General features: G+C 68.3%; 61 protein-coding genes, 1 tRNA gene and 1 pseudogene (1 of these 63 cut by a window edge). 20 read left to right on the top strand and 43 right to left on the bottom strand.

From position 1 onward, the window contains the following. Positions 1-86: 86 nt before the first annotated feature. Positions 87-365: a DUF2171 domain-containing protein gene (locus ACX40P_RS02320; RefSeq protein WP_459124672.1), complete on the bottom strand. Its 279-nt coding sequence runs from the start codon at positions 363-365 to the stop codon at positions 87-89. Between the two features lie 56 nt (positions 366-421). Here ACX40P_RS02320 and ACX40P_RS02315 point away from each other — a divergent pair, with 56 nt between their 5' ends. The 4 genes from ACX40P_RS02315 (at position 422) to ACX40P_RS02300 (ending at position 5,093) form a co-directional block, all read left to right on the top strand. Further along, positions 422-733 (top strand): hypothetical protein, encoded by a 312-nt coding sequence (locus ACX40P_RS02315; protein WP_459124671.1) that lies wholly within the window; start codon positions 422-424, stop codon positions 731-733. A 136-nt stretch (positions 734-869) separates the two neighbouring features. Further along, a complete protein-coding gene (locus ACX40P_RS02310) occupies positions 870-1,079 on the top strand; it encodes a hypothetical protein (protein ID WP_459124670.1) in 210 nt (69 codons plus the stop codon). A 48-nt stretch (positions 1,080-1,127) separates the two neighbouring features. After that, positions 1,128-2,186: a ribonucleotide-diphosphate reductase subunit beta gene (locus ACX40P_RS02305; RefSeq protein WP_459124669.1), complete on the top strand. Its 1,059-nt coding sequence runs from the start codon at positions 1,128-1,130 to the stop codon at positions 2,184-2,186. A 1,587-nt stretch (positions 2,187-3,773) separates the two neighbouring features. Further along, complete coding sequence (locus ACX40P_RS02300) at positions 3,774-5,093, top strand: dicarboxylate/amino acid:cation symporter (protein WP_459124668.1); 1,320 nt, start codon at positions 3,774-3,776, stop codon at positions 5,091-5,093. Here ACX40P_RS02300 and ACX40P_RS02295 read toward each other — a convergent pair. The 15 genes and pseudogenes from ACX40P_RS02295 to ACX40P_RS02225 all read right to left on the bottom strand — a co-directional run bounded on the left by ACX40P_RS02295 (position 5,010) and on the right by ACX40P_RS02225 (position 15,907). Further along, positions 5,010-6,425 (bottom strand): hypothetical protein, encoded by a 1,416-nt coding sequence (locus ACX40P_RS02295; RefSeq protein WP_459124667.1) that lies wholly within the window; start codon positions 6,423-6,425, stop codon positions 5,010-5,012. The two genes, ACX40P_RS02300 and ACX40P_RS02295, sit on opposite strands and share 84 nt — an antisense overlap. A 13-nt stretch (positions 6,426-6,438) precedes the next feature. Continuing rightward, the gene (locus tag ACX40P_RS02290) at positions 6,439-6,942 is read right to left on the bottom strand and encodes a DUF2306 domain-containing protein (RefSeq protein WP_459124666.1); all 504 of its coding nucleotides are present in this window, start codon (positions 6,940-6,942) and stop codon (positions 6,439-6,441) included. Positions 6,943-7,092: 150 nt separating this feature from the next. Continuing rightward, positions 7,093-7,491 carry a hypothetical protein gene (locus ACX40P_RS02285; RefSeq protein WP_459124665.1) on the bottom strand — a complete coding sequence of 133 codons (399 nt, stop codon included), beginning with the start codon at positions 7,489-7,491 and terminating at the stop codon, positions 7,093-7,095. Between the two features lie 10 nt (positions 7,492-7,501). Continuing rightward, entirely contained in the window at positions 7,502-7,993 is a 492-nt protein-coding gene (locus ACX40P_RS02280) for a demethoxyubiquinone hydroxylase family protein (protein ID WP_459125217.1), read from the bottom strand. Positions 7,994-8,040: 47 nt separating this feature from the next. After that, positions 8,041-8,529 (bottom strand): disulfide bond formation protein B, encoded by a 489-nt coding sequence (locus ACX40P_RS02275; protein WP_459124664.1) that lies wholly within the window; start codon positions 8,527-8,529, stop codon positions 8,041-8,043. A gap of 416 nt (positions 8,530-8,945) precedes the next feature. Further along, the gene (locus ACX40P_RS02270) at positions 8,946-10,289 is read right to left on the bottom strand and encodes a S41 family peptidase (protein ID WP_459124663.1); all 1,344 of its coding nucleotides are present in this window, start codon (positions 10,287-10,289) and stop codon (positions 8,946-8,948) included. Positions 10,290-10,385: 96 nt separating this feature from the next. Continuing rightward, positions 10,386-11,549 carry a murein hydrolase activator EnvC family protein gene (locus ACX40P_RS02265; protein WP_459124662.1) on the bottom strand — a complete coding sequence of 388 codons (1,164 nt, stop codon included), beginning with the start codon at positions 11,547-11,549 and terminating at the stop codon, positions 10,386-10,388. Continuing rightward, the gene (locus ACX40P_RS02260) at positions 11,539-11,958 is read right to left on the bottom strand and encodes a 23S rRNA (pseudouridine(1915)-N(3))-methyltransferase RlmH (RefSeq protein ID WP_459124661.1); all 420 of its coding nucleotides are present in this window, start codon (positions 11,956-11,958) and stop codon (positions 11,539-11,541) included. Before ACX40P_RS02260 ends, ACX40P_RS02265 begins: the two co-directional genes overlap by 11 nt. Positions 11,959-11,980: 22 nt before the next feature. After that, positions 11,981-12,367 carry a ribosome silencing factor gene (gene rsfS / locus ACX40P_RS02255; protein WP_459124660.1) on the bottom strand — a complete coding sequence of 129 codons (387 nt, stop codon included), beginning with the start codon at positions 12,365-12,367 and terminating at the stop codon, positions 11,981-11,983. 2 nt (positions 12,368-12,369) lie between these two features. Further along, positions 12,370-13,002 carry a nicotinate-nucleotide adenylyltransferase gene (locus ACX40P_RS02250; RefSeq protein ID WP_459124659.1) on the bottom strand — a complete coding sequence of 211 codons (633 nt, stop codon included), beginning with the start codon at positions 13,000-13,002 and terminating at the stop codon, positions 12,370-12,372. Beyond that, the gene (locus ACX40P_RS02245; protein WP_459124658.1) at positions 12,999-13,283 is read right to left on the bottom strand and encodes a type II toxin-antitoxin system RelE/ParE family toxin; all 285 of its coding nucleotides are present in this window, start codon (positions 13,281-13,283) and stop codon (positions 12,999-13,001) included. Before ACX40P_RS02245 ends, ACX40P_RS02250 begins: the two co-directional genes overlap by 4 nt. A 3-nt stretch (positions 13,284-13,286) precedes the next feature. After that, a complete protein-coding gene (locus ACX40P_RS02240; RefSeq protein WP_459124657.1) occupies positions 13,287-13,532 on the bottom strand; it encodes a hypothetical protein in 246 nt (81 codons plus the stop codon). A gap of 31 nt (positions 13,533-13,563) precedes the next feature. Further along, positions 13,564-14,181: an aldo/keto reductase gene (locus ACX40P_RS02235; protein WP_459124656.1), complete on the bottom strand. Its 618-nt coding sequence runs from the start codon at positions 14,179-14,181 to the stop codon at positions 13,564-13,566. A 109-nt stretch (positions 14,182-14,290) separates the two neighbouring features. After that, positions 14,291-14,524 (bottom strand): annotated as a pseudogene (locus tag ACX40P_RS02230) (aldo/keto reductase); the annotation flags it as partial. A gap of 132 nt (positions 14,525-14,656) precedes the next feature. After that, on the bottom strand, positions 14,657-15,907 hold the full coding sequence (locus ACX40P_RS02225) for a glutamate-5-semialdehyde dehydrogenase (protein WP_459124655.1): 1,251 nt from the start codon (positions 15,905-15,907) through the stop codon (positions 14,657-14,659). Positions 15,908-15,979: 72 nt separating this feature from the next. On the opposite strand from ACX40P_RS02225, the gene ACX40P_RS02220 reads away from it, so the two are divergent. Further along, entirely contained in the window at positions 15,980-17,098 is a 1,119-nt protein-coding gene (locus tag ACX40P_RS02220; RefSeq protein ID WP_459124654.1) for a DUF3667 domain-containing protein, read from the top strand. Between the two features lie 355 nt (positions 17,099-17,453). On the opposite strand, the gene ftsH is transcribed toward ACX40P_RS02220, so the two are convergent. The 8 genes from ftsH to ACX40P_RS02180 form a co-directional block, all read right to left on the bottom strand. After that, a complete protein-coding gene (gene ftsH, locus ACX40P_RS02215; protein ID WP_459124653.1) occupies positions 17,454-19,424 on the bottom strand; it encodes an ATP-dependent zinc metalloprotease FtsH in 1,971 nt (656 codons plus the stop codon). 66 nt (positions 19,425-19,490) lie between these two features. Continuing rightward, a complete protein-coding gene (gene tilS / locus ACX40P_RS02210; RefSeq protein WP_459124652.1) occupies positions 19,491-20,573 on the bottom strand; it encodes a tRNA lysidine(34) synthetase TilS in 1,083 nt (360 codons plus the stop codon). Between the two features lie 4 nt (positions 20,574-20,577). Next, entirely contained in the window at positions 20,578-21,525 is a 948-nt protein-coding gene (locus ACX40P_RS02205) for a hypothetical protein (RefSeq protein ID WP_459124651.1), read from the bottom strand. A 73-nt stretch (positions 21,526-21,598) separates the two neighbouring features. Further along, positions 21,599-22,450, bottom strand: coding sequence for a helix-turn-helix domain-containing protein (locus tag ACX40P_RS02200; protein ID WP_459124650.1), 852 nt, complete (start codon positions 22,448-22,450; stop codon positions 21,599-21,601). Positions 22,451-22,555: 105 nt separating this feature from the next. After that, a complete protein-coding gene (gene ptsP / locus ACX40P_RS02195) occupies positions 22,556-24,832 on the bottom strand; it encodes a phosphoenolpyruvate--protein phosphotransferase (RefSeq protein ID WP_459124649.1) in 2,277 nt (758 codons plus the stop codon). Positions 24,833-25,026: 194 nt separating this feature from the next. Continuing rightward, positions 25,027-26,409, bottom strand: a complete 1,383-nt coding sequence (locus ACX40P_RS02190; RefSeq protein ID WP_459124648.1) for a UdgX family uracil-DNA binding protein — start codon at positions 26,407-26,409, stop codon at positions 25,027-25,029. Between the two features lie 163 nt (positions 26,410-26,572). Beyond that, a complete protein-coding gene (locus ACX40P_RS02185) occupies positions 26,573-27,058 on the bottom strand; it encodes a hemerythrin domain-containing protein (protein ID WP_459124647.1) in 486 nt (161 codons plus the stop codon). Between the two features lie 63 nt (positions 27,059-27,121). Next, complete coding sequence (locus ACX40P_RS02180) at positions 27,122-28,366, bottom strand: putative DNA modification/repair radical SAM protein (RefSeq protein ID WP_459124646.1); 1,245 nt, start codon at positions 28,364-28,366, stop codon at positions 27,122-27,124. 36 nt (positions 28,367-28,402) lie between these two features. Here ACX40P_RS02180 and fghA point away from each other — a divergent pair, with 36 nt between their 5' ends. Continuing rightward, positions 28,403-29,245, top strand: a complete 843-nt coding sequence (fghA, locus tag ACX40P_RS02175; RefSeq protein WP_459124645.1) for an S-formylglutathione hydrolase — start codon at positions 28,403-28,405, stop codon at positions 29,243-29,245. Here fghA and ACX40P_RS02170 read toward each other — a convergent pair. Both ACX40P_RS02170 and ACX40P_RS02165 read right to left on the bottom strand, forming a co-directional pair. Continuing rightward, the gene (locus ACX40P_RS02170) at positions 29,229-30,116 is read right to left on the bottom strand and encodes an ROK family protein (RefSeq protein ID WP_459124644.1); all 888 of its coding nucleotides are present in this window, start codon (positions 30,114-30,116) and stop codon (positions 29,229-29,231) included. The genes fghA and ACX40P_RS02170 overlap by 17 nt on opposite strands. Next, positions 30,113-31,276, bottom strand: a complete 1,164-nt coding sequence (locus ACX40P_RS02165; RefSeq protein WP_459125216.1) for a phospholipase D-like domain-containing protein — start codon at positions 31,274-31,276, stop codon at positions 30,113-30,115. Before ACX40P_RS02165 ends, ACX40P_RS02170 begins: the two co-directional genes overlap by 4 nt. A 119-nt stretch (positions 31,277-31,395) precedes the next feature. Here ACX40P_RS02165 and rpoZ point away from each other — a divergent pair, with 119 nt between their 5' ends. From rpoZ to ACX40P_RS02150, 3 genes are all read left to right on the top strand, one after another. After that, positions 31,396-31,737: a DNA-directed RNA polymerase subunit omega gene (rpoZ, locus tag ACX40P_RS02160; protein WP_459124643.1), complete on the top strand. Its 342-nt coding sequence runs from the start codon at positions 31,396-31,398 to the stop codon at positions 31,735-31,737. Between the two features lie 428 nt (positions 31,738-32,165). Then, complete coding sequence (hisC, locus tag ACX40P_RS02155) at positions 32,166-33,269, top strand: histidinol-phosphate transaminase (protein WP_459124642.1); 1,104 nt, start codon at positions 32,166-32,168, stop codon at positions 33,267-33,269. Next, a complete protein-coding gene (locus ACX40P_RS02150; protein WP_459124641.1) occupies positions 33,269-34,177 on the top strand; it encodes a prephenate/arogenate dehydrogenase family protein in 909 nt (302 codons plus the stop codon). Before hisC ends, ACX40P_RS02150 begins: the two co-directional genes overlap by 1 nt. Here the strand turns inward: ACX40P_RS02150 and ACX40P_RS02145 are convergent. The 4 genes from ACX40P_RS02145 to ftsE are packed head-to-tail and all read right to left on the bottom strand — an operon-like array spanning position 34,171 to position 37,004. Continuing rightward, positions 34,171-34,869: a lysophospholipid acyltransferase family protein gene (locus ACX40P_RS02145; protein ID WP_459124640.1), complete on the bottom strand. Its 699-nt coding sequence runs from the start codon at positions 34,867-34,869 to the stop codon at positions 34,171-34,173. The genes ACX40P_RS02150 and ACX40P_RS02145 overlap by 7 nt on opposite strands. Then, positions 34,866-35,339 carry a YdcF family protein gene (locus tag ACX40P_RS02140; protein ID WP_459125215.1) on the bottom strand — a complete coding sequence of 158 codons (474 nt, stop codon included), beginning with the start codon at positions 35,337-35,339 and terminating at the stop codon, positions 34,866-34,868. The genes ACX40P_RS02145 and ACX40P_RS02140 overlap by 4 nt, the downstream gene beginning before the upstream one ends. 59 nt (positions 35,340-35,398) lie before the next feature. Beyond that, the gene (locus ACX40P_RS02135; RefSeq protein WP_459124639.1) at positions 35,399-36,298 is read right to left on the bottom strand and encodes a cell division protein FtsX; all 900 of its coding nucleotides are present in this window, start codon (positions 36,296-36,298) and stop codon (positions 35,399-35,401) included. 4 nt (positions 36,299-36,302) lie between these two features. Then, positions 36,303-37,004 carry a cell division ATP-binding protein FtsE gene (gene ftsE, locus ACX40P_RS02130; RefSeq protein ID WP_459125214.1) on the bottom strand — a complete coding sequence of 234 codons (702 nt, stop codon included), beginning with the start codon at positions 37,002-37,004 and terminating at the stop codon, positions 36,303-36,305. 163 nt (positions 37,005-37,167) lie between these two features. On the opposite strand from ftsE, the gene ACX40P_RS02125 reads away from it, so the two are divergent. The 4 genes from ACX40P_RS02125 (at position 37,168) to ACX40P_RS02110 (ending at position 39,864) form a co-directional block, all read left to right on the top strand. After that, positions 37,168-37,914, top strand: coding sequence for a zinc-ribbon domain-containing protein (locus ACX40P_RS02125; RefSeq protein WP_459124638.1), 747 nt, complete (start codon positions 37,168-37,170; stop codon positions 37,912-37,914). A gap of 96 nt (positions 37,915-38,010) precedes the next feature. Next, positions 38,011-38,097, top strand: a tRNA-Leu gene (locus tag ACX40P_RS02120). 101 nt (positions 38,098-38,198) lie between these two features. Then, positions 38,199-38,966, top strand: a complete 768-nt coding sequence (locus ACX40P_RS02115) for an SDR family NAD(P)-dependent oxidoreductase (RefSeq protein WP_459124637.1) — start codon at positions 38,199-38,201, stop codon at positions 38,964-38,966. A gap of 1 nt (position 38,967) precedes the next feature. Next, positions 38,968-39,864 (top strand): glycoside hydrolase family protein, encoded by an 897-nt coding sequence (locus ACX40P_RS02110; RefSeq protein WP_459124636.1) that lies wholly within the window; start codon positions 38,968-38,970, stop codon positions 39,862-39,864. Here the strand turns inward: ACX40P_RS02110 and ACX40P_RS02105 are convergent, their stop codons facing one another. The 13 genes from ACX40P_RS02105 to ACX40P_RS02045 all read right to left on the bottom strand — a co-directional run bounded on the left by ACX40P_RS02105 (position 39,865) and on the right by ACX40P_RS02045 (position 50,567). After that, on the bottom strand, positions 39,865-40,773 hold the full coding sequence (locus tag ACX40P_RS02105; RefSeq protein ID WP_459124635.1) for a flagellar motor protein MotB: 909 nt from the start codon (positions 40,771-40,773) through the stop codon (positions 39,865-39,867). It lies immediately after the preceding gene. A 41-nt stretch (positions 40,774-40,814) separates the two neighbouring features. After that, a complete protein-coding gene (gene motA, locus ACX40P_RS02100; protein ID WP_459124634.1) occupies positions 40,815-41,678 on the bottom strand; it encodes a flagellar motor stator protein MotA in 864 nt (287 codons plus the stop codon). Positions 41,679-41,788: 110 nt separating this feature from the next. After that, positions 41,789-42,685, bottom strand: a complete 897-nt coding sequence (flgL, locus tag ACX40P_RS02095; protein WP_459124633.1) for a flagellar hook-associated protein FlgL — start codon at positions 42,683-42,685, stop codon at positions 41,789-41,791. Between the two features lie 13 nt (positions 42,686-42,698). Further along, a complete protein-coding gene (gene flgK / locus ACX40P_RS02090) occupies positions 42,699-44,048 on the bottom strand; it encodes a flagellar hook-associated protein FlgK (RefSeq protein ID WP_459124632.1) in 1,350 nt (449 codons plus the stop codon). Beyond that, positions 44,045-44,386 carry a rod-binding protein gene (locus ACX40P_RS02085; protein ID WP_459124631.1) on the bottom strand — a complete coding sequence of 114 codons (342 nt, stop codon included), beginning with the start codon at positions 44,384-44,386 and terminating at the stop codon, positions 44,045-44,047. The genes flgK and ACX40P_RS02085 overlap by 4 nt, the downstream gene beginning before the upstream one ends. Beyond that, the gene (locus tag ACX40P_RS02080; protein WP_459124630.1) at positions 44,383-45,477 is read right to left on the bottom strand and encodes a flagellar basal body P-ring protein FlgI; all 1,095 of its coding nucleotides are present in this window, start codon (positions 45,475-45,477) and stop codon (positions 44,383-44,385) included. Before ACX40P_RS02080 ends, ACX40P_RS02085 begins: the two co-directional genes overlap by 4 nt. 11 nt (positions 45,478-45,488) lie before the next feature. Continuing rightward, positions 45,489-46,181 (bottom strand): flagellar basal body L-ring protein FlgH, encoded by a 693-nt coding sequence (locus ACX40P_RS02075; protein ID WP_459124629.1) that lies wholly within the window; start codon positions 46,179-46,181, stop codon positions 45,489-45,491. Beyond that, positions 46,181-46,969 carry a flagellar basal-body rod protein FlgG gene (flgG, locus tag ACX40P_RS02070; protein WP_459124628.1) on the bottom strand — a complete coding sequence of 263 codons (789 nt, stop codon included), beginning with the start codon at positions 46,967-46,969 and terminating at the stop codon, positions 46,181-46,183. The genes ACX40P_RS02075 and flgG overlap by 1 nt, the downstream gene beginning before the upstream one ends. A gap of 12 nt (positions 46,970-46,981) precedes the next feature. Then, entirely contained in the window at positions 46,982-47,731 is a 750-nt protein-coding gene (gene flgF, locus ACX40P_RS02065; protein ID WP_459124627.1) for a flagellar basal-body rod protein FlgF, read from the bottom strand. A 26-nt stretch (positions 47,732-47,757) separates the two neighbouring features. Further along, entirely contained in the window at positions 47,758-49,056 is a 1,299-nt protein-coding gene (locus tag ACX40P_RS02060; RefSeq protein WP_459124626.1) for a flagellar hook protein FlgE, read from the bottom strand. Positions 49,057-49,094: 38 nt separating this feature from the next. Continuing rightward, positions 49,095-49,799 (bottom strand): flagellar hook assembly protein FlgD, encoded by a 705-nt coding sequence (locus tag ACX40P_RS02055; protein WP_459124625.1) that lies wholly within the window; start codon positions 49,797-49,799, stop codon positions 49,095-49,097. Between the two features lie 3 nt (positions 49,800-49,802). Further along, a complete protein-coding gene (gene flgC, locus ACX40P_RS02050; protein ID WP_459124624.1) occupies positions 49,803-50,213 on the bottom strand; it encodes a flagellar basal body rod protein FlgC in 411 nt (136 codons plus the stop codon). A 6-nt stretch (positions 50,214-50,219) separates the two neighbouring features. Further along, the gene (locus ACX40P_RS02045) at positions 50,220-50,567 is read right to left on the bottom strand and encodes a flagellar basal body rod protein FlgB (RefSeq protein ID WP_459124623.1); all 348 of its coding nucleotides are present in this window, start codon (positions 50,565-50,567) and stop codon (positions 50,220-50,222) included. Between the two features lie 346 nt (positions 50,568-50,913). On the opposite strand from ACX40P_RS02045, the gene ACX40P_RS02040 reads away from it, so the two are divergent. From ACX40P_RS02040 to flhA, 7 genes are all read left to right on the top strand, one after another. Continuing rightward, on the top strand, positions 50,914-51,570 hold the full coding sequence (locus tag ACX40P_RS02040; RefSeq protein ID WP_459124622.1) for a motility protein A: 657 nt from the start codon (positions 50,914-50,916) through the stop codon (positions 51,568-51,570). Next, positions 51,567-52,058 (top strand): flagellar motor protein MotB, encoded by a 492-nt coding sequence (locus ACX40P_RS02035; RefSeq protein ID WP_459124621.1) that lies wholly within the window; start codon positions 51,567-51,569, stop codon positions 52,056-52,058. Before ACX40P_RS02040 ends, ACX40P_RS02035 begins: the two co-directional genes overlap by 4 nt. Beyond that, positions 52,055-52,591: a flagella basal body P-ring formation protein FlgA gene (locus ACX40P_RS02030; protein ID WP_459124620.1), complete on the top strand. Its 537-nt coding sequence runs from the start codon at positions 52,055-52,057 to the stop codon at positions 52,589-52,591. The genes ACX40P_RS02035 and ACX40P_RS02030 overlap by 4 nt, the downstream gene beginning before the upstream one ends. Positions 52,592-52,724: 133 nt before the next feature. Next, positions 52,725-52,955: a flagellar biosynthesis anti-sigma factor FlgM gene (gene flgM / locus ACX40P_RS02025; RefSeq protein WP_459124619.1), complete on the top strand. Its 231-nt coding sequence runs from the start codon at positions 52,725-52,727 to the stop codon at positions 52,953-52,955. After that, positions 52,942-53,256 (top strand): flagellar protein FlgN, encoded by a 315-nt coding sequence (locus tag ACX40P_RS02020; RefSeq protein WP_459124618.1) that lies wholly within the window; start codon positions 52,942-52,944, stop codon positions 53,254-53,256. Before flgM ends, ACX40P_RS02020 begins: the two co-directional genes overlap by 14 nt. Positions 53,257-53,357: 101 nt before the next feature. Then, positions 53,358-54,212 (top strand): lytic transglycosylase domain-containing protein, encoded by an 855-nt coding sequence (locus tag ACX40P_RS02015; protein ID WP_459124617.1) that lies wholly within the window; start codon positions 53,358-53,360, stop codon positions 54,210-54,212. Between the two features lie 2 nt (positions 54,213-54,214). Beyond that, positions 54,215-54,874, top strand: the beginning of a protein-coding gene (gene flhA, locus ACX40P_RS02010) for a flagellar biosynthesis protein FlhA (protein WP_459124616.1). It continues 1,425 nt past the right edge of the window; the window shows 660 of its 2,085 coding nt (coding positions 1-660); the start codon lies at positions 54,215-54,217; its stop codon lies off the right edge, out of view.

Genomic DNA, 54,874 nt, shown 5'->3' with positions numbered 1-54,874 from the left:
TGCGCAGCGCCGACTACCAGCTCCAGATGTACGAAACGCCGGCCCGCCTGATGCGGACCGGCGTTTCGTCGTACGCTAGCGGGCGATCACGCCGCCTCGCCGCCCTCTTCTTCCTCGAAGGTCACCGCGACATCGGCGTTGGCGGACAGCCGCACCTGATCGCCCTCGACATCGGCGACGAGGCCCGTCGAGATGAAGTGGTGATGCCCGGCATGCGCGCCGCCCTCGGCACCTTCGACCTCGGCGCCCGAATCCTTCTTGGTCAGCTTGATGCGGTCGCCCTCGACGCGGTCGACGGTGCCGACATGGACGCCGTCGGCGCCGATGACTTCCATATGTTCCTTGATTGCACTGACGTCGGCCATGATCGTTCTCCTGTGATGGGTACAGACGGCAAACGCGTATGGCGGGAGTTGGGTGCATGAGCGCGATCGCACGCCTGCGCAGGAGCATCGTGGCGCTGCTGGCGGCACCCCTCACTGCCTGCGCCACGCGGGTATCGAGCGCCGTCGCGCACACGCCGACCACACCGGGGTTCCTGCTCGGCCTGTGGCACGGCTTCATCTTCCCGGTCGCCTGGGTGCTCAGCCTCCTGCTGCCCGAAGTCGCGGTCTATGCCGTCCCCAACACCGGCGGCTGGTACGACTTCGGCTATTTCCTCGGCATCGTCGTGTTCGGCGTCGGCGCGCGCAAGACGCGCACCGTCTACGTCACGCGAAGAGGAGCCCGCTGATGACGCGCCAGGTCATCATCATGTTCGGTGCGGGCGCCCCTGGTTTGCGCGAGCAAAGCAGGAAGTCGCCGCGGCGGGCAGCGGGGCCGGCGCAGCCGGTCACGTCTGACGGCACGGCGTCGGATGGGACTTTTGCATGACCCTCCAGGTCATCATCATGTTCGTCGTCGCCGCGATCTTCAGCCTGCTCGGCGCCGGCCTGCTTCTCGCGCTCGCCCGCCCGCGCACGGCGGGGCAGGTCTATGCCTTCCGCATGGTCGGCATCATGGCGCTGTCGGGCGGGGTCGTCCTCGCCATGAGCGCCACCGCCATGTGGCAGTGGAGCACCGCTATTCCGCCGACCTGACCGTCGGCCATTTCACCCATCAATTCAAATTCACCCAAGGAAAACCCCATGTCCCTCACCGAAGCCCGCAAGCAGTACAAGCCGTTCGAATACCCGTGGGCGTTCGATTTCTGGAAGCGTCAGCAGCAGATCCACTGGATGCCCGAGGAGGTGCCGCTGGGTGAGGATTGCCGCGACTGGGCGCAGAAGCTGACCGATCACGAACGCAACCTGCTGACGCAGATCTTCCGCTTCTTCACCCAGGCCGACGTCGAGGTGCAGGATTGCTACCACGAGAAATACGGCCGCGTGTTCAAGCCGACCGAGATCAAGATGATGCTCGCGGCGTTCTCGAACATGGAGACGGTGCACATCGCCGCCTACAGCCACCTGCTCGACACCATCGGCATGCCCGAGAGCGAGTACGGCATGTTTCTCGAATATAGCGAGATGAAGGACAAGCACGACTATCTGCAGAACTTCACCGTCGACAGCGACGAGGATATCGCGAAGACGCTCGCGATGTTCGGCGGCTTCACCGAAGGACTTCAGCTCTTCGCCAGCTTCGCGATGCTGATGAACTTCCCGCGCTTCAACAAGATGAAGGGCATGGGCCAGATCGTCAGCTGGTCGGTGCGCGACGAAAGCCTGCACTGCGAAGGTATCATCAAGCTCTACCACACCTTCGTGAAGGAGCGGGACTGCCTGACCCCATCGGTCCGCAAGGACATCCGCGACATGTGCCACACCACGGTCGACCTGGAGGACGCCTTCATCGACCTGGCGTTCGAACAGGGTCCGGTGAACGGCATGACCGCGGAGGAGATCAAGCGCTACATCCGCTACATCGCCGACTGGCGCCTCAACCAGCTCGGGCTGAAGCCGATGTTCATGATCAAGGAACACCCCCTCCCCTGGCTCGCCCCGCTGCTCAACGGCGTCGAGCACGCCAACTTCTTCGAACAGCGCGCGACCGAATATTCGAAGGGCGCGACGAAGGGCCAGTGGAACGACGTCTGGTCGAGCTTCGACAAGCGCCAGAAGGCGAAGGCCGGACCGGCGGCGAACGAGGACGGTGACGGCGAGAGCGGGGATATGTTCTCGCGAGCCGGGGTGGCGGCGGAGTGAGTCGGGCCGCGCGAGGGATCAGCGCAAGCTGATCCCGAGCGAACCCGCGGCCCGACCGGCCGGCGGTGCTCCAGCACCGGCCGACGACGCGGGCTTTGCCCGCGTCCGGTTTCATCTCACGTAATGAAAGGAAATGCCTATCGATCACACGTGAATCATTCGTCGCATCAAGTGATGATCAGCTGACCAATTGACCCAGCCCAACGGACACCCGCCAACGGAAACGTAAGGTGAACACACCTGATACTCGCCGCGGGGAAGCCTCAATCTAAGGTCATAGTACGTGCAGCTACAAACGCTTGATGCAAATCCCAAATCGTCTCACAGAGGAGATCGAACATGGGGCAGATGTGCTGGATCCCGCACATGGATAGCAACTGGATGTGGCGTTGGTTTCTGACTGATGACACTGGACGATTGCTTGCCATGTCACGTGACAGCTTCTTCTCGATCGAAGAAGCTAATCAGGATCGAACATCTGCTTGCGTGGCCCTAGTGGGTCTTTAAGCAAGCGGAGGGCATCGAGCGGCTTGGCCGCTCGATGCTTCCGCTGTCCTACACCTCAAAACCTGCTTACCTCCTCCGGCTCCTTCAATCATGACGTGAGCCGCTAGATGCACCCTCACCATCCCGACAGCACTGCACCCGCATCTCGGCGGCTACGTCATCGCCAGCCTGAAACCACGCCGCGACGGCTGAACGGTAGGGCGGAGCGACAACGGCGTTTCTCGTCAGATCGTCGAGTGAACACAGATGTCGTTCGCGACGAGTACGGCGGATTGACGACAGAATCGGCCTGTCGCTCGTGCCATCACCCGCACGACCGCGACTTCGCGCAGGCGTGGCGATGCGCTGTCGGACGGTGCCCACCTCGCCACGCGCCCACCCCGCCCCACGCAGCCTCGACGAGCGTACGCACTTCCCGACCCTGCCCTCACTCTTCCGCGGCAGCGCCGCTCCCTCCCTCTCCCACGGGGAGAGGGAAGAGGCGCGCAGGCGCCGACAGGGTGAGGGCCGGTCGGAACGGTTCGCGGGGGATCGCGGCCGAGGGTTTGAGAGACTTCCACACGTCTCAACTTTCTCAATATTCGCGGAAGGCCGGCGCGGCCCCACCACCCCCGCCGTTCGTGCTGAGCCTGTCGAAGCACTGCCCTTTTCTCCACGCCAAACCCCTGCGGCACGACGAAGGGCAGCCCTTCGACAAGCTCAGGGCGAACGGGCATGGGGCAGCACCCACCGCTGCCGCCCACCCCTCACACGTCTCAACTTTCTCAACATTCGCGGCTGCACCGCCGGGATCGAGGGCGCACGCGCGGCGCGTCCATCACCCCTCCCGTGCTCCCGCGCAGGCGGGAGCCCAGGGTTATGCCCGCAACGCTCACGGCTCCCCGGCGTCGGCGGCGGAAGGACGGCACACCGGCGAGAGGCCTCACACGTCTCAACTTTCTCAACGTACGCGCCACGCCGTCAGACCGACCGGGCTACGCCCGACCGGCTGCCCGCCGTGGCAAGTCGGCGATCTGCTCACGCAGATCGCGCGCCGCCCGCACCTTGCGCATCCCCCGCTCCCCCCGCATCATCGCGGCCATGACCACCCTCGCCCGCCGCTGGTTCGCCATTCCCCTCTGGCAGCGCGTCGTCGGCGGGCTCGTGCTCGGCGTGCTCATCGGCCTCTTCGCGCCGCAGGCCGCGCCTTGGATCAAGGTCTTCGGCGACCTGTTCGTCCGCGCCATCCGCATGCTCGTCGTGCCGATCGTGCTCATCAGCATCGCCGCCGGAATCACCGCGCTGGGCGACGTGCGGCGGCTGGGGGCGGTCGGGGGGCGGACGGTGGCGATCTTCGCAGTCACCACGCTGATCGCGGTCGCGGTCGGCATGGCCGCCGGGCTGATCGTGCGGCCGGGCGCGGGGGAGGCGCTGGCCGGCATCGCGCCGCATGCGCTGGGCGTCGCCGTTACGCCCTACGACCAGCTGATCGGCATCGTGCCGCTCAACATCGTCGACGCGCTGGCGAAGGGCGACATGCTGGCGATCATCTTCACCGCGGTGCTGATCGGTATCGGCACGTTGCTGGCGGGGGAGGCGGGGCGGCCGGTCGCGGCGCTGCTCCAGTCGCTGTCGGCGGTGCTGTTCCGTATCGTCGGGCTGGTGATGGAGCTGACCCCGCTCGGCGTCATGGCGCTGATCGCCAATGCCATCGCGACCGCGGGGCTGGGCGTGTTCGTGACGGTCGGCTGGCTGGCGCTGTGCGTGGTGCTCGCCTCGCTGGTCCAGATGGCGGTGGTGCACAGCCTGCTGCTGCGCCTCGTCGCGCGGCTCCCGGTGCTGCCGTTCTTCCGCGGCATCGTCGATGCGCTGGTCGTCGCCTTCTCGACCGCGTCGTCCTCCGCCACCTTGCCAGTCGCGTTGCGCGTGGCGGAGCGGCGGCTGGGCGTCGACCGCGCAGTCGCCTCCACCGTGCTGCCGCTCGGGGCCAGCATCGGCAAGGACGGGACGGCGATGTATGTCGGCCTGCTCGGCCAGTTCGCGTTGCAGGCGCTGGGCATCGTGCCCGACATTGGCATGCTGGTGGTGATGCTGGCGACCGGCGCGCTGGCGGCGTTCGGGACGGCGCCGGTGCCGTCGGCCTCGCTGTTCATGCTGGCGGCGATGCTGGGCGCGGTCGGCGTTGGGGCGGAGCAGACCGCGCTGCTGGTCGGGCTCGTCCTGCCCTTCGACCGGTTGCTCGACATGACCCGCACCGTGCCCAGCGCCAGCGCCAACCTGGCCGTCGCGACCACCGTGGCGCGGTTGCAGGGCGCGCTGGACGAGGCCGCTTATCGCTCAGGCGCGGCGCGCACTCCGGACGATGGCGATGCCCAGCACGGCGGCGATGCCGATGTAGAGGAACAGCCCCTGCCACGGTGACCAGTCGAACCATTCGCTCGGGATGGTGCGCAGCTGACCGGGTACGAAGCGGCCACGAAAGACATCGTCCCACAGCGGATTATCACTCGTCCCGCCACTGGTGATCTCGGCGGATGCGATGACGAGGTTGATGAGTATCGAGAGCGTCAGGCCGGCGAGCAGCACCGCCCGCCACAAAACATGGCGGAACAGGCTCCACGCCGGCGCCAGCCCGATGGCGAGGAAGGCGATGGCGGGCACGGCATGACGCGGACCGGTCGAATTGCCGCCGTCCCAGTAGAAATAGGAGGCGTTATAGAGGATGTACGCCACGCCCCCCGCCAGCGCGAGCCCGCCCAGGTCACGCTGCCCGCGCACCCAGATCAGCCGGGCGATGCCGGGCAGCGCGACCAGCAATACCGGCGCCACCCAGAGCATCCCGCGCTTCAGCCCCAGCGTGACGCCCCACAGCCGCTCGCCCTTCGGCCAGGTCAGCCCGAACAGCCCCTGCTGCATCCCTTCGAACCCGACGACGCCCTGATAGCCCAGCCGGATCGGGTCGCCGAATGCGAAGAGGTTGTAGCCGATGAGGATAAGCAGTGCCGCCACCGCCGGCACCACCGCCGCACCGATCGCCGGCCAGCGCACCGCCGGCGCATATCGCCACAGCCGGGCCAGCGCCCACACGCCGATGATCGCGCCGCCCAGCACGGCGGTATATTCGACCGCCACCGCCCAGCCGAGTGCCGCGCCGGCGACGACGGCATGCCACCGCGACGGACGTGGCCCCTCCGTCCCGCGCCATACCGCCCAGATGGCGATGGCGAACAGCGCGGCGACGGGCGCATGGCCGAACAGCGAAGTCGACCATCCCCACATCGGCGTACCGAGCGCGAACGCCGCCGCGGCGAAGGCGCCCGCGGCGTTCGACCCGCCCGTCCGCGCGCCCATCAGGAACACGCACACCGCCGCCAGCGCGGTCAGCACCGCCGCGCCGCTCGCGGTGGCGAGGCGCATCCGCAGGCGCAGGAAGCGGTCGGCCGGCGGCGAGTACATCGACAGCGACACGTCGTGCCCCGTCTCCCCGGACAACCGGTCCGCCACCGCGACCGCCGGCAGCGCCATCAGCGTAATGCCCGGCGCCTTGTCCAGATAGAAGTGCTCGCCGAACTGCGCCTTGTCCATCGTCAGCGGGGCGTAGCGGTCGATCTGCGCCGACCCATCCTCGACGATCGTCATCGCCGCGAACAGCCGGGTCAGGCTGTTCGGATTCCACTCCCACGCCCCGAACCAGCTGCACGACAGCCAGACGAGCGCGAAGATCAGGCCCGCCAGCCGCCCCTGCGCCTTCATCCGAACGCCCCCCTCACCCAAACAACCAATGCCCGAGCAAGCGATTGAACGGGAAGGTGAAGAACCCGGCGATCAGCAGCGCGCCCGTCACCAGCCCGCGAACGTTGCGGCGATGGCCGGCGACATTGTGCTGCCGCGCGCGCCACCACAGGATCGGCACCTGGATCAGCACCCAGACCGACAGGATATGGATGACGCTGAACCCGCCATCGGCTTCTCGAATCATAAAAGACAGCGCCGCCGTCAGCAGCATCGCCGCGACCCACACCAGCCCGAGCACCCGGTGCATCCGGTCGCCACGCGGGCGCAACAGCATGACCGGCGTCAGTGCGAGCGCGACGATGATCGTCGCGAAATGCGGCCACACCACCACCGGTACGCGCGGCCAATCGGCATGCCCCTTCGCCAGCGCGACGAACACGCAGGCGAGCAGCGCGAGCGATCCCACCGCGAGTATCTGTTCATACCGGTCGGGCGCTAACGCTACCCGCCCCCGGTTTCCCACCAACGTCGCCATGCCCCACCCCCTTGGTTTGCCCTAACCTACACCGTTCGTCCTGAGCTTGTCGAAGGACCACACTTCGATCCGCGAACGCGCCGCTTGGGGCACGAAGGACGGTGCTTCGAAAAGCTCAGCACGAAAGGGGTTTGTGGAGTGCCCCGACTTTCACCGGTTCGGCAAATACCCTTCGTCGTCGCGCTTCTTCGCCTCACGCTCGCGCTTGGCCGCGCTCCATTGCTGGTTGGCGCAGCCGATGCCGCCGCCCGCGCCGACCGCCGAGCAGCTGCCCACGCCGGTCGCACCCTGAGCCAGCACGTCGCCGGCCTTGGTCGCCCACGACTGGTATTCGGGCTTGATCTCGGGCTGGCGAATTTCCTTCGGAATACGGAATTGCTCGCCAGCCGGGCGGCGCTGGCACACCACGATCTCGTCGCCATCGGCATTGGTCGGGCATTTCTGGGTGCCGTAGACGATCGCGACGCCGCCGACGGGCGCATCCTGCGCGGCGGCGGGCATGGCGACGGTGACGGCCGACAGCGCGGCCAGGGCCAGGGGAAGCTTCATCACCATCTCCTCAAATCCTTTTAGCCACCGCGATCGCCGCGCGACAGCCCAGGCGGATCACCGCCGACATCACCGGATAAGCGGGCGCCAGCTCCGCCCCGTGCGCCAATGCGGTATCGCGGTGCTCCAGCTCCTCGGCCTGGAACTTGACGATCGCCTGCGACAACTCGGGATCCGTATCGCCCAGATCGGTCAGCTGGTCGGCATAATGTTTGTCGATCTCGGTCTCGACCGCGGCGGTGCAAGCCATCGCCGCCTCCGGGCCGATCGCGGCCGTCACCGCACCCAGCGCGAAGCCGGCGACATGCCAGAACGGCTGGAACACGGTCGGGCGCACGCGCCGTTCGACGATCATGCGGTCGAAGAAGGCGCGGTGCTCCTCCTCCTGCGCGGCCATGTGCGCGATCTTGCGCGCCATCGGGTGGCGATCGCCCATTACCGCCAGCTGCCCGGCATAGATGCGGATCGCGCCGAATTCGCCGGCCTGATCGACGCGGACCATCGACGTCGTCGCTTCTCGCCGGTCGCCCGGTCGCCAGCGCCGCGCGCTCACCGCTTCACCGCCAGCCACAGCGCGACGATGGCCGCCGGAAGCGACACCAGCGCGTTCCATCCGGCCAGCGACACCCCGGCCAGCGTCCATTGCGGTACATCGCAGCGTATCATCGGTGCGGCCATGATCTTCTCCAATACGTCCGCCGTACTCCCGCTCATCTGAACGGTCGATGTGCAGCCGGTGATCCCCGGCCACCAGCCATATTCGACCCCGGCATGGAACACCCCGATCACGCCCGACGCGGCGACCAGCAACGCCGCCGCGACGACCAGCCCCCGCCGCACCCCGCCCGCGGTTGCGAACGCGATCAGGGCGACGACGATGGCGCCGTAATGCGGCCACCGCTGCCAGTGGCACATCTCACACGGGTACAGCCCGCCGATATATTGCGATCCCAGCGCCCCCGCCATCAGCGCGGCGGGCACCAGCAGCGCGATGCGGTTTGCGGTGACGATGGACGTGGTCGGGAGCGGTGTCGGCATCGTCATTCAACCAAAGTGTTGAGCATGAACGTTGAGACGAAAACACATATGGCTTTGTCCTGAAACGGATGTGATCTCAATCAATTAGCTGGCATTCAGCCCTGTGATGCTCAACCGATCGGTTGAGTATTGTTGGAGCCTTTTGGGCATAGCGAAAGGGCGGCGTGTAGGACAGGTTCGCGCAGGGTATTGCGATGACGTTTTGGGCACGTGTTCCGATAAACAAAAGCCCGTTATTCCCGCGAAGGCGGGAATCCATTCCGGCTGGCCGTGGTGCTTATGCCGATACGTCAGCCGGAATCTGCCCCCGCCTTCGCGGGGGCGACGACGGCTGCTTGTTCGAGGGGACACACCTCGTCCCTGTATGGGCTGACAATGTGACGACTCGAAAGACGCGATCGAGCGCACAGCCAGAGCTACCGCTTGCGCGCCGGCGCCACCGCCGCGGTCTTCACTGCCGGCCCGAGCCGCGCCAACGTGCGCAGCGCATAGTCGAGCTGGAAATCCTTCACGCCCTTCGCCTCCAGATCCTTGGCGGTCGCGGCGAAGCGCGGATCGTCGATCGTGTCCTCCTCTAGCACCTTGTTGTCGACCTTCGCCTCGTTGATGAGGTGGCGGCGCAGGTCGGCTTCGCGGAACACGGGGCGGCTCTTGCGGTCGGGATCGGACAGCTGCGGCACGGCGATATCGGGCTCGATCCCGCCCTCCTGCACCGACCGGCCCGAGGGGGTGTAGTAGCGCGCGGTCGTTAGCCGGAGCGCGGTGTTCTCGCTCAAGGGCAACAGCGTCTGCACCGATCCCTTGCCGAAGCTGCGCTCGCCCATCACCAGCGCGCGGTGATGGTCCTGCAGCGCGCCGGCCACGATCTCCGACGCCGACGCCGTGCCCGAATCGGTCAGCACGACGATCGGCAGCCCCTTGGTCAGGTCGCCCGGCGTCGCATAATAGCGTTCGATATCGCTTTTCGCGCGCCCGCGCTGCGACACGATCTCTCCGTGGTCGAGGAAGGCGTCGCTGACCTCGATCGCCTGCGTCAGCAGCCCGCCGCCATTGTCGCGCAGGTCGACCACATAGCCGACCGGCGCATGGCCGAGCGACTTTTCGATCGCCATGATCGCGGCGCGCGTGTCGGCGCCGGTGTTGGCGGAAAAGGTGTTGATGTTGATGATGCCGATGCCGTTCTTCACCTCCCACTTCACCGGCTTCTGCACGATCGTCTCGCGCACCAGCGTCACCTCGATCGGCTTGTCGCGGCCCGGACGCACCAGCGTCAGCGACACCTTCGTGCCCGGGGGGCCGCGCATCCCCTCGATCGCCTCGTTCAGCGACTGGCCGTAGATCAGCGTGCCGTTGATGTGGGTGATATAGTCGCCAGCCTTGATCCCCGCGCGATACGCTGGCGTATCCTCGGTCGGGGCGATCACCTTGACCGCGCCGTCCTCCATGCTGACCGTGAGGCCCAGACCGCCGTAATTGCCCTCGGTCGCGATGCGCATGTTGTCGAAATCGAGCGCATCGACATAGCTCGAATGCGGGTCGAGCGCGGCGAGCATGCCCTGGATCGCGCCCTTCACCAGCGTCTTGTCGTCGACCTTCTCGACGTAATCCGCCTTCACCCGGTTGTAGATGTCCATGAACACGTCGAGATCACGGTAGGCGCCGGCATCGACCTGCGCCATCGCCGCCGTCGCGAGCGGCAGGGCGGCGATGGTCGCGACGAGCGCGGTCGCGCCGAGGAAGCTGGAAAGCGGACGGGGCATCGCGGGACAGGCTTTCATAACGGTTCGAAGGACATGGCTAGACGGTTTGCGTTGCGGGAGCAAAGCATGCGCGCGCTGAACGGGGTCTGACGTGGCTCACCCGAGCAGTTGCGCGACATCGACGGGCACGCCGCGCCGCCGCAGCTCGACGCCGACGCGCGGATCGTCGCGCATCGCCGCCCGCCCGATCGCCGCGCCGGCCGCAACCTGCTGACCCACCGTCACCGCCGCCGAATCGAGCCCGGTCAGCGCGCTGGACCAGCCGCCGCCGTGATCGATGATGACGACCACGCCGTAATCGCGAAACACCCGCGCGAACATCACCCGCCCCGCCGCCGGCGCCACCACCGACGCGCCCGGCGCGGTCGCCAGCGTCAGACCTCGGGCACGCACGCCGGCCGGCGACAGCTCGCCCAGCCCCTCGACGATGCGTCCGGCCACCGGCAGGCGATAGGGCGGCATGACGAAGCGCACCGGCGCCTCCCCCGCGCCTAGCCCCGCCGGACGCGGCAACGGCCCCGGCAACGCCGCCAGTCGCGCGCGCATCGTCGCCGCATCCGCATCGGCGGCAATACCGTCGACCAGATCGCGGGCGCGTTCCCCCAGCGCGATCGCCCGCTCGCTTTCGAACATCGCGTTGCGGGCGAGATCGGCGCCGCGCGCGCGATGCTCGCCCTCCAGCCGGACGAGCGCGAGCCGCTCCGCCTGCAACCGCGCATGGCCCGCCGCCAGATCGGCGGCGGCGGTGCTGGCGGCGGCGCGCAGCGTTGCGGCCTGCGACAGGTCGGCGCGAACACCCGCGCTGCGCTGGCGCACGATCGGCATCATCGTGCCCAGCATCGCCAGCACCCGTACGGTATCGTCGATCGATCCGGGCTGCGCGATGGCGATGGCGGCCGGGCGGCGGGCGAGCGACTGCAGCGCGGCGAGCAGGCGCTCGACCGGTGCCTGCCGCGCCGCCAGTCGCTCGCGTTGTGTGGCGAGTGCGCGGTTGGCCAGCACCAGCTGCGCGCCGGCGGCGGCGATGTCGGCCTCCGCCGCGCGGACGCGTGCCGCCACCGCTGCTTCGCGCGCCGATGCCGCCCGTGCCTCGTCACGTTCGGCGGCGGCGGCGCGATCGAACTGTGCCGCGCGGATCACCGCCGCCTCGGACGCCGCCCGCGCCGCGGCGAGGCGCGCGCGCTGATCGACGACCGCCGGTGGCGCCGCGGCACCGAGTAGCAAGGCGCTGCCGACGAGAATGAGCGTTCTAGCCCTCACGATGATAGGGATGCCCGGCGAGGATCGAGGTCGCTCGCCACAATTGCTCGGCCAGCATCGCGCGCGCCAACATGTGCGGCCACGTCAGCCGCCCGAACGACAGCAGCAGGTCCGCCCCCGCCCGCTCGGCATCGCCGAAACCGTCCGCCGCACCGATCAGGAAGCGACACTCGCGCACCCCGTCGTCGCGCCACCGGCCCAACGCTCTCGCGAACGGCGTCGACCCCAGCATCTCGCCGCTCTCGTCCAGCATGACGATGCGCGCACCGTCGGCCGCAGGCAGCTTGCCGCCGACATCGGGCAGCTCGGTCACCCGCGTCGGCCAGGCGACACGCTTCAGATAGCGCTCGACCAGCTCGCTTTCCGGCGACCGCCCGATCCGCCCGCGCGCGACGATGTGGAGCAGCACAGCCCGCGCCCGCCGATATGGCTTAGTTCGCCTCGCTGCCCGGCGCGTCGCCGAACGACCACATGCGCTCCAGATTGTAGAAGCTGCGGACCTCGGGGCGGAACAGGTGGACGATCACGTCGCCCGCATCGACCAGCACCCAGTCGGCGTTCGGCAGCCCCTCGATCCGCGCGATCACCTTGAACTCGGCCTTGATCCGCTCGGCGAGCTTTATTGCCATCGACGCGACCTGCCGCGTCGAGCGGCCGGAGGCGACGACCATATAGTCGGCGATGCTGGATTTGCCGGCCAGCGGGATCGACACGGTTTCGACCGCCTGATCGTCGTCGAGGCTCGAGAGGATCAGACGATGCAGCGCCTCGCTTTCTTGCGGGTCGGATGCGCGTGCGACATGCGGTTGCGTGGCCAAGGTTACTCCGGAATCGGTTCGGGGGAAGGGGGCGAGATCCGCGGGGCCGCACCATGCAGCGCCCAGTCGGGGTGAACCGCGCGCAGCTGCGTCGCGGACGTCGGATCGGGTCGAAAGCGCAACAGCACGAGCGCCGGCGGACTCCAGTCGGTCCAGTGTTTCGCCGTAGCCGCAGGCCGAACCCAGCGCCGCAGCCAGCCCATCGCCGGACCTGCGAGGGCGGTGCCGTCATACCCCGGACGGGCGATGACCGCAATCGGCATCTCCCGCGCGATGGCGCGCCACGCCTTCCACCGGTGGAACGACGCCAGATTGTCCGCCCCCATCAGCCAGACGAAGCGCCGCTTGGGATAGCGCGCCTTCAGTCGGCGGAGCGTGTCGATGGTATAGCGCGTGCCGAGTCGCGCCTCGATTGCGGTCGCGCGGATCGGCGCCCGCCGCGCCATCCGCCGCGCCGACGCCAGCCGCGCGGCGAGCGGCGCCATGTCGCGCGCACCGTCCTTCAGCGGGTTACCCGGCGACACCAACCACCACGCCTCGTCCAGCCCCAGCGCGTCGATCGCCGCCAGCGTGATCGCGCGGTGCCCGCGGTGGGCGGGGTTGAAGGAGCCGCCGAGAAGGCCGGTGCGGGTCATGGAACGGCGACCGCCCGTGCACCGTGCACGATGCGGAGCAGGCGGACGTGGTCGTCGAACACCCGGTAATAGATGACGTAGCGGGTCTTCGGCACACGCCACTTCCGACGATCGCCGCGCAGCGTCTTCGGTCCGGCGAACGGCGGCGTCTCCAGAATGCGGGCCGCTCGAACGATTCGGGCGAGTACCACCAATGTGGCTCCCGGATCGGTCACCGTGAAATAGTCGCGAATGTCATCGAGATCGCGCCGCGCGGATGCGGCGTACCGTATCGGCAGCACCAATCAGGCAGCCGCCGCCAGCCCGGCCAGCCAGCGTTCCACATCTTCCTGCGTATAGAATTCGCCACGATCGATCTGACGATCCGCCTCTTCGAGCGATGCCATCAGCGCGGCATCCTCATCGGCGAGACGCTGAACGGCCTCGACGACATAAGCGGCGCTGGTCGTCCCGCGTTCCGCCGCGAGCCGGCTCACCATCGCCATGGTGTCGGCGTCGATCAAATCGGCGAGGCGGACGGGCGTGTTCATGGCGCAAGCCTATACCTGCCCCCGCCCCCCATCAACCCTTGGGCGGCCCGCCCGCCACGCCGCCGCGGCGATACTCGCCCTGCCGCTCGATCATCCAGCCGGGATATTCGCGCGGCAGCGCGCTGGCCGTGTCCAGCCTCGCCAGTTCGTCGGCCGACAGCGTGATGTCGATCGCACCGAGGTTGTCGGCCAGCTGCTCGACGCGCTTGGCGCCGACGATCACGCTGCTGACGTGGCGCTGGTGCAGCAGCCACGCGATGGCGATGCGCGCGATCGAGACGTCGCGGGCCTTCGCCATGCCATCCATCGCGTCCAGCACCGTGTCGCCGCGCACCATGTCGACCGGCGGGAAATCGAAGTTCGCGCGGCGCCCCTCCGGGTCCATGCCGCCGCGATACTTGCCCGACAGATAGCCACCGGCGAGCGGGCTCCACACCATCAGGCCGAGCCCTTCCGATGTCAGCATCGGCACCACCTCGCGCTCCAGGTCGCGACCGACGATGGTGTAATAGGATTGCACCGACTGGAACCGGCTCGCACCCGTCCGCTCGGCGATGCCCAGCGCCTTGGCGATCTGCCACGCGGCCCAGTTCGACACGCCGACGTAGCGGACATGCCCCTGCCGCACGAGATCGTCGAGCGCGCGCACCGTCTCCTCGACCGGGGTCGCGGCGTCCCAGCCGTGGATCTGGTAGAGGGTCGATATGATCGGTGCCGAGCCGCTTCAGCGACGCCTTCGCCTCGTCCATGATATGGCCGCGCGATGCGCCGCGCGCGTTCACGCTCGCGCCCATCGGCCCCAACACCTTGGTCGCCAGCACGATGTCCTCACGCCGCAGGCCGAGGTTGCGGATCGCCTGCCCGGTGATCTCCTCTGACAAGCCGTTCGAATAGACGTTGGCGGTGTCGACGAAGTTCACGCCGGCATCGACCGCGGTCTTCAGCAACGCGTCGGCCTCCGCCTGCTGCACCTGACCGACCGCCTTGAACATCCCCTCCCCGCCGAAGGTCATGGTGCCAAGGCACAGTTCGGACACGAACAGGCCGGTGCGGCCGAGGGGGTTGTAGCGCATGGTGAGCAGGCCTTTCGGAAACGACGTCGTGGGTAAGATAGGGCGCCGCCGTCAGCCGCGCACCTGCCCGCTCCCACGGACCTGCCATTTATAGGTCGTCAGCCCCTCCAGCGCGACCGGACCGCGCGCGTGGAGCCGCCCGGTCGAGATGCCGATCTCCGCGCCCAGTCCGAATTCGCCGCCATCGGCGAACTGGGTGGAGGCGTTCCACATGACGATCGCCGAATCGACGCGATTAAGGAACACCTCCGCGGTCGCTGCATCCTCCGTCACGATCGCGTCGGTATGTTGTGATCCGTGCGCGTCGATATGCGCGAGCACGTCGTCCAGCCCGTCGACCAGCGCGACCGAGGCGATGGCATCGAGATATTCGGTGTCCCAATCGGCGGGCGTGGCGGCAGCATAGCCGAGCGCCGTCACGCCGCCGTCCCCGCGCAGCTCGCACCCGGCATCGGCCAGCGCGCGCAGCAGCGGCTCGACATGCGGCCAGTCGCGGTGGATCAGCAACGTCTCCATCGCCCCGCAAACGCCGGTGCGGCGCAGCTTCGCGTCGATAACGATCCCCCGCGCCATCTCGAAATCGGCGGCGCGATCGACATAGACGTGGTTGATGCCGTCGAGATGCGCGAGCACGGGCACCCGCGCCTCCGCCTGCACCCGCGCGACCAGCCCCTTGCCGCCGCGGGGGACGACCAGATCGAGCACGCCATCGGCCTGCAGCATCGCGCCGACGACCGCGCGGTCGGTGGTCGGCACCAGCTGGACCGCGTCGGCCGGCATGCCGCCCGCCATCAGCCCGGCGACCAGCGCGGCGTGGACCGCGGCGTTCGATCGCGCGGCCTCCGACCCGCCGCGCAGGATCGCGGCATTGCCCGCCATCGCCGCCAGCGCGCCCGCGTCGGCGGTGACGTTGGGACGGCTTTCATAGACGATGCCGATGACGCCGATCGGCACGCGGATGCGCGACAGCTTCAGGCCGTTGGGCCGCTCGCTCGCGTCGATGGTGCGGCCGACCGGATCGTCCAGGTCGGCGATCGCCGCCACCCCCGCCGCCATCGCCGCCACCCGCGCCGGGTCCAGCCGCAGCCGGTCGAGCATCGCGCCCGACAGGCCGTTCGCCTCCGCCGCGGCCACGTCGGCGGCGTTGGCGGCCAGTATGTCGCCCTCCGCGGCGCGCAGCGCGTCGGCGGCGGCGCGCAACGCCTGGGCCTTCGCCGCTGACGGCATGGCGGCGAGCGTGGCGGCGGCGGTGCGGGCGCGGGCGCCCATGTCGGCGATCAACTGCTGGGCGGTCTGCGTCATGCGCTTCCTTTAGCATGGCCTATCGACGGGAAAAGGCGGCTGCGGCATGAGGGCGGCAGGGGGATTTGGCAGATGGACGATGCGATCGATACGATGGGGACCGTCGCGGCGGGCGGCATCCTGGCGCGCGAGGTGGACCGCGCCGCGTCGCACCGTGTCGACGCCAGTGGACATGACGCGTCGGGCAGCTGCGCCAATTGCGCCGCGGCGTTGACCGGTCCCTATTGCCACGCCTGCGGCCAGCACGGCCATGTCCATCGCACCATCGGCGCGTTCGTCCATGACATCTTGCACGGCGTCTTCCATTTCGAAGGGCGGTTCTGGTCGACGCTGCCCAAGCTTGCCTTCCGCCCTGGAGAGCTCACCCGCCGCTATGTTCACGGCGAGCGGGCGAAGTTCGTGTCGCCGATCGCGCTGTTCCTGTTCTCGGTGTTCCTGATGTTCGCAGTCGTCGCCAACCTGCCCGGTTGGAATTTCGGCGGCGAGGAGTGGCTGAAGCCCGGCCTCAACGGCGGCATGGCGCAGGCGCGCGACAAGGTCGTGGAGCAGCGCAAGAAGGCCGACGCGGCGCTGGTCGATCAGGTCGGTGAGCTGCGGCGGGAGCGTGCCGACGAAGCGCCCGACGCGGACAAGATCCAGCGGCTGGAACGGCGCATCGTCGAGGTCCGCGAAAGCCGTCGCCAGCTGATCCGCGCCGAGCAACTGCTGCCCAAGGCGACGACGTTCGACATCGGCGGGCCGGGCGACCCGGCGGCCGACGACAACTGGCTGGAGCACAAGGTGCGGATGGCCCGCGATAATCCCAAGCTGCTGTTCTACAAGATCAAGACATCGGCCTATAAGTTCAGCTGGGCGCTGATTCCGATATCGCTGCCGTTCATCTGGATCCTGTTCCCGTTTCGGCGCGATGTCGGCATGTACGACCACGCGATCTTCGCGACCTATTCGCTGACATTCATGTCGCTGCTGACGATCGTGCTGGCGGTGCTGGGGGCAGTCGGCGTGCCGGCAGCATTGCTCCTGTTCGCCTGGCTGCTGATTCCGCCGCTGCACATGTATCGTCAGCTGAAGGGCGCCTATGGCCTGAGCCGCGCGGGGACGATCTGGCGGCTGTTCTGGCTGCTGAACTTCATCGGGATCACGACGATGCTGTTCACGCTGTTGCTGCTGTATCTGGGGGTGGCGGACTGAGGGTTCCACAACACCGTTCGTGCTGAGCTTGTCGAAGCACTGATTTTCTTCTTCGTGACGTAACGCTTGCGGCACGAAGAAGAGCAGCCCCCTTCGACTGCCTGCCTTCGGCAGTCGCTCAGGAAAGGCTTCGAAGGCGCAGGCGACGGAGGAGGGGTTGGTGCCCAAGCTGACTCCACCCCACACCCGTTCGCCCTGAGCGAAGTCGAAGGGCTGCTCTCCGTAAAGGTGCTTCGACGTCGCTCAGCACGAACGAATGGAAAGATCGAACACCGCCTGGGGACCGAGCAGAATCGAAAAGGCCCTCCCGCACCGGGATGCGAGAGGGCCTAATCAGTACCGAAGGATCGCTCGCTTAGGCGCCTTGAGGCGCCGGCGATCCGAACGGACCCTTGGGGCGCCGCGTCTTGGGAATCGACGTGCCGCTGGCCGGCACCGCATTGGCGGCGGCGAGCGGGTCCTGGCGGTCGATGGGCTCGCCCGCGACCAGCCGCTTGATCTCGTCGCCGGTCAGCGTCTCGAACTCCAGCAGCGCCTTGGCGACGGCATGCAGATGCTCGATGTTGTCGGAGAGCACCTGCTTGGCCTTTTCATAGCCACCATCGACCAGCGCGCGGATCTCGCTGTCGATCGCGAGCGCCGTCTCGTTCGAGACATTGTGCCGCTGGGTCTGCGAATAGCCCAGGAACGTCTCGCCCTGCTGCTCCTCGTACATCAGCATGCCGAGCTTTTCGGACATGCCCCACTGCGTCACCATCGCGCGGGCGAGCTTGGTCGCCTGCTTGATGTCGCCGCTGGCGCCGCTCGACACCTTCTCATAGCCGAAGATCAGTTCCTCGGCGACGCGACCGCCCATGACGGTCGCCAGATCGGCGTACATCTTGTCGCGGTGATACGAGTAGTTGTCGCGCTCCGGCATCGACACCACCATGCCCAGCGCGCCGCCGCGCGGGATGATCGTCGCCTTGTGGATCGGGTCCGACGCCGGGGTATGGACGCGCACTACGGCATGGCCGGCCTCGTGATAGGCGGTCATCCGCTTCTCGTCGTCGGTCATGACGAGCGATTTCCACTCGGTGCCCATGATGACGCGGTCCTTGGCGAGCTCGAACTGCGCCATCGACACCAGCCGCTTGCCCAGCCGCGCCGCCATCAGCGCCGCCTCGTTGACCAGATTGGCAAGATCCGCGCCCGCCATGCCCGGCGTGCCGCGCGCCAGCGTGCGCGCGTCGACGTCGGGCGCCACCGGTACCTTCTTCATATGGACTTCGAGGATCTTCAGACGGCCCTCGATATCGGGCAGCGGCACCGTCACGCGGCGATCGAAGCGGCCCGGCCGCAGCAGCGCGGGATCGAGCACGTCGGGGCGGTTGGTCGCCGCGACGATGATGATACCCTCGGTCGCGTCGAAGCCGTCCATCTCGACCAGCAGCTGGTTCAGCGTCTGTTCGCGCTCGTCGTTGCCATTGCCCAGACCGGCGCCGCGATGGCGGCCGACGGCGTCGATTTCGTCGATGAAGACGATGCACGGCGCGCTTTTCTTGGCCTGTTCGAACATGTCGCGCACGCGGCTGGCGCCGACGCCCACGAACATCTCGACGAAGTCGGAGCCTGAGATGGTGAAGAACGGGACGCCCGCCTCACCCGCGATCGCGCGGGCGAGCAGCGTCTTGCCGGTGCCGGGCGAACCGACCAGCAGCGCACCCTTCGGGATCTTGCCGCCCAGACGCGCGAACTTCGTCGGATCCTTCAGGAACTCGACGATCTCCTGCAATTCCTCGCGCGCCTCGTCGATGCCGGCGACGTCGTCGAAGGTCACGCGACCTTCCTTCTGCGTCAGCATCTTCGCGCGCGACTTGCCGAAGCCCATCGCCCCGCCGGCGCCCGAATTCTTCTGCATCTGGCGGATGACGAAATAGGCGATGCCGAGGAACAGGATGAACGGCAGCGACTGGTACAGCAGCACCAGCCACACCGAGCTCGTCTCGGCCGGCTGCGCGGCGACGGTCACGCCCTTCTCGCGCAGCGTCGGCAGCAGCGTCGGGTCGTTGAGCGGTACGCTCTTGAACTTCTCGCCCGACGTCAGCGTGCCGGTCAGCAGCTCGCGACTGACGTTCACGTCCTTCACCGACCCCTCGTTCACCTTGTCGAGGAAGGTCGAATAGGGGATCGTGCTGCCCGCGGCCGGCGCGGTGCGCCCGTCGAACATCGTCACGAAGATCGCCAGGCCGAGCAGGATCGCGATCCAGATCAGCAGGCTCTTCATCCACGGATTGTTGCCCGGGCCGCCAGAGCCCTCGGGACGCGGCTTGCCGTTGTCGTTCATGCAGAGATACCTTTCACGGCCCTCAATGTAGGCCGGTAGAGGTTAATGGCAATGGAACAGGATCGATCATGATGATCGACGCGGGGGAGCGGCGGCGAACGTCCATAGATCGCCGTCCGCGCTACCGACCACCCCGGCCAGCGTCGCCTTCCCGCCCGCGTTCAAGGCATTGAGCAGCGATTCGACATTGGCGGCGTCGGACCAGCGGCCTTCTGAGACGCCGTTCACCTCGCGGACGTAGCCGATCGCGTCACGCACGAAGCGGCGGCGCAGTTCGCGTGGGAGATCGGCCACGTCGTGGACGCGCTCGGCGGCATTCGATTCGCGCGTCCGCTCGCGAAGCAGCACCGCCATCATCTCAGTCAGCGCAGCATCGGCCTCCGCACAGGCAGCGGCGGAGGCGGCCAGTGCCAGCGCATCGAACGGCGTGTCGCCCTGGAGATGGTCGCGCATCCGTACGCGGTCGAAGCGGGTGTCGGCGTTGCTGGGGTCTTGGATGACGGTCATGCCGGTCGCCGCGACGACTGCGGCCAGCTCGCGACGGGTCCATCCGAGCAGGGGGCGGGCCACCGTGACGTTGGCGTCATGACGAGGGGCGCCTTCGACTTCGCTCAGGCCGAACGGTGGAGAGGACTGGTCCGATGCACTGCGCCCCTGCTGCCAGCGACGCCGTTCCCATGCCCATGATGCGCGGATTCCGGCCAGACCGGAAACGCCGGAGCCGCGCGCGGCGCGCATCAGGAAGGTTTCGGCCTGATCGTCGGCATGATGCGCGGTCAGCAGCGTCGCCGCCCCGGCCGCGACCGCCCAGTCGCCGAGCAGCGCGTAGCGGATGTCACGGGCGTCGGCCTGCACGCTCCGGGGCTGCCAGTCGCGCGGCGGGTGGAGCGCCGCGTGCGGTACGCCGGCATCGGCGCACCAGCGCGCGACCAGCGTGGCTTCGGCCGCCGATTCGGCCCGCAAGCCATGATCGACGGTCGCTGCGATCACCTGGCTGGGACAGGCGGCCGCCGCGAGCGCGAGCATCGCCATGCTGTCCGGCCCGCCCGACACGGCCACGGCGATGATCCCGTCCGCGGCCCGCGGCACCAGCGCCGTCAGATCGGCGGCAAACCGCGCCACCGCCGCGGATGGCGGGGCCGCCGTCATGACGTCAGGCGCATTTCTGCGCGGCGCGGCCCTTCGCGATATCGGCCTTCATCGCGGTGGTCAGCTTCGTCGCATAGACCTCGGTCAGCTCGGTGTAGACCTTGCACACGTCGCCGGCCGGCTTCTTCAGCTTCACCAGCGCCTGCGCGAGATAGAACAGGCTGTCCGGCGCGCGTTCGCCCTCGGGCCACTTCTTGTAGCTGTCGTAGAAGGCGAGGCTGGCGAGGCTGGGCTTGCCGTCGTCGAGATAGGCACGACCGAGCAGGTTCTGCGCGAAGCTGGCGCGGCGGTGGCGAGGATATTTGTCGGCCACGGCCTTCAGCGCGACGGCAGCCTCGGGATACTGCTTCGCGCTCCACAGGCGATAGCCATAGGTATAGCCGTCCTCGGCGGCATCGCCGGTCGAGGGCCGCTCGACGCCGGCGACCGGCTCGGCCGCAGCGGTCTCGACCACGGGCGCGGGACGCGTCTGGCGCGGGCGGGTCGGCGCGGCGGTGTTGCCGCTGGCGGCGACCTGCCCGGGCAGCACGTCGGGCGCGGCACCGACATCGGTCGCGGCGGCCAGCGGGGCGGCGGCACTCTCCAGCGCCTTCAGCCGCGTGTCGGTCGCCTGGCGATAGGCGGCGAACGCCTCCTCCAGCTGACGCAGGCGGTAGCTCGCCTGCTCGACCTGACCCGTCACACTGCGCACGCTCGTCTCGAGCGCGCTGACACGTTCCGTCAGGTCGGTGATGGCACCGCCCGCGGGGGTGCCGGGGATTTCGACCGGCTGGGTCGGCGCGGTGATCTGCGCCTCCACCGTCTGGCCGGTGCCGCCGGGGAAGACCTTGCGCTGCACCGCGCGCATCTCGCGCTCCAGCCGGTCGACGCGGCCTTCGACGGTCTGCGCCGCCGCCGGCATCGCGCCGCCCATCATGACGACGACCAGCGCCGCGATACCCAGTCTACGCATACATATCCCCGACAGTCCTGTGCGCCGCCCTATCGCAGCTTTCGTCGCCCGCTGCCAAGACGGCAGCGCCACGTCACGGCGTGCCGGCGGCGTTGCCGGTCGCGGTTTCGGGGGCCACCAGCGGCGCGGCGGTCGGCTGTGCGGCGGGTGCGCCCTGTCGCGCGCGCAGGTCCGCGGCGGCGAGCGAGACGTTCTTCAGCGGCACGCGGCCGTCGCCCAGCGCCGCGACCGCCTGCCCGCCGACGGTGATCGCCAGCTTGTCCGGGCGACCGACGTTGATCTTCACACCGGTCGCGGCCGGCGGCACGTCGTAGCGTTCGCCCGGCGCCATCGTCTTCATCAGCAGCGTCGTGTCGGCGGCGTCGTAGATTCGCACCCACACCTCGTCGTTGGCGGTCAGCGTGACCTGCGGCGGACCGGCGGGCGTGGGCGCGGCGACCGGCGCGGCGGGGGCCTGCGCCTGCTGGGCGACCACCGGGTCGGCCGGCGTGCTGCCGTTGCCGCGGAACAGGGTGGTGCCGTAGAAAAGATAGAGGCCCGCCAACAGCAGCAGCGCGACGACCACGCCGCCCATGACGAGCCCGCGCGACGGCGTGCGGCTGACGTCCTCGACTTCGTAGACCGGGGCGGACACGCCGGGGCGATCCCAGCTGTTGGCGATCTCCGCGCGGATGTCGCGGGCGATAGCGACCTCGTCCAGCCCGATCGCGCGCGCATAGGCGCGGCCGAAGCCGATGGCGTAGGTCATTGATGGCAGGTCGGAGTAGCGCCCCGCCTCGATCGATTCCAGATGCCGCTGCGGCACACGGGTGCGCTGCGCGATCTCGCCAAGATCGAAATCGCGGGCCTCCCGCGCGGCACGAAGCGCCTCACCAGGTCGCGACGGTGCGTCCGGCCGGATGTCGCTCGCTTCGCTGTCGCTCATCTTCTGCTCCACGCCCGGCCCAGCACATACGCACGCACACCTGACGCCTGTCTCTCCCGCCGCAGTCTCCGTGTCAACGATGGTGCGGCGCAGAACGGCGCCCGTTTACTCCAGCTCGACGCCATGCGCCCCCGCCCAGTCGGACAGCGCGACGCGCATGTCGGCCGGCGGATGGGCCAGCAATTCGGCGAGCACGGTCGTCGCGGCGCCGGCATCGAGGCTGCGCACCATCGCCTTGATCGGGCCGACCGCGGCCGGGGTGATCGACAGGCGTTCGATGCCGATGCCGATCAGCGCCATCGCCTCCAGCGGCCGCCCGCCCATCTCGCCGCAGACGGTGACAGGCACGCCCGCCGCGCGGCACTCCCGCACCACCCGCGCGATGAAGCGCAGGATCGCCGGGCTGAGCCAGTCGTAACGCAGCGCGAGCTTCGGGTGCGCGCGATCGGCGGCGAACAGGAACTGCGTCAGGTCGTTGGTGCCGATCGACAGGAAGTCGAGCTTCGGCAACAATATGTCGAGCACCTCGGCCAGCGCCGGCACCTCCAGCATCGCGCCATAGCGGATGCCGATCGGCACCTTCTTGCCCCGACCCGCCAGGAAGGCGCGCTGCGCCTCGAAGATCGCCTTTGCCGCATCGAACTCCCACGGTTCGCTGACCATCGGGAACATCACGTTGAGCGTCCGCCCCGCCGCCGCCTCCAGCAGCGCGCGGGCCTGCGCCTTCATCAACCCCTCGCGCTCCAGCGCCAGCCGCAGCGCGCGCCAGCCCATCGCGGGATTTTCCTCCAGCCCATCGGCATCATGCTCGAGATAGGGCAGCGCCTTGTCCCCACCGATGTCGACCGTGCGGAACACCACCGGGCGATCACCCGCGCTGTCGAGCACGTCGCGGTACAGCCGCTGCTGCCGCTCACGCGCCGGCATCGTCGCCGACACCAGGAACTGAAACTCGGTACGGAACAGGCCGATGCCGTCCGCGCCGGTCAGGTCGAGCGCGGCCACGTCGTCGCGCAGGCCGGCGTTGACCATCACCGTGATGCGACGGTCGTCCTTCGTCACCGGCGGCAGCGGCTTCATCGCGGCGAAGGCGGCGCGGCGCTTCTGGCTCAGCGCCAGCTTCGTCTCGAACGCCTCCTCCATCGCCGGGGTCGGGCGGACGAACAGCGTCTCGGACGTGACGTCGAGCAGCAGTGCATCGCCCTCCGCCACCTCGCGCTTAATGCCCTTCGCGCGGCCCATCACCGGCACGCCCATCGCGCGTGCGACGATGATGACGTGCGCGGTCAGCGATCCTTCCTCCAGCACCACGCCCTTCAGGCGGCGGCGGTCATATTCCAGCAGCTCGGCCGGCCCGAGGTTCTTCGCGATCAGGATCGAATCCTCGCGCAACCCCATCTGCGCCGCGGTGCCGAGGCGCCCCGACACGGTGCGAATCAGCCGGTTCGACAGGTCCTCCAGATCGTGCATGCGTTCGCGCAGCAACGGATCGTCGATCTCGCGCATCCGCATCCGCGTGCGCTGCTGCACGCGCTCGATCGCGGCTTCGGCGGTCAGGCCGCTGTCGATCGCCTCGTTGATCCGCCGCGACCAGCCCTCGTCGTAGGCGAACATCTTGTACATCTCGAGCACCTCTTCGTGCTCGCCGCCGCCGCCGAATTCGGCCTGCTGCTGCATGCGCTCGATCTGATCGCGCATCTTGTCGAAGGCGGTGTAGACGCGCCGCCGCTCGGCCTCGGTATCCTCGGCGACGGTGTGTTCGATATGGATGCGCGGCTGGTGATAGACGGCAACGCCGGCGCCCATGCCGTCGACCAGCTTGAACCCCTTCACCCGCGCGGTCGCGGTCGATTGCGTCCGTTCGGTGCTGGCGCTGGCGGCGTCGATCAGGCCGGCGTTGGCGATCAGCTCGCTCAGCACCATCGCGACCGTCTGCAGCGCCTCGATCTCGACATCGTCGTAGCGGCGCGGATCGACATGCTGGACGGCAAGCACGCCCACCGCGCGCTCGCGCCGGATGATCGGCACGCCCGCGAAGCTGTGGAAGCGGTCCTCGCCCGTTTCGGGACGATAGGCGAAGTCGGGATGCGACGCCGCCTCGTCCAGGTTCAGCGTCTCGACGTTCTGCGCGATCGTGCCGACCAGTCCCTCTCCAAGAGCGAGCGTGGTCACGTGCACCGCCCCCTGATCGAGGCCATAGGTTGCGAACAGTTCCAGCACGCCCTCGCGCAACAGGTAGATCGACGCGACCTCGCTCGTCAGCCCCTCCGCGACGATCTCGGTCACGGCGTTCAGCTTCGCCTGCGCGCTGGTGCGCGACGCCATGACATCATGCAGGCGGACGAGGATTTCGCGGGCGGAGGCGGCGGCAGTCAACGGCATGGCGAAGGGCTATCAGAACGGGCGCGCGGCGACCAGCGGGACGGGAGCCGTTTCGGCCGTTCCGCCGGAATGGCCACCCCACCCCGTTCGTGCTGAGCCTGTCGAAGCACTGTCCTTCTTCAGGCCACGGTGCCTGCGGGACGAAGAAGGGCAGGCTTCGACAAGCTCAGGGCGAACGGAGGTCGGGCCGTCCCCTAACCCGCCACCAGCTTCGCCGCATCCTTCAGATCCTCCACGAACCGCGCATATTCCTCCGCCGCCTGCACCTGGTCGGGCAGGCGCAGCAGATAGCTCGGGTGGACAGTGATCCATCCGGTGCCGCCGTCCTTCAGCGCGACCGGCTTGCCGCGCTCGCGCCCGATCGTGACGACGCGGCCGAGCAGCGATCGGGCGGCGGTGGCGCCGAGTGCGACCGTGACGTCCGGACGCAGGATCGCACGCTCCTGCTCGATCCACCAGCGGCAGGCCTCGATCTCGCCGGCATCGGGCTTGGCGTGGATGCGGCGCTTGCCGCGCGCCTCGAACTTGAAATGCTTCACCGCGTTGGTGACGTAGACGGTCGTGCGGTCGATCCCCGCCTCTCCCATCGCGCGGTCGAACACCTGTCCGGCGGGTCCGACGAAGGGGTGGCCGGCTAGATCCTCCTGATCGCCGGGCTGTTCGCCGACGAACATCATGCGCGCATCGACCGGCCCCTCGCCGAACACGGTCTGCGTGGCGTGGCGGTGGAGGTCGCAGCGGGTGCAGCCCATCGCCTCCTCGCGCAGCGCCGCCCAAGCGCCCGCGCTGTTGCTGGCCGGGGCCGTCCGCGCCGTCTCGATCATCGCCACCTCCCGCGCCTGCGCGCCCGCCACCAGCCCGGCGACCAGCGCGGTCTCGGGCATGTTCTTCCAATATTTGCGCGGCATCTCCTTCAGCATCGCGCCGACCTTCAGCCGGGCGGGATTGAAGATGGAGGCGTAATAGGTCTTCCAGACATCCTCGATCGGATCGCCCTCGGGTGCATCGACCTTGGTCGCGCCGGGCCCTTCGGACAGCGTCTCGCCGTCCCAGTGGACTGAGACCGCCGGCGTCAGGATCGACCAGCGCATCGTCGTGAAGCGGTTGACGAAGAAGCGCGCATTCTCGCGCACGATATGGTTCTCGGGTTCGAACCACGCGACGTAGCGGGTGCCGTCGTCGTCGGCGACCTCGCGGAAGCGGACGAAGGCGCGCATCTTGTGGATGTCGCGCCGCACCGCCTTCGCCATCTCGTCGAGCTTGCGCATCAGCGGATCGGCGCGGTCGTCGACCAGCTTGGGCTGCGCCAGCAAGCGGGTGAGCGCCGTGTAGAGCAGCGCGAACCGCTGCGGGTCGGCATGCAACGCCACCGTGCGGGCGAGATCGACGAAGGGGCGTGGGACGCGGAAGGCGGGAGCGTGGGTCTCGACGATCGCCTCGTCGCCGAACAGGTCCGCCGGGGTTTCGCCGACCTGCCAGACGACTTCCTCCGGCGGCACCCGCGCGGCGGCAAGATTGCGCGCGGCGTCGCGCCAGCCGTCGAAATCGTCCTCGGTGGATAGGGTGGCTAGGCGCATTTAAAGATCCTCCCCGGCACGGGGAGGGGGACCGCCGGCGCAGCCGGTGGTGGAGGGGGGCTTCTGCGGACGCACCGCCTGCGGCACGCCCCCTCCACCGCCTGCGGCACGCCCCCTCCACCGCCTGCGGCGGTCCCCCTCCCCTTCCAAGGGAGGATTTCAGTCACTCCCGCTCGTCACCACCTGGTGGGTTCGCCTTCGCCAGTTCGAGTTCCTCGGGCTTGCGTTCCTCATAGGTCTCGGCGAGCTGCGCCTCGGTCGCGTCATCGAGTTCCTTGGTCGCCGCCGGGAACATCTCCTCCTCTTCCTCCTCGATATGGTGGAGGTAGCGGTGGCGCATGTGGTGGAATTTCTCCTCCCATTCGTCGCCGCCGAAATCGAGGTCCATCATCTCGCCCAGCAGGTCGTCGACCTCCTTGTGCTCGCTGACCGAATGGCGCGCGTCGTCGCGCAGTTCGGGATTGCCGAGCATCGTGGCGTAAAGCGATTCCTCCTCGGCAGCGGCATGGCTTTGCAGTTCCAGCCGGAAGTCCTCGAACAGCGACTTGCGCTTCTTCGTATCACCACGCAGCTCGCCCAGTTCCTTGAGCATGCCGCGCTGCTTGTCGTGATCCGCGATCAGGTCACGGTAGATCTGGGCAAGGGCCATTATCGTCTCCTTCGCGGCGGCAAACCGGTAAGGGCAGGCGGATGTTTCACCCGCGAATCATTCTCACGCGAACAGCTCCATCTGCTCACGCTTCGGCGCAACGACGGGGCGCAGGTCGGCGCGGTCGGACAGCAGCACCGGGCGCCAGTCCTCCGCGACGATGAACGGCCGCACCTTCGCCACCGACACCGTCAGTCGCGCGACATCGTCGAGCCGCAGCCGCCGCCAGCGCCGCGACGTCAGGATCGCCGCCACCGCCTTCGTCCCCAGCCCCGGCACGCGCAGCAGCATCTCGCGCGGCGCGCGGTTCACGTCGACGGGAAAGCTCTCGCGAAACTTCAGCGCCCAGGCGAGCTTCGGATCGATATCGAGCGGCAGCATGCCGGTCTGCGCATCCGCCGCCGACGCCACTTCTGCCGCCGAATAGTCGTAGAAGCGCATCAGCCAGTCCGACTGGTACAACCGGTGCTCGCGCATCAGCGGCGGCCGCTTCAAAGGCAGCACCGACGACGCTTCCGGGATTGGGCTGAACGCTGAATAATAGACGCGGCGCAGCGAGAAGCGGTCGTAGAGGCTGGCCGCCTTGCCGACGATATCACTGTCGGTCGCGGCGTCAGCACCGACGATCATCTGCGTCGACTGCCCGGCGGGAGCGAACTTCGGCGCGGAGCGATATTTCTTCCGCGCGTCCTTCGTATCGATGATTGCGGTCTTCGTGTCCGCCATCGCGCCCTCGATCCGGGCATTGTCCTTCTCGGGCGCCAGCCGCTTCAGCCCGCCGACGGTCGGCAGCTCGACGTTGATCGACACGCGATCGGCATACAGCCCGGCCTGATGCACCAGTTCGGGATCGGCATCCGGAATCGTCTTCAGATGGATGTAGCCGCGGAAGTCGTGATCCTCGCGCAGGCAGCGCGCCACCTCGACCATCTGCTCCATCGTATAGTTCGATGTGGCGATGATGCCCGACGACAGGAACAGCCCCTCGATATAGTTGCGGCGGTAGAAGCTGAGCGTCAGATCCACCACCTCCTGCGCGGTGAAGCGCGCGCGGCGGACGTTCGAGCTCTTGCGGTTGATGCAGTAATGGCAATCGAAGATGCAGCTGTTGGTGAGCAGTATCTTCAGCAGGCTGATGCAGCGGCCATCGGGCGCATAGGCGTGGCAGATGCCCGATCCCTCGGTCGAACCGATGCCCTTGCCACCCAGCGACGTGCGTTTAGACGTACCCGAAGAGGCACAGGACGCGTCGTATTTCGCCGCATCGGCAAGGATCGCGAGCTTTTCGCGGACGTCGAGCTGGGCCATCGCGTTCCATATACGTTCTCATAGGCGGAGAGTCCAGTGACGGCACCGGAAACAGTCAGCGAAAGCAAGGCCTTCGGCGGCGTGCAGGGGGTCTATGCCCATGCGTCCGAGACGACGGGCACGAAGATGATGTACAGCGTCTACGTGCCGCCGCACGACGACGGCGCGCGGTTGCCGGTGCTGTGGTATCTCTCCGGGCTGACCTGCACCCACGCCAACGTCACCGACAAGGGCGAGTATCGCCGCGCCTGCGCGGACACCGGCGTGATCTTCATCGCGCCGGACACCTCGCCGCGGGGCGAGGGCGTGCCCGACGACGACGCGTGGGATTTCGGGCAGGGCGCGGGTTTCTACGTCGATGCGACGCAGGAACCATGGCGCGCGAACTTCCGCATGCGCAGCTATATCGAAGACGAACTTCCCGCGCTGATCGCGGCGCAATTCCCGGTCGCCGACATGGCGCGTCAGTCGATCACCGGCCATTCGATGGGCGGCCATGGCGCGCTGACGATTGCGCTCCGCAACCCCGACCGCTTCCGCAGTGTTTCGGCCTTCGCGCCGATCGCCTCGCCGCTGAACTGTGCGTGGGGCGAGAAGGCGCTGGGCGGCTACATTGGGCCGGATCGCGGCGACTGGCGCGCCTACGACGCCTGCGCGATGATCGACGATGGCGCGCGCCTGGCGGAGCTGCTGGTCGATCAGGGCGAGGCGGACAGCTTCCTCGCCGATCAGCTGAAGCCCGAATTGCTACAGGCCGCCTGCGAGCGCGCCGGCATCCCGCTGACGCTACGCATGCAGCCGGGGTACGACCACAGCTATCACTTCATCTCGACCTTCATGGCGGACCATGTCGCGTGGCATGCTAAGCGGTTGCGATAGGGTTTCGCGCCGTCGTCCCCACCGCGATCGCCCCCAGCGGTCCGGCCATGTCGCCCAGCCCCGGCGGCCCCAGCCGCTCGTCGAGCTCCGCGGCATAGCGCCCGAACATTCCATAACCCGCCAGACTCTCGGCCAGCCGCGCGCGGATCATCGGGAAGAGTTCGGGCCGCGCGGTCGGGATGCCGCCGCCCAGCGCGATGCGCGCCGGCGCCAGCGTCAGCACCAGGTTGTGGAACAGCATCGCGATGTCATGCGCGACATCCCCCCACACCGGATGGTCGCGCGGAATAGCCGCCCCCGATATGCCCGTGCGCAGCGCAAGCGCCGGCCCGGACACCAGCCCCTCGACGCAATCGCCGTGGAAATGGCACCAGCCGGTGAAGCTGTCGCCCCGCGCCCGCGCGATCCGCATATGTCCCGCCTCGCCATGCGCGACGCCGCCGGCCGGACGCCCGCCGACGATCGCGCCGATGCCCACGCCGGTGCCGATCGTGACGTAGATGTGGTCGGCGAGCCCCGCCGCCGCGCCCCACCGCCCTTCCGCCAGCGCGGCGCCGACGACGTCGGTCTCTATCGCGACCGGCACGGCATAGCGTTCGGCGATGCGCGCGTGGATGCTCGTGCCGCTCCACCCCTGCTTGGTCGTGCTGGCCATCGCGCCATAGGCGGCGCTGTCGGGCGCGAGGTCGAGCGGACCGAACGAAGCGATGCCGATTGCGTCGAACCGCCAGCCGTCGAGCGCGGCCTCCAGCGCGGCGAGCGTCGTCTCGGGATCGGTGGTCGGCACGGTCACGCGCTCCATGATCCGCTCCGGCCCGTCGCCCAACAGCGCCACGCACTTGGTGCCGCCCAGTTCCAGTCCGGCAATCATCTCTCATCCCCGAAGTTCAGCCGTCGCGACACGCTGGGATCGAGCACCGCCATCACGAAATAGGCCCCCACCTGCTTCACGCGCATCCACCACGTCGTGCGCTCGCGCTCCAGCGCCAGCGTGATCCGTTCCGATTGCGCCATCTCGCCCTCGAAATAGGCGCGGACGTGCGCGGCGAAAGGCGCGTCGTCGATCCGCAGCATCAGTTCGAGGTTGAGGAACAGGCTGCGCATGTCGAAATTGGCCGAACCGATATGGACGACATCGTCGACGACGTAGAGCTTGGTATGCAGCTTGGTCGGCTGATATTCGTAGATCTCGACGCCCTTCTTCAGCAGGCCGGCATAGGTGAAGTGCGATGCCCACAGCGCCGCGCCATGATCGGTCTTCGACGGCAGCACGATCCGCACCTTGCCCCGGATACCGGCGCGGTCCAGCCGCCGCAGCATCTGCGGACTCGGCGCGAAGTATCCGGCAATCAGGTCGGTACGATCAGCGCGGCGCATGTCCTCGCGCACCACCTTCGCCCATGGGCTCAGCCGCCGGGTGGGGCCACCGAACAGCCAGCGGGTCCGGCCCTCGGGCTCGCTCCATTCGCGCAGCAAGCGGCGCAGCGCACGCATCTTCGCCTTCGGTCGGTGCATCCAGCCGTTGAGCGCATCGTAATAGCCGGTCAGCCGCGCCACCGCGGGCCCGTCGACCAGCAGCCCCAGATCGCGCCACGCGCCGTCGCCGACCGTCCCGAAATAGCTGTCCTGCACGTTGAACCCGCCGATGATCGCGGTGCAGCCATCCGCGATCGCCAGCTTCTGGTGGTTGCGCACCAGATAGCGGCGGCCGAGGCGCGGGATGAACTGGCAGACATCGGCGCCGGCGGCGGCCAGCGGCGCGAAGAACTCGTCGCGCGCGGCGGGCTCGCTGCCCATCCCGTCAATCGTCAGCGACACGCGCACGCCCCGCTGCCGCGCGGCGATCAGCGCGTCGCGCACCCGGCGGCCGACATGATCGGCGACATAAATGTAGAACAGCACCCGCAAACTCTCGGTCGCGCCATCGATCAGCGCGATCAGCGCGTCGAACCGTCGCGGGCCGGTGTCGAGCAACGTCAGCGCGTTGCCGTCCACGGTAAAGCTCGGCTGTGGTGGCGGCGGCACGTCCATGCCGCGCGATGTGCCTGTCCCCGCCCGGCTGGGCAAGCCGGTTTCCTTGACTTTGCGCGCCGTCCCGCCTAATCGCCCGCCCTTTCCCGGACACTCGATTACCGCTTAAGGAACCGCCCATGGCGCGCGTTACCGTCGAAGATTGCGTCGACAAGATCCCGAACCGTTTCGACCTCGTGCTGCTGGCCGCCCAGCGCGCGCGCCAGATCTCGGGCGGCGCCGAGCTGACCATCGACCGCGATCGCGACAAGAATCCGGTCGTCGCGCTGCGCGAGATCGCCGAGCAGACGGTGACCCCGGCGAACCTGGCCGAATCGGCCGTCGCCAGCCTGCAGAAGGTCCAGGTCGACGACGAGGAAGCCCCGGACGAGATCGGCTCGCTGGCCGCATCGGCCGAAGCGCTCCGCCTCACCGCCGCCGCCCCGCCGCGCAACACCAACGTCGGCGGCGATTACGAGTAACGGCTGACCCGCATTTCCGCGAAGGCGGTAATGATGTCTGGCTGACCCCGGTCGTTGTTCCGCGGGCCAGCCAGAATTGCCCCCTGCCTCCGCGGGGGTGACAGTGGATGGGACTTGAACGGGACGTCGGAACGTCGCCGGGTCGTTCGGCGCTTTCCTACATCGCGCCGATCTGCTTGATTCCTTCGCATGACCGGCCGGACCTGCCTTTGCGCCGCGGCGTCGGCTGATCGCCGCGCAAAAGCGACAAAGTTGACAAAAGCGACGACAGGGGACGAATTCGACGCGTTTCGGTCGCTTTTGGTCTCCTGGCCGATCTGCTCATACCGGCGAGTTCGGCCGCACTCCCCTGGCGAACGTCTACGACCAGCCACCGCCCGAGCCCCTGCGCCTTGCAAGCGCAACCGTCGCCGCGCATAGCCGCGCGCATGACGACAGCACCGCAGCCGAAGCCCTGGATCATGGGCATCGCCCCCTATGTGCCGGGGCGCAGCACGACCGACGACGGGCGCAAGGTCGCCAAGCTGTCGTCGAACGAAAATCCGCTCGGCACCAGCCCCGCCGCGCGTGAGGCTTTCGCCGCCGCCGCGCACTCGCTGGAGCGCTATCCCGATGCCGGCGCAGCCGACCTGCGCGAGGCACTGGCCGCGAAGCACGGCCTCGATCCCGCGCGCATCATCTACGGCAACGGGTCGGACGAGGTGCTGCACCTCGTCGCCGGCGCCTTCGCCGGACCGGGCGACGAGATCATCCATGTCCGCTACGGCTTCGCGGTGTACGAGATCGCGACGCGCCGCGTCGGCGCAACGCCGGTCGTCGCCGCCGACCAGGACTACGCGACCGACGTGGACGCGATATTGGCTGCGGTGACGCCGGCCACGAAGATCGTGTTCGTCGCCAACCCGAACAATCCGACCGGCACCTATGCGACCCGCGAGGAGATCGCGCGGCTGCACGCGGGATTGCGCGGCGATATCCTGCTGGTGCTCGATTGCGCCTATACCGAATATCTCGACGAGAACGGCGACGACGGCAGCATGGCGCTGGCCGCCGAGGCCCCCAATGTGCTGGTCACGCGCACCTTCTCGAAGATGTACGGCCTCGCCGCCGAGCGTATAGGCTGGGGCTATGCCTCGGCCGCGATCATCGAGGCGATGCACCGCATTCGCCTGCCCTTCTCGATCACCATAGCCGGCCAGTCCGCCGCCATCGCAGCACTCGGCGACATGGCGTTCGTCGATCACGCGCGCGAGCACAATGCGACGTGGCGCGCATGGTTCGCGGACGAGATCGGCAAGCTCGGCAACGCCGGGCTGCGCGCGATCCCCAGCCAGGCCAATTTCGTGCTGGTGGTGTTCGAGGGGGCGTTGACCGCCGAAGCCGCCTACAAGGGGCTGATGGACGCGGGCTATATCGTCCGCTGGCTACCCAACCAGGGGCTGGCGCAGGGTCTGCGCATCACCATCGGCACCGAGGACGAGACGCGCGGCGTAATCGCGGCGCTGCGCACCCTGACCGAGCAGACCGGCTGATGCTGCCGTTCGCGCGGGTCACGATCGTCGGGCTGGGCCTGATCGGGTCGTCGATCGCGCGCGGCGTGCGCGCGGCGATGCCGGGCGTCGCCCTGTCGGGGTTCGATGCCGATCCGGACGTGCGCGAGACGGCGCGGGCGATCACCCTGGTCGACGATGTCGCCGACAATGTCGGGGCCGCCGTGATCGACGCCGACCTCGTCATCCTGTGCGTGCCGGTCGGCGCGATGGGCGCGGTCGCGGCAGAGCTATCCGCCGACCTGCCGGCCGAAGCGATCGTCAGCGATGTCGGATCCTGCAAGGAAAGCGTGGTCGCCGCGCTCACCGCCGCGCTGCCGGGCGTGACGATCGTCCCGGCGCACCCGGTCGCGGGTACCGAGAAGAGCGGGCCGGAGGCAGGCTTCGCGGCGCTGTTCCACAAGCGCTGGTGCATCCTGACCCCACCCGAGGGCACGCCCGAGCTCGCCGTCGAGCGGGTCGCCGAGTTCTGGCGGCGGCTGGGTGCCGACATCGACGTCATGGCGCCCGATCACCACGACCGCGTGCTGGCCGTCACCAGCCACCTGCCGCACCTGATCGCCTACACCATCGTCGGCACCGCCTCCGATCTCGAAGAGGTGACGTCGAGCGAGGTCATCAAATATTCGGCCGGCGGATTCCGCGACTTTACCCGCATCGCCGCATCCGACCCGACGATGTGGCGCGACGTGTTCCTGTCGAACCGCGAGGCGGTGCTCGACATGCTCCAGCGCTTTTCGGAGGACCTGTCCGAGCTGCAGCGCGCCATCCGCTGGGGCAAGGGCGACCAGCTGTTCGACACCTTTACCCGCACCCGCGCGGTGCGCCGCTCGATCATCGAACAGGGCCAGGACGACGCCCGGCCCGACTTCGGGCGATCGGATCACTGACGGGGCGGCGGCTCCAGTACGTTGATCGCCGCATGCACCATCGGCTCGACCTCGCGACGGTTCAGCCCCGGCGGGATCGCCTTCTGGAACGCGAAGCGGATGACGCCCGAACGCTTCGCCCCGTGCTTGGGCCAGACGACCCCGCTGTCGATCGCGACCGGCACCAGCGGCAGGCCGAGCGCGCGGTACAGGCCGGCGAAGCCGGGTTTGAGGGGCGGCGTCTCGCCGGGGCGCACGCGGGTGCCCTCTGGAAAGATTACCACCGATCGCCCGCTTTCCGCGGCCGCCTGCGCATCGCGCATCATCTGGCGCAGCGCCGCCGACGATCCTTCGCGGTCGACCACGATCATGCCGTAGCGCTTGGCCGCCCAGCCCCACACCGGGATCTCGGCCAGTTCCTTCTTCAACACGATGACGGGGGCGTCGAGCAGGGCGACCATCTCGAACGTCTCGAACATCGCCTGATGCTTGCCGGCGTAGAGCGCAGGCGTCGTCGGGATCGTGCCGCCGACGACGACCCGCACCCCCTGCACCCAGCGGGCGCAGAAACGGTGGTAGCGGGTCCAGAACACCACCCACCAGCGCAAGGCCGGCGCCCCGACGAGTGCCGCGACCGGCGCCAGCAGCACGATCACCACCGATCCGCCGAAGAAGGCCAGGTTGAACAGCCAGGTCCTGAGCGTCGCGATCATGCGTATCCGATCCACAGCGCCACGCGCCGCACGAGGTATTTGTTATATTCGCGCACCATCATGCCGAACGGCGCATTGCTCTGCACCGGATCGCCGATGACTTCGACATCGTCGCCCAGCACGCGCGCCAGCTCCATCCGCGCCCGCGGCATGTGCCATTCGGCAGTGACCAGCCGCACCGAGCGATAGCCGCGCTCGCGGATCCAGCGCGTCGTCTCGTCGGCGTTGGAGCGGGTGTCGACCGCCTCGGTGCCGAGATCGATGCAGCAGGCGAACAGGCGGCGCGGCACCTTGTATTCCGCCGCCAGTTCGTTCGGCCGGACGCTGGGGTCCGCGCCCGAGATCAGCATGCGCTTCGCCGCACCCTTGCGCAGCAGGGCCAGCCCGTGCGGGATGCGCCCCGCTCCGCCGGTCAGCACGACGATGGCGTCGGTGGTGCGCGGATCGGGCGCGCGGCGCAGGCTGAGCATGAAGGCGGCGAACCCCAGCAGATAGGCGAGCGCGACGATCGCGAGCAGGCGCGACACCCTCACAGCACGCGCCGCAATGCGCCGAGCACCGCGACCCGCGCCGCGATCGTCGCCAGCAGCGCGAAGACGAGCGGCAAGAGCGCGAGCAGCCCCCAGTCGAGCGCGGTCAGCGTCGCCCCACCCGTCACCGCGCTGTCGAGCGCCGCAACCCGTCCGCCGATCAGCATCACCGCCCCCGCCGCCACGACCGCACCGATCGCACCGCCGGTCAGCGTGTCGAGCGCGATGCGCCGCTGGAACAGCCGCGCGATCTGCACATCGGTGGAGCCGAGCATGTGCAGCACGGCAATGGTGTCGCGATGTGTGTCGAGGCCCGATCGCGCGGTCAGCAGCACGATCGCCGAGGTCGCCGTCGCCATCAGCAGCACCAGCCCGCCGGCCAGCCAGGAGATCGACGCGATGAAATCGCGCACCGGCGACAGCCAGCGCGCATTGCGGTCGACCTGCGCGCCCGGCACGGCGGCGCGGATGCCGGCGACGGCGCGGCCGGCCGTGGCATCGGTGCCATCGGTCAGGTCGACGTCGATCATCGCCGGCATCGGCAGGTCGGGATCCAGCCCGGCATCGCCCAGCCACGGGCGCAGCAGCTCCGCCATTTCCGCGCGCGGCACCGCCGCCACGCGCCGCACGCCCGACACGCCGCGCACCCGGTCGACGATCCGCGCGACCGCCGCATCGTCGGCACGCAGCACCTGCACCGTCAGCCGCCCGGCGAGCTGACCGTCGAGACTGGTGCCCGCATGCAGCGTCGCCAGCCCCAGCGCCGCGGCGAGCACCGTCAGGAACAGCATGATCGCCATCACCCACTGCATCGCTCGCGTCCGCCGCCCGTCGTCGAACATGCGACGCGTGGCGGCGCGGCCACGGGGCCGGCGCGGCATGGCGGAATCGTCGGCCACCGGCTCAGCCCCCCCGCAGCGGGGCGTGCCGCGGATCGGCGGGTTCGACCAGCCGCCCGCGATCCAGGCGAAGCATGTCGGCCGCGCCGACGCTCTGGATCAGCTGGAAATCATGCGTCGCGACGACGACGGTGGTGCCGAGGCGATTGAGGCTTTCGAACAAATGAATCAGCCGTTCCGCCATGTCCGGGTCGACGTTGCCGGTAGGTTCGTCGGCGACGAGGATCTCGGGCCGGGTGATGACCGCGCGGGCGATGGCGATGCGCTGCTGCTCGCCACCCGACAACGTCGGCGGGCGCGCGCCGGCGCGATCGCGCAGGCCGACCCAGGCCAGCATCTCGTGCACCGGCTCGTCGATCTCGGCCTCGGGCACGCCCGACAGGCGCAGCGGCAGCGCGATATTGTCCGCCGCCGACAGGTGCGGGATCAGGCGGAAGTCCTGGAAGACGACGCCGATGCGCCGCCGGAAGCCCGGCAGGCGATCGCGCGGCATCGTCACCGCATCCTCGCCGAACAGGCGGATGATGCCGCGCGTGGGTCGCTGGGCGAGGTACAGCAGTTTCAGCAGCGAGGTCTTGCCCGCCCCGCTGGCGCCCGTCAGGAAATAGAAGGCGCCGCGCGCCAGCGTGAAGCTGACGTCGGACAGCGTCTCCGGCCCGGTGCCATAGCGCAGGCCGACATTCTCGAACTGGACGATGTTCGCCATGTCGGGTCGGGCGAGCCTTTGCGCTTCGTTGCGGCTGGCCGGCATCGCACACCGCGGGAGCCTGCTCAAGCGGCACGGAGCCCTTGCCTGCGACTCGCCCGCGTGCTTAGATTCACGTTCATGCTATCCGGGTGCGAAGGCGCCCGTTGACCGGACAGGCCCGATGATCCTCGAATGTACGGCGTGCGGTGCCCGCTATCTGGTTCCCGACAGCGCGATCGGCGCCGAAGGGCGCACCGTGCGCTGCGCCAGCTGCCGGCACAGCTGGTATCAGGCGCCCGCGCTGCTCGACCTATCGTCGCGCGACCGGATCGAGGTGCCGGAAGCACCGGTCGCGGCGGAAGCCCCCGAGGCTGCACCGGAAACGGACTCGCCCGTCGGGGAAGCGCCGCCGGAGGTGCGCACCTATGAGGACGAGGCGTACAGCAAGCCGCGTCCCGCCTATGACGCCTTCGCGCATCGCCCGCCGTTCGGCATCACCCGCAACCCGACGAAGCGCTGGACGGCGGCGGCGGTGGTCGCCGGCTGTTCGATGATGCTGGGCGCGGGGGCGATCCTCTATTCGGGGGCGCCGGGCATCGCCGCGCAGCTGGGCCTGCCGATCGGGCCGACGGTGACGCCGCTGCGCTTCGTCGACGAGGCGATCGAGCGGCGCGACCGCGGCCGCGCGGGCGAGCTGTTCGTGGTGTCAGGCAAGGTGGTAAACCCCACCGGGTCGACCCAGCGCGTGCCCGACGTCGTCGTCGAGCTGCGCGATACCCAGAACCGCACCGTCTATCAGTGGAGCGTGACGCCCGGCACACGGACGCTCGCCCCCAATGCCGCGGTCGCCTTCACCAGCGGGCGGACCGACGTGCCGGCCAATTCCAAGATGCTGAAGCTGAGCTTCGCCAAGGGGCTGGCGAAGTAAGCGACGCCCCGCGACGAAGCGCCATTGCCAGCATCCATCGGAGTTGCTAGTGGCGCTCGCCTTACCAGCCATCGGCAGCCGTCGATGGTCTCACGTGCGGCCGTGGCGGAATTGGTAGACGCGCAACGTTGAGGTCGTTGTGGGCGAAAGCCCGTGGAAGTTCGAGTCTTCTCGGCCGCACCACTCTTCTGAAATAGATAAGGCGATGCCCCCGTGCGGGCCGCTCCGGATCCTCCCGGGAACCGCCATCCGCCTCATGCGCTTGCCGGTCCGAAGAGGACCACATGCGCGACAATGGAATTGCGATCGTCACCGGCGGCGAATCGGGCATCGGAGCGGCGTGCGTCGCCGCGCTGGCGGCGGCGGGTATGCGCGTCGTCCTGACCTATCACACCGATCGCGATGCCGCCGAGCGGGTCGCGGCGGCGGCGGGCGGCCCGGATCGGGCGCGGTACGTGCAGTGCGATGTCGGCGACGAGGCGGCGGTCGAGGCACTGTTCGACGCGGCGCAGGATACGTTCGGCACGCCCGACCGGCTGGTCAATTCCGCGGGGCTGAACATGAGTGGGGTGAAGCTGGTCGATATGCCGCTCGCGCAATTCGACCGCGTCGTGCGATCCGACCTGTACGGGCCGTTCCTGACATGCCGCGCCTTCGCACGCGGGCTGGAGGCCGCGGGCACCGGCGGGCGCATCGTCAACATCAGTTCGATCCACGAACGCGCGCCCCGTGCAGGCGGCGTCGATTATGATTCGGCCAAGGGTGGTCTCGCCCAGCTGACCGCCACGCTGGCGCTGGAACTGGCGCCGCATAAGATCGCGGTGAACGGCGTCGCGCCGGGCATGATCCTGACGCCGATGAATGCAACCGCGGTCGACGACGAGTCCGTGCGAAAGCAGAAGGAAGCGGCGATCCCCTGGGGCCGGGCGGGTCGCGCGGACGAGGTCGCGGCGCTGGTCGCGTTCCTGCTGTCGGACGCGGCCGATTACATCACCGGCACGACCGTCACCATCGACGGTGCGCTGTCGCTCGTCATCGCGCAGGGCGCCTGACATGGTCGCCTATGTCGTCGAGGGGATCGACGCGGTCGATATCGAAGACGGTTCGCCACTGGCCGGCATGGACCTGATGAGCCCCTATGTCTGGTGCGAAGGCGGGCTGTACCGGATGCTGGTGCGCGGCGTGCCAGATCCGCTGGGCGCCACCGACCCGACCGGCCTCATCGCGGCGGCGACCAGTCGCGACGGCCTGACCTTCCGCGTCGATCCTTACCTGTCGATCGTACCGGGTGGCGCGCCCGATGCGGCCGACGACGGCGGCTGCGAAGACCCGACCGTTGTCGTGGGCGAGGACGGCTATACGATCTTCTATACCGGCGTGGACGGCGCCCGCGCGCAAGGGTCGCTGCTCGCCGCCACGGGGCGGCGGCTCGACGCGCTGGAGAAACGATCGGTGCTGCTACGAGCGCCGCCGGGCGAGGGCAACATCAAGGAAGCGACGCTGGTCCGGTGTCCCGCCGGAGACTGGCGGCTGTTCTACGAATATGCCGCGGGTGGCGCATCGCGCATCGGCATGGCGTACGCGCAAGACCTGGGCGACGAATGGCATCCGATGGACGATCCCTTTTCGGTCCGGGAGGACGGCTGGGACACTTGGCATCTGTCGACCGGGCCGATCTGCGCCTGGCCGGGCGAAGACCCGGTGATGTTCTACAACGGCGCGACACCGGATGCACGCTGGCGGATCGGGTGGGTCAGCTTTGCGCCCGACTATTCGCGCGTCACCGGGCGCGGGATCGAGCCGCTGCTGATGCCGCCGCCGGCACGGGATCGGAGCGCGGTCGACATCGCGTTCGCCGCATCGACGGTGGTCGAGGGAGACGGCGTCTCGCTCTATTATTCGCTGGAGGACCGGATGCTCAGCCGCGCGCGGGTGGTGCGCTACGGCTGATTAGGACCCGAATGTGCCCGCGCGATAGAGCAGGGTGATCGCGACGCGGCGGTTGCGCGGGTCGGCGGGGTTGGCGGCGATGATCGGTTCGCGATCGGCGACGCCCTCGATCCGTTCGAACCGCGCCTCGCCGACCCCGCCCGACGCCAGCCGGCGGCGCGTGGCCTCGGCGCGGCTAGAGGACAGCATCCAGTTGTTCATCGCGCGCGGGTCGCCGTACGGCAGGCTGTCGGTATGGCCGCGGATCATGATCGGGTTGGGCGTGCCGCGCACCGCGTCGGCGACCAGCCCGATCAGGCTCGACGCCTCCGGCACCAGGCTGGTCGTGCCGAGCGCGAACATCGAATAATCGGCGTCGTCGACCAGATCGATCCGCATGCCGTCGGTCGTCATCACGAAGCGGACGTGCTTGCCAAGCTTCGCGAGCTTGGCGTTCGACGCGATCTGCGCCTCCAGCCGGCGCTTCATCTGGCCGAACGTCTTCGCATCCTCGGCGCGGGTCGCCAGCGTCTTGAGCGAACCCTTGTCGCCCGAGCCTTCCTTGGCACCACCGGAAGCGCCCGCCGGGATGGTGAGCGAACGCGTGCCGGTCTGCTGCGCCTTGTGCGGGTAATTGTCCTTGTCGGTGATCGACGAGCCGCCGAAAATGCCGTTCGAGCCGGCCGAATTCTTTTTCATCTCGACCAGCGTCGGCGTGAAGTAATCGGCGATCGACTTGCGCTGCTTCTCGGTAGTGGCGCCAAGAATCCACAGCAGCAGGAAGAACGCCATCATCGCGGTCACGAAATCGGCATAGGCGACCTTCCACGCGCCGCCGTGATGGCCGCCGTGCCCGTCCGCGATGATCTTCTTGACGATGACGATCTTGGGCGGCTGGTTGTTGCCGTGGGGTGCGCGTGCGGCGGCCATCTACAGCGCTCCGCCAGCGGGAAGTAGAATCGCGTCCACGATCACCGCCCGCGCAGGCCGTCGAACACCTCGGCGAAGCCGGGCTGGTTATGGTGGGCGATGCCCGAGCGCGCGGCTTCGATAACCAGCGGCTGCGGGTGGCCGTGGAGCGACGCGATGATGATCTGCTTCACCACATGATAGATGGCGGCGTCGGCATCGATCACCTGCTGCAGCCGGTTGGCGAGCGGGGCGACGATGCCATAGGCGAGCAGCACGCCGAGAAAGGTGCCGACCAGCGCCGAGCCGATCATGCCCCCCAGGATCGACGGCGGCTTGTCGATGGAGCCCATCGTCTTAACCACGCCGAGCACGGCGGCGACGATGCCGAGCGCGGGCAGCGCGTCGCCCAATGACGTCAGCGTCCCCTGCGGTCCCTGCACCTCGTGGTGGTGGGTTTTGATCGCATTGTCCATCACCTCTTCGACCGCATGCACGTCGAGCGTGCCCGACGACACCACGACCAAGCGCAGCGTGTCGGCGATCAGGTTGATGAGCGTATGGTCGGCGACGAGCCGCGGATATTCGGCAAAGACGGCCGACGACTTCGGATCCTCGACATGCGGCTCCAGCGCGATCGGGCCGTCGGTGCGCAGCATCTTCATCAGCTTGCTGACGAGGAAGATGACGTCGAGATAATCCTGCTTCTTGTACTTCGGCCCCTTCAACACCTTGGCGACACCGCCGCCCAGCGCCTTCAGCTCCTTGCCCGAATTGCCGATGATGAGCGCGCCGACCGCGGCGCCGCCGATGATGAGCATCTCGTGCGGGACGGCATGCATGACGGGTCCGAGCGCGCCGCCGGTGAAGGCGAAACCGCCGAACACCATGCCGAACAGGACGACGAGGCCGATGACAGGAAACATGTGACGATCGAGTCCCTTTAGCGCCGGGTCGAGAAAGAGGCGCCGCTACGGAGCCGATCTTAAGGGTGCGAAGTGGGGATTTGGTTAATCCCGGCCGCACCACGCGCCGATCATTTCAGATAATCGAACAGCGACAGCTGGGTCAGCTTGGTGAAGCTCGCCTGGGTCGCACTCAGGACGCTCAGCGTCTTCTGCATTGCGGCATACGCCTCGTACGGATCGGTATCCTCGAGCGCGCTGCGCTTGCTCTCCCGCGCCATCTTCGTTTCGTCAAGCCGGGCGGCTTCCAGTTCCAGCCGGGCGCCGCGCGCGCCGACCGAGGCGCGGGCATCGCCCACCGCGTTCAACGACGATTTGATGTCGGCGACCGCCGTGCCACCGTCGCCACCCGCGCGCAGGTTATCGGCGGCAGATTTTAGGACGGCGAAGATGTCGGTCGCCCCTGCAGCGGTGGTGACGGCGAAGGTGCGCGCGCCGCTGTCGGTCGCTTGCACCGACCCGCCCTGCCCGATCGGGATCGGCGAGGATTCGCCGGTGCCCAGATAGGTGACGCTGTTGTCGGGATTGAGCTTGTAGGCGAGCGTATCGTTCGCACCGCTGAACAACGCGGCGCCGCGCGAATCGGTGGTGTTGGCCAGCCGGACGAGATCGGCGATGATCGAATCGAGTTGGGTCGCGATCACCTTGCGCTGATCGGTGGTCAACGTGCCGTTCGCACCCTGGAGCGCCAGTTCGTTGGCCGACTGCAACTGCGATTCGACACCGCTCAGCGTAGTGTCCGCCGCGTCGAGCAGGCCGCTGGCCAGCGACACGTTAGCGGCGTTGCGGCTGTCGTCGGTCGCGGACCGCTTGATCGTCGTCAGCTGGCGATAGGCGGCGGCATCGTCCGACGGCGCGGCGAGCTTCTTGCCCGACGAGATCTGCGCCTGGATCGTATCGGCCTGCGCCGACAGCGTGCGCATGGCCTGCGACCCGCGGTCGAAGCGTTGCTCGGTGGAGATGCGCATGACTGCTATGTCCTCAGCGGATATCGATAATCGTCTGCAGAACGTCGCGGGCGACCTGAATGACGCGGCTCGACGCCTGATAGGCCTGCTGGAAGCGGATCAGGTTCACCGCTTCCTCGTCGATATCGACGCCGCTGACCGCGCTGGCCGACGCGACGGCGGCGTCGCGAATCGAGGTCTGCGCGCTGGCGACGTCGCTGCGCGCCGACAGCGCGGCGGCATTGGCGGTGACGATGTCGGTAACACCGCTTTCGAACTTACCGGTGGTGCGCAGCGAGGCGAGCGCGGCGAGGTTGCCGTTCCCGCGCGTGCCCTCGCCGATCGCGGCGGCGGCGATGCCGCGCGGGGTGGTCATCGCGACGCGCAGGTCGGTCGGCGTGCCACCGGTGGCGAAGAGCGGCTCGCCCGGCGTATTGTCGAGCGTGCGGCCGTTGCCCTGCGCGGTGTTGACCGCGGTCGTGAACCGCGTGGCGATGTCGTTCAGCGCGCCGCGCACGCCGCTGAGACGTGCCGCGCCATCGGCGACGCCAGCAAAGACGCCGCCGTGTATCGGGACGACATCGCTTGCGGTGCCGCGCTTCGCGACGAAGGCGACGGCGCCGCTGGTGTTAGTGGTGAAGCCGACGAAGGCGGAACCATCGGCATCGGCGATCACCGGGCCGGTGGTACCGCCCGCGCGCACGGTCGCGCGACCGAAGGTGTCGGTATCGACGCTGACGTCGACCAGCGCACTCATCGATTCGAGCAGCTGGTCGCGCTGGTCGAGCGCCTGCATCTGCTGGGTGGAGCCGGGGGTGACGCGGGTCAGACTCGCGTTGACGCGCGCCAGACTGGCTGACAGGTCGGTCAGCCGCGACGCGGCGTCGGCGCCGCTGGCTTTCAGATTCTCGGTCGCGGTGTCGATCGTCTGGCCCGTGCCGGTAAAGGCGTTGGCGAGCGTCGTCGCCGCTTCGATCATCACCGTGCGCGGCGCAGTGGCCGAAGGATCGGCGGCGACGCCCTGCGCCGCGTTGAAGAACGCTGTCATCCGCTCGTCGAGCCGGTTGGCGGTCAACGCGCCTTCGATCCGCTCCAGCCAAACGATGCCGGTTTCGGTGCGGGCCAGATCGGCGCCCGCGCTGCGAACGTCGGCGATCTTGTACTGGTCGGCGGAGCGGGCGAGGCTGTTCACCGCGACCCCGTTGCCGACGAGGTTGGTGGTCTGGCCCAGTGCGATGCTGTTAAGCGCCGACACTTCGGTCATGACGGCGGATCGCCGCGAATACCCCGGCGTCGCCGCGTTCGCGATATTCTCCGACGTGGTGCCCAGCGCCGACTGATAGGCGCGCACGCCGCTGTAGCCGATGGCGAACAGATCGCTCATGCCCCGTCACCCCCCGCATCGGTCGGGGCGACCGCCGGCTGGCTGCGCGACAGGAATTCCGTCATCGCCTTGCCGATACCCATCGGGGCGCTGACCGACATGCTCTCGGCGATGCGGCTGTCGAACATGTCGCGGAACTGCTCGCCCGCCTTGTTGTCGAACAGGCCGTCGCCCAGCTTGGCCTGGCGCATCGACTTCAGCATCATGCCGGTGAAGATCGCCTCGAACCGCTGGCCCGCCTTCTCGAGATTGCCCGACGACGCGAGGCGCGACGTATCGTTCGCGACGCCACCGGCGGAGCCGACGAGCGGCGTGGAGGGCGCGGCGATCTGCGTCACAGGACGATCAGCTCGGCCTTCAGCGCGCCGGCTTCCTTCAGCGCCTCGAGGATCGCGACAAGGTCGGCCGGCGACGCACCGATGGCGTTCACCGCCTTTACGACGTCGGACAGCTTGGGGCCGGGGGCCAGCAGGAACATCGGGCGCTTCTCCTCGTCGACACCGACCGCGCTGCGCTGCTCGACCGCCGTCTGCCCCTGCGACAGGGGTGCCGGCTGCGAGATGCGCTGTGCTTCGTCGATGCGGACCGTCAACTTGCCATGCGTCACCGCGGCCGGGCTGACCCGGACCGCAGAATTGATAACGACCGTTCCGGTCCGGGCATTAACGATTACTTTCGCGGCGGCTTCGGCGGAGTTCACTTCGAGGTTCTCGATGCCGCTCATCGCGGTCGCGCGGACGTCGGCGCCGGCGGGGGCGGCGACCGCGATCGACACGGCATCCAGCGCGCGCGCGGTACCTGCACCGTAGCGCGCGTTGATCGCGCCCGCGACGTTCTGCGCGGTGGTGAAGTCGGCACGCGCCAGGTTGAAGGTCAGCGTCGGCGCGCTGGCGAAGCCGGTGTCGACCGCCCGCTCGACGGTCGCACCCTCCGGGATGCGGCCCGACGACGGGATATTGACGACGATCTTCGAACCGTCGGCGCCCTCGGCACCCAGGCCGCCGACCGCCAGATTGCCCTGCGCCATCGCATAGATCTGACCGTCCGCTCCGTACATCGGCGACAGGATCAGCGTGCCGCCCCGCAGGGACTTGGCCTTGCCCATCGACGACACGGTGATGTCGAGCTTCTGCCCCGGCTTGGCGAAAGCGGGCAGCTCGGCCGTAATCATGACGACGGCGGCGTTCTTCAGCCCCGGATTGGCACCCGCCGGCAGCTGCAGGCCAAGACGCGAGGTCATGCCCTTCACCGACTGTACGGTGTACTCGAGGTTGTCGTCGCCCGTGCCGGGCAGGCCGACGACGACGCCGTAGCCGGTCAGCTGGTTGGTGCGGATGCCCTGAAAGGCGCCCAGATCCTTGATGCGATCGGCGTGCGCCGGCGCGGCGGCGAGCAGTGCGGCAACGGCGATGAGGAAGCGGCGGAACATGATGGGCATCCTCAGAACGGGCTGACGGACTGGAAGAAGCGGCTGAACCAGCCCTGGCGGCTGGCGCGCGCGACATCCCCGCGGCCGGTATAGGCGATCTTGGCATCGGCCACGCGGGTCGACAGCACGCGATTATCGCGGTCGATGTCGGCGGGGCGGACGAGGCCGCGGATCTGGACGAATTCGTCGCCGCGGTTGAGCGTCACCGTCTTCTGCCCCTGCACGATCATCGTACCGTTGGGCAGCACCTCCGCCACCGTCACGCTGACTTCACCCGACAGCGCGTTCGACTGGTCGGCGGTGCCGGTGCCGCCGAAATTGCGCTTGCCGCTCATGCCGATGTCGGTCGGCGCGAACAGGTTGAGCGGGCCGGTCGTTGGAGGGGTGATGCCAAAGCCGCCGCCCGAATCGAGCTTGGAGCCCGCGGACTTGGACGCGCTCGTCCGTTCGACCAGCACGATCGTCAGCGGATCGCCGACCGCGCGGGCGCGCGTACCCTCGTACAGGCCGCCATAGCCGTTCGCGACCTGGAAGATCGCGCCGTTGGCGGGCGCAGGCGGCGGTGCGGCCGGGGCCGCGTAGACCGACCGATATTCGGGCGGCGGTGCCGACGGCTTCTTCTTGCCGAAGATACCGGCATGCGCCGGGCTGACGAGCGCGGCGCCGATCAGGAGTGTGGTGACGAATCGCATGATGGTCATCATCACAGATTTTGGTTAACGTATTTCAACATCTCGTCGGTGGCCGAGATCATCTTTGAATTGACCTCGTACGCGCGCTGGGTCTCGATCATGTCGACCAGCTCCTCGACGACGTTGACGTTCGAGCTTTCGAGCATGCCCTGGCGCACGCGCGCGCGGCCGTCCTGGTTTGGCGCACCGACACCGGCGGCACCGGATGACGCCGTCTCGATAAGGTAGTTGTCGCCGGTCGACTGCAGCCCAGCCGGGTTGGCGAAGGTCGCGACCTGGATCTGGCCGACCTCGGTCGCGGCGGACTGGCCGGGGGTCGAGGCCGATACGGTGCCGTCCGCGCCGATCGTGATCGACGTCGTGCCCTCGGGCACGGTGATGCCGGGCATCACCTGATAACCCTCGGACGTGACCAGCATCCCCTCTGGCGAGCGGTTGAAGTTGCCGGCACGGGTGTAGCCGAGCTGCCCGCCGGGCAGCTGCACCTGGAAATAGCCTTCGCCGTCGAGCATCAGGTCGAGGCTGTTGCCGGTCTGCTGCGCCGAGCCTTGCGTCTCGATCCGCGCGGTGCCCTGCACGCGCACGCCGGTGCCGAGATTCATGCCGGTGGCGTAGCGCGTCTCGGATGTCGAGGCGGCGCCGGGCGCGGTGACGACCTGATAGGCCAGCGTCTCGAACGCCGCCCGGTCCTTCTTGAACCCGGTGGTGTTCACGTTGGCGAGGTTGTTCGAAATCACCCGCATGCGCGTATCCTGCGCGTCGATGCCGGTGCGGGCGATGTGGAGAGCGGAGGAACCCATTGGTCTGATCCTTTATGCCGGCAGGCGCATGAGCGAGGCGGAGGCTTCGTCCATCGACTTGGCCTCCTTCAGCAGGTTGGCCTGCACTTCGTAGCTGCGCTGGTTCTCGATCATGTCGACCAGCGCCGCGGTCAGGTTGACGTTCGATCCCTCGAGCGCGCCCGACTGGACTTCGGCCGAGAGATCTTCGGGCAGCACGCCGCCGCCCTTCACGCGCAGCAGATTGTCGAGCCCCTTCGAGGTCGGCGTGCCCTCGGCACTGACCAGGCGGATGCGATCGATCGTCTGCATCGGCGCGCCGGCGGGGGCGCCCATCGGCTGAATGCTGATCGTGCCGTCGCCGGCGATCTGCACGCTTTGCGCGGGCGGGACGGTGATGGGGCCCCCCGACCCCATCACCGGGAAACCGTCACCGGTTTCCAGCACGCCGGTGTCGGTGATGCGAAGATCGCCGCGCCGGGTGTAGGCCTCGGTCCCGTCGGTGGCCTGGACGGCCATCCAGGCGGCACCGGGGATCGCGATGTCGAGCGAGCGACCGGTCGCGTTGATCGTGCCGGCGCGGCGATCGGCGTCGATCACCTCCTCCGACGACGGCGCACGACTGGCGAAGCCTTCGCCCCCCTTCAGCATCATCTGCTGGAAGGTGACCCGTTCGGCGCGAAAGCCGGTCGTCGACGCGTTCGCGATGTTGTTCGCGATCGACGCCTGCGCCGACATCTGCCCCTTGAGCCCCGACAGGGCGGTATAGACCAGACGGTCCATGGCTTACGCCTCCTGCGCCGGATCGATCAGTTGCGGATGTTCAGGATGGTCTGCGAAATCTGGCTCGACGTATCGAGCGCCTTCGCATTCGCCTGGAAGTTGCGCTGGGCCGCGATCAGCCCGACCAGTTCCTCGGTGATATCGACGTTCGACCGCTCGATCGCACCGGTCATCAGCTTGCCGAAACCGTTGGCGCCGGGTTCGCCGAGACGCGGCTCGCCCGAAACGCCGGTCGGGCTCCAGTAGCTGCCGCCGAGCTGGCGCAGGCCGGACGCGTTCGAGAAGTTCGCGAACACGATCTTGCCCAGCGGCTGCACGTCGCTGTTCGAGAAGCTGGCGCGGACGATACCGTCCTCGCCGACGCTGACGCCCTCGAGCTGGCCGACCGCCCGGCCGTTCTGCGTCTCGCCGAGCTTGGCATAGGGCTGGCCGAGCTGCGTCGTGCCGTTGGTGAAGTCGAGCGTCACCTGCTGCGCGACGGTCGAGCCGCCGGGCGTGAACGCCTCGAACTGGATCGGCGCGGACGGTGCGGTCAGCGACCCGACCGAATCGAAGCGTAGCGTGCTGGGGCTGGTACCGCCCTGCGGCGTCATCGCTTGGTCGCCGATGAAGGTGTAGACCTGCCACTCGCTTGACGTGCTGACGCCGGTCGAGATGCTGTCGCGGACGTAATAGTTGGTCATCGTCATCGCGTTGCCGACCGCGTCGTACACGGTGGTCTGCGACGAGTTGTTGTAGGTCGCCGGATTGAACCGGTCGAAGGCATAGGTGTTCGTGCCCGAGAAGATCGGATTGCTTTTCGGCACGGTCGCATTGGCCGACAGGTTGATGGCGAGCGTCACCTTCTCGGTCGCGGCCGGCGTGCCGCTGGTTGCGGGCAGGCGAAGGCTGATCGTCGAATCGAGGCCGGTCGCGACGACCGTACCCGAACCGTCGACCGGATAGACCTGCAGATGGCCGCCGTTCGCGTCGGTCACATAACGGTCGGCATCGACCGCGAACCCGCCGTTGCGCGTGAACGCGACCTTCGCCGAGGTCAGGTCCGGCTTCACCGCGAAGAAGCCCTCGCCCGAAATCATCATGTCGAGGGCGTTGGTCGACTGCTGCGAACCGCCCTGGCCGAACTGCTGGCGGATCGCCTTCACGACCGTGCCCGAACCGATCATCTGGGTCGGCGACACCGACACGCTGGTCGCCATGACGTCGGCGAATTCGGTGCGGCTCTTCTTGAAGCCGTTGGTCGAGACGTTGGCGAGGTTGTGTGAGATCGTCGCCATTTCGGTCTGCGACGCCTGAAGGCCGGAAAGCGAGGTGTAGAAGGACATGTGAGGTTCCTTTGCGTGAAGTCGTTAGATCGGTGGAATCAGGCGATGGCGCGGACGGCGGTGGTCGGGATCTGGCCGACGCCGGCGACGGTCAGCACCGGGTCGGCTCCCGTCGGCATTGAGACGGAGGAGACCGGCGCCCAGACGAGCGTGCGGGCGTTGATCGCAGCGCCGCTGGCGTCCTTCGCGGTCGCGCTGACCGTGAACGGGCCGGTACCGGCCGTGCCGCCGTCTTCCAGCGAGCCGTCCCAGTCGTAGGATGCGGTACCCTTCGCCTGCGCGCCGAGATCGACGGTGCGGACGACGGTGCCGTAGGAGTCCTTGATGGTCAGCTCGACGCTGGATGCCGGGGCATCCAGCTCGACACCGCCGGTGAAACCGCCCGCGCTGCGCGTGTACGCGGTTGCGCCTTCCGTCAGCACGGTCTTGCCGACATAGGACACGGCGTCGCCGGCCCCGGTCTGCGACAGCTTCGACGCGATGGTCTTGAGCGTCGACGACATCTCCGTGGTGGCGGACAGCGACGAGAACTGCGCCATTTGGGCAACCATCTGCGTGTTGTCGACGGGTTCGAACGGGTCCTGGTTCTTCATCTGCGCGGTCAGCAGTGCGATGAAGTCGCCCGGGCCCATCTCGCTCAGGCCCTTGCTCGGCGTCGCGGTGGTCGAGGTGTTCTTCGTCGCACCCGACCGGGCGATGCCTAGTTTCGAGAGCGTGTCGTCTAAGGAGGTGGTAGTACCCATCTATCAGCGTCCCAGCTTGAGGGTATCGACGATCAGCGACTTCGCCGTCTGCATGACCTCGACATTGTTCTGGTAGGTGCGCGCGCTCTCCATCATGTCGACGAGCTCGCGGGTTTCATCGACGGCGTTTTCGAAGACGTTGCCGTCCTTGTCCGCCATCGGATTGCCGGGATCGTAGCGCTTGGTCGGCTCTTCGCCCGCGGTCACGATCCGCTCGACATTGACGCTCGACATGCCGGAAGCGGCATCGAACTGCGTGCGGAAGACGGGCTTGATCGAGCGGTAGGCCGCCTGCGCGGACGAGGCGACGCCGCCGGCGTTCGCCAGGTTCGAGGCGGTGGTGTTCATCCGCACCAGCTGCGCCGACATGGCGCGACCGGAGACCTGGAAGATGTTCATCGGAGCGTCGGCCATGTCGGCTTACTCCCCCTTCAGCGCGCGAGTGATGGTGGAGATGCGCCCGTTCAGGAACGACAGCGTCGTCTGATAGGCGACGGCGTTCTCCGCGAAGGCGGTCTGTTCGGTCGCAAGCTCGACGGTGTTGCCGTCCATGCTCATCTGCAGCGGCACGCGGAACTTCGTGTTCTGCGCGATGCCGCCGTCGACCGAGCCGGTTTCGGCCGAGCGCAGCGCGGCGGCGAAGTCGACGTCCTTGGCCTTGTAGCCCGGCGTGGACGCGTTCGCGATGTTCGACGCGAGCAGCCCCATGCGCTGCGAGCGCACGGCCAGTGCCGTTCCATGAACCCCGAAAAGACTGTCTTCGGCCATCGCAACCTCGTGTCGCCTGAAAGTACGAGAACCGCTTTGCAATGGCCGTGCCAAATGCCCCGGATCACCCGCCTTGCCGGATGCGGCAGACGGAAGCGGCAAGCGATTGCCGGTTTCGGCAGTGCGTTGCCGGGGTGGAGCGGCGTACCCCAACACCGTTCGGGCTGAGCTTGTCGAAGCCCCGCACTTCTTACTGCCCACGCCCTTGCGGCACGAAGAAAAGCAGCCCGCTTCGACTGACTGCCCGCAGCAGTCGCTCAGGACAGGCTTGGATAAGCTCAGGGCGAACGGGGAGTGATATGCGTACCGTCACGCGGGTGGCACACCCCTTGCAGAGGCTCGCGCGATGACAAGCGCCCTCGCCCCCTTCCTCGACCCCGCCGCCGCCGCCATCGTGATCGGCGGCACCGCGATCGCAACCCTGTTGCGGACGCCGTCAGGCGACCTGCTGCGTGGGCTGTCCGCGTTGCGCGTGATCGGCCGGCGCCCGTTCGTGGCGGATGCGCTGGTGATGCAGGTGGAGGCGCTGACCCGCATCTCCGCGCGTCACGGCGTGATGCAGCTCGACCGTTCGGTGATCCGCGATGCCGATGTGGCGCAGGCGATCGCCGGGATCGTCGACGGCGTCGAAGATGTGGAGATTCGCGCGCGCATCGATCAGGCGCGTACCGCACGGTATGAACGTCAGCGCGCGGCCGCCGACATGTGGGCGGCGGCGGCCGAATTCGCCCCGGCGATGGGCATGGTCGGCACGCTGATCGGCCTGGTCCGCCTGTTCACCGCGATGACCGATCCCGCCGTGATCGGCGCGGCGATGGCGGTGGCGGTGCTGGCAACGCTATATGGCGCGCTGCTCGGCAATCTCGTCTGCCTGCCCATCGCGGCGCGACTGAAGCGACTGGCGCGCGCGGAATTTATCGAACGCGGCCGGCTGGTGCTGCCGCTCGCCATTCTCGCCGCGCGCGAGGCGCCGCGCACGACGCGCGAAGGCATGGCGGCATGATCGGCATCGACATCCTCGACGACGAACCGCGTCGCCCGATCTGGGTGGTGACGCTCGCCGACCTGATGCTGTTGCTCGTCGGCTTCTTCGTCTTCCTTCAGGCCAACCGCGCGCTGGACGGCCACCAGATCGCCAGCGGCCTGCGCGAAGGCTTCGGCGTGGAAAAGTCCGTTCCGATGGCGGTGGATTCGACGATCGTGACGGGCTTCGCGCTCGGCTCCGCCGCCCTCCCCGACGATGCCTTCGTCGCGTGGGCGCGCGCGGCGACCGTCGATCCGCGCACCGTCATCCGCATCACCGGCGGCACCGAGCCACGCGAAGCCGACCCCGCCACCGGTTCCGCCGCGATCCTGGCCGCCGATCGTGCGCGCGCCGTCGCGGTGCGGCTGGCGCAGGTCGTACCGCCCGCGCGCCTGTCGATCGATACCCGTCCCGGCGCCGGCCGGTCGGTCCAGCTCAACCTCGCCTTCGCAGGGGAAACCCGATGATCCGCCCATTCCTTCTCGCCGCTGCGGTGTTCGCCGGCCCGCCCGCCGCCGCGCAGCTGCAGTTCCAGGACACGACCGCGATCGACGTCGCCGTCGCCGCCTTCACCGGTCACGCGATCGGCGAGGATGGCGGCGCACGCACGCGAGTGGACAACCGGTTGAAGCTCGCGCGCTGCCCGCTGCCCCAGCTCGACTGGCGCGGCAGCTATCAGGATGCGGTGGTGGTGACGTGCGATGCCCCGCGCTGGCGGATCTATGTGCCGGTGAAGCTGCCGCCGCAGCCGCTGCGCCCCATCGTGGCCGCCGCCGCCGCGTCCGCCCCGGTCGCCAAGGCCGAACCCGTTATCCGCCGCGGCGATGCCGTGACGGTCGAGGCGGGATCCTCCGGTTTCTCAATCACGCGCGACGGCGTCGCGATGGGCGATGCCCCCGCCGGCGGGCGGCTGATGATAAAGGTCGATCCCGCCAAGCCCCCGATCCAGGCGGTGGCGCTGGAAACGGGTCGCGCCGCTCTTCCGGGATGGTCGCAATAAAAAACGCTTAAACCGGCCGCGTGACGGTCGTTATCCCGTCTGACGAACCATTCGAGGACGGATTAGCATGGTGGATCCAGTCGGACCCAAAGCCATTGCAAGCATCGACAGGCGACCCCAACCGGTCGCCCCGGTGTCTGCCGTGCAGACGGTGCAGGCGCCGGTGCAGTCCGAAGCGACGCGCGCCACGACCTCGCTGCAAGCGCTGACCCGGCCCGCCGCCGCCGCCGCGCCGGTCGATATGGAGCGCGTTTCCAAGATCAAGAAGGCGATCGCCGACGGCAAGTTCCCGATGGTCCCGGCGACGATCGCCGACCGGTTGCTGGCGCTGAAGCTGGAATGGAACCCGAATGACCCGGCGTGATGCGCTGATCGGCGTGATCGAGGCGCTGCACGCCGAGATCGCCGCGCTGAAGGCGAACGACATCGACGCACTGGAGGCCGCGACATCGGCCAAGCTGACCCGCATCGACCAGGTCGCCCGCGCGACCGACGAGGCCCCGACCCGAGAGATGGACGAACTGGCCCGCGAGGCGCACCGCCTGAACGAAACCTGCCGCATCTACGTCAACCTGATGGCGGCAAACGTCCGCCGTCGCCTGCAGGTTCTTGCCGGTTCGGGGGCGCAGTCGTATCGGCCGCAGGGGAATGCGGCGCTGGCATAGCGCGCACCCGTCCGCCTTCGCTCCAACGCGTCGCTGACGGCCCAATCTGGCACGTCTCTTGCTGATATCCCTTCGACCAAGGGTTTCACGCAAGGTTTTCGATGTCCGTCGCCAACATCCAACGTCTGAGCGGTGTGCAGAACGCCATACAGCTCGCCTCGTCGCGTACCGGAATCGACTTCAACTATCTGCTGGGACAGGCGCAGGTCGAAAGCGGCCTGAACGCCAGCGCGCGTGCCGGCACGTCGTCGGCGACCGGCCTCTATCAGTTCATCGAGCAGAGCTGGCTGGGCGTGGTGAAGAGCCATGGCAGCGAACATGGCATGGGCTGGGCCGCCGACAGCATCTCCCAGACCGCGTCGGGCAAGTACGTCGTGTCCGATCCCGCCGCGCGCCGCGCGATCCTGAACCTGCGCAACGATCCCGCCGCCTCGTCGCTCATGGCGGCCGAACATGCGTCGGACAACAAGGATGCGCTGTCGGCGAAGCTCGACCGCGACGTCACCGGCACCGACCTTTACATGGCGCATTTCCTGGGCCTGGGCGGCGCCAAGAAGTTCCTGGGCGCGATGGAGGCGAATGCCGATCGCTCCGCCGCCGCGATGTTCCCCGACGCCGCACGCGCCAATCGCAACGTCTTCTACGCGCAAGATGGCTCGGCGCGCTCGCTCGGCGAAGTCTATTCGCGCTTCACCGCCAAGCTCGACAAGGGCGCGGCCTCGGTCGGCGCGACCGGCCTCGCCAGCGGTGTGGTCGATGCGTTGAAGATGGATGGCGACACCGAAGTCGTGCTGGGCAGCGAAGCAAGCGGGGGCGACCGCAACTGGCTCGCGTCCACGCTGGCGCAGTTCGGCGGCAACCGCACCGCGCCGACCACCTCGGCGCTGCTGCGTCCCAGCCCCGACAACGCCCGGCTCGCCTATATGATGCTCACCCGTCTCGGCGGGAACGTCTGACGATGGCCGCCACCACCTTCCAGTCGAAGGCGCTGCCCTTCGCCCGCGGCGCCGCGCTGCCGGCCGCGATGCTGATGCTCGTCGCGCTGATGGTCGTGCCGATCCCGGCGTTCCTGCTCGACATCTTCTTCATCACCAACATCGTCATCAGCCTGGCGATCCTGATGGTCGCGCTGAACGCGCAGAAGCCGCTCGACTTCTCGTCCTTCCCGACGGTGCTGTTGTTCGCCACGCTGTTCCGCCTGTCGCTGAACGTCGCTTCCACCCGCGTCGTGCTGGTGCACGGGCATGAGGGCGAGGCGGCGGCGGGCCATGTGATCGAGGCGTTCGGCACCTTCCTGATCGGCGGCGACTATGTCGTCGGCCTGTTCGTCTTCGCGATCCTCATCATCATCAACCTGATCGTGGTGACCAAGGGTGCGGGCCGCGTGTCCGAAGTGTCGGCGCGCTTCACCCTGGACGCGCTGCCCGGCAAGCAGATGGCGATCGATGCCGACCTGAACGCCGGCCTGCTGACCCCCGACGAGGCGCGCCAGCGGCGCATCGACGTCGGCACCGAGGCCGATTTCTACGGGTCGATGGACGGTTCGTCGAAGTTCGTGAAGGGCGATGCCGTCGCCGGCCTGCTGATCCTGGCCGTCAACATCGTCGGCGGGCTGATC

The sequence above is a fragment of the Sphingomonas sp. RS2018 genome, assembly GCF_054489605.1.
This window is presented reverse-complemented; position numbering and strand designations above follow the sequence as displayed.

Bases quoted from the DNA above. Each gene is read 5' to 3' on its own strand.
- ACX40P_RS02320 (WP_459124672.1), bottom strand. From the start codon at position 365: ATGGCCGACGTCAGTGCAATCAAGGAACATATGGAAGTCATCGGCGCC.
- ACX40P_RS02315 (WP_459124671.1), top strand. From the start codon at position 422: ATGAGCGCGATCGCACGCCTGCGCAGGAGCATCGTGGCGCTGCTGGCG.
- ACX40P_RS02310 (WP_459124670.1), top strand. From the start codon at position 870: ATGACCCTCCAGGTCATCATCATGTTCGTCGTCGCCGCGATCTTCAGC.
- ACX40P_RS02305 (WP_459124669.1), top strand. From the start codon at position 1,128: ATGTCCCTCACCGAAGCCCGCAAGCAGTACAAGCCGTTCGAATACCCG.
- ACX40P_RS02300 (WP_459124668.1), top strand. From the start codon at position 3,774: ATGACCACCCTCGCCCGCCGCTGGTTCGCCATTCCCCTCTGGCAGCGC.
- ACX40P_RS02295 (WP_459124667.1), bottom strand. From the start codon at position 6,425: ATGAAGGCGCAGGGGCGGCTGGCGGGCCTGATCTTCGCGCTCGTCTGG.
- ACX40P_RS02290 (WP_459124666.1), bottom strand. From the start codon at position 6,942: ATGGCGACGTTGGTGGGAAACCGGGGGCGGGTAGCGTTAGCGCCCGAC.
- ACX40P_RS02285 (WP_459124665.1), bottom strand. From the start codon at position 7,491: ATGAAGCTTCCCCTGGCCCTGGCCGCGCTGTCGGCCGTCACCGTCGCC.
- ACX40P_RS02280 (WP_459125217.1), bottom strand. From the start codon at position 7,993: ATGGTCCGCGTCGATCAGGCCGGCGAATTCGGCGCGATCCGCATCTAT.
- ACX40P_RS02275 (WP_459124664.1), bottom strand. From the start codon at position 8,529: ATGCCGACACCGCTCCCGACCACGTCCATCGTCACCGCAAACCGCATC.
- ACX40P_RS02270 (WP_459124663.1), bottom strand. From the start codon at position 10,289: ATGCCCCGTCCGCTTTCCAGCTTCCTCGGCGCGACCGCGCTCGTCGCG.
- ACX40P_RS02250 (WP_459124659.1), bottom strand. From the start codon at position 13,002: ATGACCCGCACCGGCCTTCTCGGCGGCTCCTTCAACCCCGCCCACCGC.
- ACX40P_RS02240 (WP_459124657.1), bottom strand. From the start codon at position 13,532: ATGAACACGCCCGTCCGCCTCGCCGATTTGATCGACGCCGACACCATG.
- ACX40P_RS02225 (WP_459124655.1), bottom strand. From the start codon at position 15,907: ATGACGCAGACCGCCCAGCAGTTGATCGCCGACATGGGCGCCCGCGCC.
- ACX40P_RS02220 (WP_459124654.1), top strand. From the start codon at position 15,980: ATGGACGATGCGATCGATACGATGGGGACCGTCGCGGCGGGCGGCATC.
- ftsH (WP_459124653.1), bottom strand. From the start codon at position 19,424: ATGAACGACAACGGCAAGCCGCGTCCCGAGGGCTCTGGCGGCCCGGGC.
- tilS (WP_459124652.1), bottom strand. From the start codon at position 20,573: ATGACGGCGGCCCCGCCATCCGCGGCGGTGGCGCGGTTTGCCGCCGAT.
- ACX40P_RS02205 (WP_459124651.1), bottom strand. From the start codon at position 21,525: ATGCGTAGACTGGGTATCGCGGCGCTGGTCGTCGTCATGATGGGCGGC.
- ACX40P_RS02200 (WP_459124650.1), bottom strand. From the start codon at position 22,450: ATGAGCGACAGCGAAGCGAGCGACATCCGGCCGGACGCACCGTCGCGA.
- ptsP (WP_459124649.1), bottom strand. From the start codon at position 24,832: ATGCCGTTGACTGCCGCCGCCTCCGCCCGCGAAATCCTCGTCCGCCTG.
- ACX40P_RS02190 (WP_459124648.1), bottom strand. From the start codon at position 26,409: ATGCGCCTAGCCACCCTATCCACCGAGGACGATTTCGACGGCTGGCGC.
- ACX40P_RS02185 (WP_459124647.1), bottom strand. From the start codon at position 27,058: ATGGCCCTTGCCCAGATCTACCGTGACCTGATCGCGGATCACGACAAG.
- ACX40P_RS02180 (WP_459124646.1), bottom strand. From the start codon at position 28,366: ATGGCCCAGCTCGACGTCCGCGAAAAGCTCGCGATCCTTGCCGATGCG.
- ACX40P_RS02170 (WP_459124644.1), bottom strand. From the start codon at position 30,116: ATGATTGCCGGACTGGAACTGGGCGGCACCAAGTGCGTGGCGCTGTTG.
- ACX40P_RS02165 (WP_459125216.1), bottom strand. From the start codon at position 31,276: ATGGACGTGCCGCCGCCACCACAGCCGAGCTTTACCGTGGACGGCAAC.
- rpoZ (WP_459124643.1), top strand. From the start codon at position 31,396: ATGGCGCGCGTTACCGTCGAAGATTGCGTCGACAAGATCCCGAACCGT.
- hisC (WP_459124642.1), top strand. From the start codon at position 32,166: ATGACGACAGCACCGCAGCCGAAGCCCTGGATCATGGGCATCGCCCCC.
- ACX40P_RS02150 (WP_459124641.1), top strand. From the start codon at position 33,269: ATGCTGCCGTTCGCGCGGGTCACGATCGTCGGGCTGGGCCTGATCGGG.
- ACX40P_RS02145 (WP_459124640.1), bottom strand. From the start codon at position 34,869: ATGATCGCGACGCTCAGGACCTGGCTGTTCAACCTGGCCTTCTTCGGC.
- ACX40P_RS02140 (WP_459125215.1), bottom strand. From the start codon at position 35,339: ATGCTCAGCCTGCGCCGCGCGCCCGATCCGCGCACCACCGACGCCATC.
- ftsE (WP_459125214.1), bottom strand. From the start codon at position 37,004: ATGGCGAACATCGTCCAGTTCGAGAATGTCGGCCTGCGCTATGGCACC.
- ACX40P_RS02125 (WP_459124638.1), top strand. From the start codon at position 37,168: ATGATCCTCGAATGTACGGCGTGCGGTGCCCGCTATCTGGTTCCCGAC.
- ACX40P_RS02115 (WP_459124637.1), top strand. From the start codon at position 38,199: ATGCGCGACAATGGAATTGCGATCGTCACCGGCGGCGAATCGGGCATC.
- ACX40P_RS02110 (WP_459124636.1), top strand. From the start codon at position 38,968: ATGGTCGCCTATGTCGTCGAGGGGATCGACGCGGTCGATATCGAAGAC.
- ACX40P_RS02105 (WP_459124635.1), bottom strand. From the start codon at position 40,773: ATGGCCGCCGCACGCGCACCCCACGGCAACAACCAGCCGCCCAAGATC.
- motA (WP_459124634.1), bottom strand. From the start codon at position 41,678: ATGTTTCCTGTCATCGGCCTCGTCGTCCTGTTCGGCATGGTGTTCGGC.
- flgL (WP_459124633.1), bottom strand. From the start codon at position 42,685: ATGCGCATCTCCACCGAGCAACGCTTCGACCGCGGGTCGCAGGCCATG.
- flgK (WP_459124632.1), bottom strand. From the start codon at position 44,048: ATGAGCGATCTGTTCGCCATCGGCTACAGCGGCGTGCGCGCCTATCAG.
- ACX40P_RS02080 (WP_459124630.1), bottom strand. From the start codon at position 45,477: ATGTTCCGCCGCTTCCTCATCGCCGTTGCCGCACTGCTCGCCGCCGCG.
- ACX40P_RS02075 (WP_459124629.1), bottom strand. From the start codon at position 46,181: ATGATGACCATCATGCGATTCGTCACCACACTCCTGATCGGCGCCGCG.
- flgG (WP_459124628.1), bottom strand. From the start codon at position 46,969: ATGGGTTCCTCCGCTCTCCACATCGCCCGCACCGGCATCGACGCGCAG.
- flgF (WP_459124627.1), bottom strand. From the start codon at position 47,731: ATGGACCGTCTGGTCTATACCGCCCTGTCGGGGCTCAAGGGGCAGATG.
- ACX40P_RS02060 (WP_459124626.1), bottom strand. From the start codon at position 49,056: ATGTCCTTCTACACCTCGCTTTCCGGCCTTCAGGCGTCGCAGACCGAA.
- ACX40P_RS02055 (WP_459124625.1), bottom strand. From the start codon at position 49,799: ATGGGTACTACCACCTCCTTAGACGACACGCTCTCGAAACTAGGCATC.
- flgC (WP_459124624.1), bottom strand. From the start codon at position 50,213: ATGGCCGACGCTCCGATGAACATCTTCCAGGTCTCCGGTCGCGCCATG.
- ACX40P_RS02045 (WP_459124623.1), bottom strand. From the start codon at position 50,567: ATGGCCGAAGACAGTCTTTTCGGGGTTCATGGAACGGCACTGGCCGTG.
- ACX40P_RS02040 (WP_459124622.1), top strand. From the start codon at position 50,914: ATGACAAGCGCCCTCGCCCCCTTCCTCGACCCCGCCGCCGCCGCCATC.
- ACX40P_RS02035 (WP_459124621.1), top strand. From the start codon at position 51,567: ATGATCGGCATCGACATCCTCGACGACGAACCGCGTCGCCCGATCTGG.
- ACX40P_RS02030 (WP_459124620.1), top strand. From the start codon at position 52,055: ATGATCCGCCCATTCCTTCTCGCCGCTGCGGTGTTCGCCGGCCCGCCC.
- ACX40P_RS02020 (WP_459124618.1), top strand. From the start codon at position 52,942: ATGACCCGGCGTGATGCGCTGATCGGCGTGATCGAGGCGCTGCACGCC.
- ACX40P_RS02015 (WP_459124617.1), top strand. From the start codon at position 53,358: ATGTCCGTCGCCAACATCCAACGTCTGAGCGGTGTGCAGAACGCCATA.